Raw genomic sequence first — 55,361 nt, 5'->3', positions numbered from 1 at the left:
CCAGTCCAAGGCGCCCCGCCAGAGAAAGGCGTGAGCTGCGGCACACCTGCCGTAAAGTTGGCGCCGGTCGATATCTGACCGCGGCAGATCGGAAGGGCAGCAGGCGTGACCGTCGACGACACGGGCTCCGGCACGGGTGCATCCCCCGGCCCCGACGGTGAGCCCGGGCGTACCGCAGGGGCCGCCCCGGACGCGTTCGACTCGATGGACTCCGGGGACGAGAAGCCGGGCGATCCGGAGAAGGACCCCCTCGCCCTGCGCCTCGAAGGGCTGATCCTCGGCGCTGACCGCCGCTACACCCCGTTCCAGGCGGCCCGCAGCGCGGGCGTGTCCATGGAGCTTGCCTCCCGCTTCTGGCGGGCCATGGGCTTTCCCGACATCGGCCAGGCCAAGGCCCTGACCGAGGCCGACGTGCTCGCGTTGCGCCGCCTCGCCGGTCTCGTCGAGGCGGGGCTGCTCAGCGAGGCGATGGCGGTGCAGGTGGCCCGGTCGACCGGGCAGACCACCGCACGCCTGGCCGAATGGCAGATCGACTCCTTCCTGGAGGGTCTGACGGAGCCGCCCGAGCCGGGCATGACGCGGACCGAAGTCACGTACCCGTTGATAGAGCTTCTGCTGCCCGAGCTCGAGGAGTTCCTCGTCTACGTGTGGCGACGGCAGCTCGCGGCCGCCACCGGGCGGGTCGTGCAGGCCGCGGACGACGAGGAGATGGTCGACCGGCGTCTCGCCGTCGGATTCGCCGACCTCGTCGGCTTCACGCGGCTCACCCGGCGTATGGAGGAAGAGGAACTCGGCGAGCTCGTCGAGGCCTTCGAGACCACTGCCGCCGACCTGGTGGCGGCACATGGCGGACGGCTCATCAAAACGCTGGGCGACGAAGTGCTCTACGCCGCCGACGACGCGGGCGTGGCCGCGGAGATCGCCCTGCGCCTGATCGAGACCATGGCCAACGACGAGACGATGCCCGAGCTGCGCGTCGGCATCGCCTTCGGCACGGTCACGACGCGGATGGGCGACGTGTTCGGTACGACGGTGAACCTCGCGAGCCGCCTGACGTCGATAGCGCCTCGGGACGCCGTCCTGGTGGACGGCGCGCTCGCCGAGGAGCTGACGCGGACGGGAGACGCGCCCGCCTCCGAGACCGAGGCGGCGGAGGCGGCCGAGCTGGCCGAGAAGGAGGGCTCCGAGCCGCCCTCCTACCGCTTTGCCCTGCAGCCGATGTGGCAGCGGCCCGTACGAGGCCTTGGTGTCGTCGAGCCCTGGCTGCTGGCCCGGCGGGGCTGAGCTCCCCCCTGTACCGCCGCTTCGCGGCGGAATTTTCCCGCCCGCCCACCGGGCACTCAATAGCGGTGACATGATCCTCGTACAAAGCGGTAACGATCGTTAACCGGACGTGGAGGAAAGCAATGAGCGCCGAGCAGCGGTTCGGGGAATTCGTCAGCGTCAGGCGGCACGCCTACGTCGCCGAGCTCGTCCTCGACCGGCCCAAGGCCATGAACGCCGTGTCCACGGACATGGCCCGCTCCATCGGCTCCGCCTGCGAGGCTCTCGCGCAGGACCGTGACGCCCGCGTCGTGGTCCTCACCTCCACCCATGAGCGGGCCTTCTGCGTCGGCGCCGACCTGAAGGAGCGCAATTCCTTCTCCGACGCCGAGTTGGTGCGGCAGCGGCCCACCGCACGGGCCGCCTACACCGGCGTACTCGAACTGCCCATGCCGACCGTGGCGGCCCTGCACGGCTTCGCGCTCGGCGGCGGGTTCGAGCTCGCGCTCGCCTGCGATCTCATCGTCGCCGACCCGACCGCCGTGGTCGGGCTCCCCGAGGTGTCGGTCGGCGTGATCCCGGGCGGCGGCGGTACGCAGCTGCTGCCGCGCCGGGTGGGCGCGGCGCGGGCCGCCGAGTTGATCTTCACCGCGCGGCGTCTGGAGGCGGGCGAGGCGCGGGAGTTGGGGCTCGTCGACCAGCTCGTGGGCGAGGGTGAGGATCGTACGGAAGCGCTCGCGCTCGCCGCACGGATCGCCGCGAACTCGCCCGTCGGGCTGCGCGCCGCCAAGCGCGCTCTGCGGCTCGGGCACGGGCTCGACCTGCGGGCCGGGCTCGAGGTCGAGGACGCCGCCTGGCGCTCGGTGGCCTTCTCCGGCGACCGGGCGGAGGGCGTGGCGGCGTTCAACGAGAAGCGGAAGCCGCAGTGGCCCGGGGAGTGAGCGGAGCCCCGGGGGTGAGGGGAGCGCGTGGCCCACACGCTGCGTAATGTTCCAAACGCCCAAATTGTCGTAAATCTCCTAGCCTAGGGAGATGGGAGAGGATGTCCGGCTGCGGGCCGTGGTCGTGCTGGCGCAGGGGATGGCCGCCGCGCACACTCCGCGTGAGTCCTGGCGTGCGGCTGCCCGCGGCGCGTGCCGCGCGCTGTCCGGGAGTTTCGCGGCCCTGTCCGTCTGGGAGCGTGACCTCGGACGGCTGAGGGTGCTCGTGAACGTGGGTGAACGGGCCGAGGGGGAGGAAGAGTTCCCGGAGCGCGAGGCGTATCCGGTGAACGAGTTTCCGGAGATCACCGAGTTCCTGCACGAGCGCTGGGCGGGTGGCGGTGAGCCGCACGCCTGGGTCGAGACGGCGCGAGGGCCCGCGGAGGCCACGGCCCCCGGCTACTGCCACCAGCGCGTCGCCGCCCTGCGCAGGCGTGGCCGCGGCTGCTGCGTGGTCGCGCCGATCGTGCTGCACGGGCGGGCCTGGGGTGAGCTCTATGTGGCGCGACCGGTGGGGGCGCTGCCCTTCGGCCGCGCGGACGCGGACTTCGCGACGGTGCTCGCCTCGGTCGTCGCGGCGGGCATCGCGCAGACCGAGCGCCTTGAGGAGGCCCGCCGCCTCGCCTTCACCGACGCGCTGACGGGCCTCGCCAACCGGCGAGCGGTCGATCTGCGGCTCGAGGAGGCGGTGGAGCGGCACCGTGCGGAGGGGGCGGTGGTGAGCCTGGTCGTGTGCGACGTGAACGGCCTCAAGTGGGTCAACGACACCCAGGGGCACGCGGTCGGCGACCGCCTCCTCGAACGCTTCGGTTCGGTGCTCTCGCTGTGCGGGGCGATGCTGCCGGGGACATTGGCCGCGCGGCTCGGCGGGGACGAGTTCTGCCTGCTCTCGGTGGGTCCTTCCGCCGATGAGGTGGTGCGGGTGGCGGACGAACTCTGCGTGCGGGCCGCCGAGTTGGAGCAGGGGGAGGGTGTCGCGTGCGGGGTCGCCTCCACGGAGGACCCGATCGGCGAGGTCCGCTCGGCCCGCCGCCTGTTCCGCCTCGCGGACGCGGCCCAGTACCGCGCGAAGGCTGCGCGCGCGGTGAAGCCGGTGGTTGCGGGGCGCGAGGGGGCGGACGACCCGGTGGTGCGGCTCGCGGACTCGGAGGGGGCGCGGGGGGTGGGGGAGAGGCGGCGGTTCCGTGGCCGCGGGGCTCCTGCGGAGGGCGGGGGTGGGGGGCGGGGGTGAGCTGGGGGGGGGTGTCCTTGTCGCGCCGTTCCTCGCGTCCCCTGATGGCTGGGCGGGGTGTTCCTCTGCGGGGTGGTGGGGGTTGGTCGCGCAGTTCCTCGCGCCCCTGGGTGGGCTGGGCGGGGTGTTCTTCTGCGGGGTGGTGGGGGTTGGTCGCGCAGTTCCTCGCGCCCCTGGGTGGGCTGGGCGTCGTTTTCCCCTGCGGGCGGGTGGGGGTTTGGCGCGCAGGTCCTCGCGCTCCTGATGGGGCTGAGCGTTGTCTTCCCCCGCAGGCTGGTGGGGGGGGGCGTGCCGTGGTCGGGCCCCGGTAGGGGCGCGGGGAACTGCGCGGGCGGCCCCCACCGGCCCGCAGGGGACGTGCACGCTCAGCCATCTCGCCGGCCCAGGCGGGGGCTTCGTGCAAGGGCCGGTAAGTGGCTCAGTCCCGCTTCGGTCGTGACACTTTGGGATTCAGTCCGTACGCTGCTGAATATGGATATGCACACCGTGGTCCTGGGGACGTCCGGGACAACCGCGGCGGACGTCATCGCCGTCGCGCGCGGCAACGCCCGCATCGATCTCTCGGCCGAAGCCGTGACCGCCCTCGCCGCCTCGCGCGAGATCGTCGACGCCCTCGCGGCCAAGCCCGATCCCGTCTACGGCGTATCGACCGGCTTCGGCGCCCTCGCCACCCGGCACATCGGCCCGGACCTCCGCGCCCAGCTGCAGCGCAACATCGTCCGCTCGCACGCGGCCGGAATGGGCCCGCGCGTCGAGCGCGAGGTGGTGCGCGCGCTGATGTTCCTGCGGCTGAAGACGGTCTGTTCGGGCCGCACCGGCGTACGCCCCGAGGTCGCGCAGACCATGGCCGACGTGCTCAACGCGGGGATCACCCCCGTCGTGCACGAGTACGGCTCGCTCGGCTGCTCCGGAGACCTCGCGCCGCTCAGCCACTGCGCGCTCACGCTCATGGGCGAGGGTGACGCGGAGGGCCCCGACGGCGAGCTGAAGCCCGCGGGCGAGCTGCTCGCCGCGCACGGCATCACCCCCGTAGAGCTGCGCGAGAAGGAGGGCCTCGCCCTCCTGAACGGCACCGACGGCATGCTCGGCATGCTGGTCATGGCCCTCGCCGACCTCGACGCCCTCTACAAGTCCGCCGACATCACCGCGGCCCTGACCCTGGAGGCGCTCCTCGGCACCGCCAAGGTCCTCGCCCCCGAGCTGCACGCCATCCGGCCGCACCCGGGCCAGGGGGCCTCCGCCGCCAACATGCTCGCCGTTCTCGAAGGGTCGGAGCTGACCGGCCACCACCAGGACGACGCGCCGCGCGTCCAGGACGCGTACTCGGTACGGTGCGCCCCGCAGGTGGCAGGCGCGGGGCGGGACACGATGACGCACGCGCGCCTCGTCGCCGAGCGCGAGCTCGCCGCCGCCGTCGACAACCCCGTCGTCCTGCCCGACGGCCGCGTCGAGTCGAACGGCAACTTCCACGGGGCGCCGGTCGCGTACGTCCTGGACTTCCTCGCGATCGCCGCCGCCGACCTCGGCTCGATCGCCGAGCGCCGCACCGACCGGCTGCTCGACAAGAACCGCTCGCACGGCCTGCCGCCGTTCCTCGCGGACGACGCGGGCGTCGACTCCGGCCTCATGATCGCCCAGTACACGCAGGCGGCGCTTGTCAGCGAGATGAAGCGGCTCGCCGTGCCGGCGTCCGCCGACTCCATCCCGTCCTCCGCGATGCAGGAGGACCACGTCTCGATGGGCTGGTCCGCCGCCCGCAAGCTGCGTACGGCCGTCGACAACCTGACCCGCATCGTCGCGATCGAGCTGTACGCGGCGACCCGCGCGGTCGAACTCCGAGCCGGTCTCACCCCGGCCCCCGCGACGCGGGCGGTCATCGAGGCGGTCCGCGAGGCGGGCGTCCAGGGCCCGGGTCCCGACCGCTTCCTCGCGCCGGACCTCGCGGCGGCCGACGCGTTCGTGCGCTCCGGCGCGCTGCTCGCCGCGGTCGAGCCGGTGACGGGCCCGCTGGCCTAGCGACAGCGACAGCAGTCCGTACGGAGGGTGCGTCTCGTACGCGGAAGGGGGCGCCGTCACCTTGTGACGGCGCCCCCTTCCGCGTGGTGACAGAGCGTCAGTCGCGGTCGACGTGCTCACGGGTGATGTTGCCCTTGACCGCGTCGATGTCGAAGTCGGTCTTGTTCCAGTCGTCGGTGACGACGTCGACGGACCAGATCAGCGCGTTGCTGTCGTTGTCGTCCAGGCCGATCGACGTGACCGTGCCCTTCTTCTTGTCCATCGCGGTCTTGGCCGCCTGCTCCGGCGTCTGCTTGGCGCGGGACAGCCAGTCGGCCGTCTGCTTCTTGTCGTCGGCGTCCTGGTCGTTGTCGGGGGCGGAGCTGATCACCTTGCCCGAGACCGCGTCGATGTGGACGTTGTGCACGGTGCCGTCCTTCTCGGCGACCTCGGCGACCCACTGCGGGGCGCCCGCGCTGCCGCTCGGGCTGGGGCTCGGGCTTGCGCTCGCGTCGTCATCGTCGCTGTCGTCGTCCACGCCCTTCAGGTCGAGGTCGGTCAGCTTGCCGCCCGAGACCTTCCCCACCGCCGTGGTGGCGGCCTTGTCATAGGTGACCTTGGTGGTGGCGAGCAGCGCCTTGCGCTCCTGCTGGTCCTGCGTGAGGGACGCGCTGCCCGTGGGGCTCTCCGTCGGCGCCTCCTTCGGAACGGACTTCGCCGCTTTCGAGGTCGCTTCGGCTGACGACTTGCCGCTCTCCTCACCACAGCCTGCCACCAGGGCCGCCGAGGCCGCGAGGGCGCACACGGCGCCGACGAGACGGAGGTGGCGGGCGCGGAGGGTTTCGGACGTGTTGTGCCGGGGCTCGAATCTCATACCCGCATGCCTAGCCCTCGCCCCGTATCAGGCCATGGTGCCGCGCGGCCAGGGTCACCCGATCGCCCGGCGCGCGAGCCCCTCCAGCAGCACATCCATGGCGAACTCGAAGAGGGCATCCGAGGATTCGGCCACCAGCTCCTCCCCCGCCCGGCGCAGGTGCGGCAGCTCGTCCCCGGATCCGGAGCGCAGCCATGGCGGCGGGAGCTGCTCCAGGTCGGCGCGGTCGAGCTCCGGGGGCGGCCGGTCGAACGCCCGGTCCTGCAGCTCCACGAACCCGACGACGAGGCGGATGGCCTCCATGCACGCGAGGTAGGCGTCGCGCAGCGGCAGACCGACCTCGGTGAAGAAGCCGATGAGCCCGTCGATGCTGCGCAGCATGGCCGGATGGCGGGCCGCGGTGATGTTCTCGCTCAGCGCGAGGGTGGTCATGCCCGGATGACGCCGGTAGTGGACCCGCAGATCTCGGAGGTAGGCCCGCAGGGAGTCGCGCCACCGGTCGGGGTCGAGCCCCGGCGGAGACCAGCGCGCCTCGAACACCTCTGCGGCGACGGTGATCAAGTCCCGCCGGTCCTCCACGTAGTTGTAGAGCGCCCGCGGTGAGACGCCGAGCTCGCCCGCGAGGGAGCGCATGGTCAGCTCGGCGGCCCCATGGCTGCCGAGGAACTCCAGCGCGGCCTGCCCCACGCCCTCGCGGGTGAGGGTGGCGCGGCCCTTGCGGTGGGTGGGCCGCCGCCGGGAACTGGTGGCCGCGGGTGCGGAATCGGGGTCCGGAGTCTCGGTGTCCATCGCCTTTGAAGGTACCGCCCTGCTTGAACTTCACACACGTTGACTTTAAAGGCGTGGCACGCCAGAGTGGACCGAAGTAAGGCTGCCCTAACTCCCCGTGCCGCCCCCTTGGAGTCGCTCGTGCCCCGCCTGTCCGGCCTCGCCATGGATCTCACGCCGCTGCGCGAGCACCGCGATTTCCGTCTTCTCTACGCCGGGTTCCTCGGCGCCCTGCTCGGCACTCTGATGACGAGCGTCGCCGTGGCCGTGCAGATCTACGACCTCACCGGATCGCCGTTACAGATCGGCCTGGTCAGCCTGGCCAGAGCGCTGCCGCTCGTCGTCGGCGTACTGATCGGCGGTGTCCTCGCGGACCGCAGGGACCGCCGCCTCCTGATGCTGGTGACCCGGCTCCCTCTGGCGCTCGTGGCCGCCGGGCTCATGGCCAACGCGCTCCTGCCGCACCCGCAGCTGTGGGTGATCTACGCGGCGACCGCTCTCACCGGGCTCCTCGCGGGACTCGGCGGCCCGGCGATGATGGCGGCGATCCCCGCCCTCGTCGGTACCGAACGGCTGGCGGCGGCAGGTGCGTTGACGGCCGCGTCCACGCAGCTCGCCGCGCTGCTCGGGCCCGCGCTCGGCGGCGCCCTCATCGCGGGGCCCGGGATCGCCGCCTGCTTCGCGGTCGACGCGGCGGGCTTCCTGGTCTTCGGCGTGGCCCTGTTCTTCGTGCGCCCGCTGCCGCCGGCGACGGCCGCGGGTGGCAAGGGGGCCCGGCAGGCCTTCGCCGCCGTGGCGGACGGCGTGCGCTTCGTGCGGGGGCACCGGCTCATCGTCGGGCTGCTGCTCGTCGACGCGGCGGCGATGGTCTTCACGATGCCGCAGGCGCTGTACCCGGTCCTCGCGGACGAGCAGTTCGGCGGCGGGCCGACGGTGGTCGGTCTGCTCTACGCCGCTCCCGCGCTCGGCGCCCTCGTCGGGGCGGCGACCAGTGGCTGGACGGCACGGGCCGGCGGGCACGCGCTGATCGGGGCGGTGCTCGTGTGGGGCCTGTCGCTGACGGGCTTCGGCCTGACGACATATCTGCCGCTGGCACTGGCCCTGCTCGCCCTGGCGGGCCTCGGTGACCTGATCTCGGAGACCCTGCGTTCGGCACTGCTCCAGCACGGCACCCCCGACGCGCTGCGCGGCAGGGTCAGCAGCCTCTGGATGGTGCAGGCGACGGTCTCCCCGGCTCTGGGCAACGCGGCGGTCGGATTCCTCGCCGAACTGAGCGGCGCCCGGGTCGCGGTGACCGCGGGCGGACTCGTGTGCGTGGTGGCGACGCTGCTGGTGGCAGCGGGCTGCCCCGCGCTGCGGGCGGCACGCCTGGGCGTACCGGCGGCACCGGCTCAGGCCGCGACCCCGGGGTGTCCCGAGAAGAGCGCCCCTCAGTGAAGCGCGCCCCTCAGTACGCCGGGCCCTGCCGCTCGCGACGTACCGAGAACGCGACGAACCCCGCGCCGAGGCTCAGGAAGGCCGTCCCGCCGATCAGGTACGGGGTCGTGTCGACTCCGGCGCCCGTGTCCGCGAGGCGGTCCTCCGTGGCGGCGGCGGTGTTCTCCGTGGGGGCGGTGGTGTTCTCCGAGGCGGAGGTGCTTTCCGAGTTCAGCGTCGCGCGACGCTGTTCGGTGTGGACGACCCTGGGGGCGTCAGGAGCCTCTGGGGATCGAGACGTTGCCGTCGCATTCGCGGAGGGAACGAACCACAGGGCGCCGAGGAGGGCACCTGCGGCAGTGGCGGTGAGCAACGATCGACGTGCGGACACGGAATCGGATCCCCCTTGTGGCGCTGGCGAATTGGCCGTGTGGGGCGATGGTAATGAAAGGCGCGGGTCGCGGGAAAGTCGCGGGGGTCATGGGTCGTACGCTCCGACTCATGAGCACACCTGAGACATCACGTTTTGTACACCTCCGCGTCGAATTGGTGGTGGAGGTCGACGACTCCGGCGAGCTGGCGTCGTCCGCCCTGCGCCGTATCGCGGAGGACGAGCACATGCCCGCCGAGGAGCGGCTGCACGCGGAGACGGCCGTCAAGGAGGACGACGCGGAGGCGCTCGCCTATCTGGTGGATCCGTTCGACCTGGTCAGCAAGGTGCCGGGGGTGGAGCTCTCGCAGGCGTCCTGGAGCAGCGAGCAGATCGACTACGACCCCGATTCGCCGGACTGGGACCCGGACGAGGATGATGACGACGACGAGGCCGACGAGGACGTGGCCCGGGACGGCGCTGGTGGCCGGGGGCTGTAGGCGGTAGACGAGAGGTCTTACGTCTACCGGACGGAAAAAACGGAACCCGTAGCCCCGGACGGCAACCGCCGCCCGGGGTTCCGTCGTCTCAGAGGTGCACGGCTGTCACCGGCGCACCGCATGACGTGGTGTTCCCCACATCTTCCGCGGAAGTGGAACGGGACGAACCGGGCAGGACGTTATGCGGGATTACGGGGACTCCCGGCGTTCGTGGCGTGTTGGGGATTTCGGCAACGATGGAGAAGCGTGTGATGACGGACAGTAGGCGGCGGCGCGGACGGCGCAAGGGTCTTGCGGCCGTGTCCGCTCTGGTCGGCGGCGTCCTTGTGCTCTCGGCCTGTAGCGGCGACGACGGCGACAAGAGCAGCGCCGGCGGCAAGGAGTCGCAGAACCAGGTCGACGAAGCCGCCGCCAAGAAGACCTCCGAGGCCGACATCAAGATCGCGCCCAAGGACGGCTCCGACAACGCGAGCATCAACAGTGCCGCCAAGGTCACGGTGAGCAAGGGTTCACTCACGGACGTCAAGATGACGACCGAGACCGGCACCGCGGTCGAGGGGCAGATAGCTGCGGACAAGAAGAGCTGGAAGCCCACCGGCCAGCTGGAGCGGGCGACCACGTACAAGATCTCCGCCACCGCCAAGGACTCCGGGGGCCGCAAGGCGCACGAGAACTCGAAGTTCACGACGGTCTCGCCGGACAACAGCTTCATCGGGAACTTCACGCCCGAGGACGGCTCCACGGTCGGCGTGGGCATGCCGGTGTCGATCAACTTCGACAAGGGGATCACGAACAAGAAGGACGTCCAGTCCCACATCAAGGTGTCGTCGAGCAGCGGCCAGGAAGTCGTCGGCCACTGGTTCGGCAACAACCGTCTGGACTTCCGGCCCGAGAAGTACTGGCAGGGCAACTCCACGGTCACCCTGAAGCTGGCCCTGGACGGCGTCGAGGGCGCGGACGGCGTCACCGGCGTCCAGGAGAAGACGGTCCAGTTCAAGATCGGCCGTAACCAGGTCTCCGTCGTCGACGCCAAGACGAAGCAGATGAAGGTCATGCGGGACGGCAAGGTCATCAAGACCATCCCGATCTCCGCGGGCTCCCCGGAGAACAAGACGTACCAAGGCCAGATGGTGGTCTCCGAGATGTTCAAGGAGACCCGCATGAACGGCGCGACCGTCGGCTTCACGGACGACGACGGCAAGGGCGAGTACGACATCAAGGACGTGCCGCACGCCATGCGCCTGTCGAACTCGGGCACGTTCATCCACGGCAACTACTGGGGCGCGAAGTCCATCTTCGGTGGCGCCAACACCAGCCACGGCTGTGTCGGTCTGGAGGACGCCAAGGGCGCGGGCGACAAGAGCACTCCGGGCGCCTGGTTCTACGACAACTCGATGGTCGGTGACGTCGTGGACGTCAGGAACACCGGCGACAAGACGGTCCAGCCCGACAACGGCTTCAACGGCTGGGTCATGGACTGGGCGCAGTGGAAGGCCGGTTCGGCCGTCTAGGACGCCGGCCACGCGACGAACGACAGCGGCCCGCACCCCTCAACGGGGGTGCGGGCCGCCGCCGTTCGGGCTTCTCATGCTCCTCTTATGCCGCACTTATTCCTTCATCACGGTGCGTGCCTAGCTTCACGCACATGTTCTTCACCTACCTGAGGCGCGAGCTGCGCCGCCGCCGAAGAGCGGCCCTCGTCGTGGCCTCCGGACTCGCGCTCGGGATCGCGCTGGCCATCGTCGTCAGCTCCGTGTCGTCCGGCGAGGGGCGTACGTTCACGGGGGCGGAGTCCGACGCCAAGGTGGCCGTCGCGGATGCCTCGTACGCCAAGGAGAAGAAGCTCTCCGTCGGCGACACCGTCACGATCGCCGGCACCAGGATCGAGGTCGTCGGCATCGCGACGCCCGACAGCGGGGACGCCGCGGCCAACCTCTACCTTCCGCTGAAGCGCGCGCAGACCCTCGCCGACTCGAAGAACAAGATCACGACGGTGTACGTCAAGGCCGCGGACTCGCAGCGGATCGACGCGGTCAAGAGCGCCATCCAGAAGAACGTCTCCGGGACGACCGTGACCACATCGGCCGACCTCGCCGACACCGTGTCGGGCTCGCTCTCCACCGCGTCCGACCTCGCCTCCAGCGTCGGCAAGTGGCTGTCCGTCGCCGTGCTCGTCGCGGCCTTCCTGGTCGCGGGACTGCTGACGTCATCCGCTGTCAGCCGTCGCGTACGGGAGTTCGGCACCCTGAAGGCGCTCGGCTGGAAGAGCGGCCGCGTCACCCGGCAGGTCATCGGCGAGGCGGTCGTCAACGGCCTCGTGGGCGGAGTGCTCGGCATCGCCGTCGGCCTCGGCGGCGCGTACGCGGTGACGGCGATCAGCCCCACCCTGACGGCGGAACTCGGCTCGGCGGGCGGGCAGTCGGGTGGCGGAATGACGGGCGGCGGCCCCGGTGGAGCCATGGGCGGCGGCCCCGGCGCCGCGCTGAGCGAGTCCGCGTCGAAGGCCCTGGACATCTCGCTGACCGCGCCGGTCGACGCCACCACCATCACGCTCGCCGTCGGCCTCGCCGTGGCCGGGGGACTCATCGCGGGCGCCTTCGGCGCCTTGCGCGCCTCGCGGCTGCGGCCCGCGGACGCCCTGCGCCGCGTCGAGTAGGCGGCCCGAGCGCCCCCCGTGCCGCCAACCCCCTTACGTATCGCAGGAGTCACAGCATGTATCAGCTCAAGGGCGTCACCAAGCAGTACCGCAGGGGCAAGGAGACCGTCGACGCGCTTGCCGGGGTCGACCTGGCCATCGGTGACGGCGACCGACTTGTCATCCAGGGTCCGACGGGCGGTGGCAAGTCCACGCTCCTGCAGATGCTCGGCGGGCTCGACCGGCCGACGTCCGGCAGTGTCGAGCTCGACGGCGTCGACCTGGCCGCGCTGCCCGAGGCGCGGCTGACCAAGGTGCGTGCCGAGTCCATCGGCTTCGTCTTCCAGTCCTTCAACCTGATCCCCACGCTCAGCGCCCAGGAGAACGTCGAGACGGCGCTCGTCCCGCTGGGCCCCGGCGCCGCGGACCGCCGTGAGCACGCGGCCGACGCACTGGCCTCCGTGGGCCTCGGTGAACGCCGCCACCATCTGCCCGCCGAGCTCTCCGGCGGCCAGCAGCAGCGCGTGGCCATCGCCCGCGCCCTGGTCAAGCGGCCGAAGGTGCTGCTCGCCGACGAACCGACCGGCAACCTCGACGAGTCCATGCGCGACGAGATCATGGAGCTGCTCGAAGGGCTCTGGAAGGAGCACGGCCTGACATTCGTGATGGTCACGCACGACAGCGCCATCGCACGCAAGGCACCGCGTCTCGCGACGATCCGGGGCGGGCAGATCAAGGTCACGGAGCGGGCCGCTCCATGACCAACTCACCCCTTGTGACGCACTATTGAACTTCTGACGCACTATTGAGCAGATGTTCGGCTCTGGGCAATACTTCCTCGTCCAGGGGCGAGAGCCCCTTTGACTCCAGGGGGAGACTTGCGCAGAAAAGCGAAGAGAGCCTATGGGGCCACGATCGCCACAGCGGCGGCCGTGGCCCTCGCCGCGGGCATGACCAGCCCGGCGTCGGCCGCGAAGCAGTCGCCCGACGCTCTCCCGGCAGCCGCACAGGCGGCGGGCCTCAAGAGCGCCGAACAGACCACGTACCGCATCACCCTCATCACCGGCGACCGCGTCACCGCCGACTCCAAGGGCCGCGTCACCGCCTTCGAGCGGGCGAAGGGACGCGAGCGGATACCCGTAATGACCAAGCGCGTCGGCGGTCACACGCTCGTGATCCCGGCCGACGCGCAGCGCCTGATAGCCACCGGCAAGCTCGACCAGCGGCTCTTCGACATCACCGAGCTGAGCAAGAAGGACAACCGCAGGGCCCAGAAGAAGGGCCTCAAGCTGATCGTCGGCTACCAGGGAGCGGCAGCCGGGGCCAGGGCCGATGTGCGCGCCGCGGGGGACACCACGGTCCGCAGGACCCTGAAGTCCCTGAACGCCGACGCGATCACGACCCCGAAGCAGGACGCCACCGACCTGTGGTCCGCGCTGGTCGCCGAGAAGGGCACCGCCACCGCGTCCGGCGTGAGCCGCGTCTGGCTGGACGGCGTCCGCAAGGCACGCCTCGACAAGAGCGTGCCGCAGATCGGCGCCGACAAGGCGTGGGCGGCCGGGTTCGACGGCAAGGGCGTCAAGGTCGCCGTCCTGGACACCGGCGTCGACGCCACGCACGCCGACCTGTCGGGCCAGGTCGTCGGCGAGAAGAACTTCACGCCGGCGGCGGACGCCAAGGACCGCTACGGCCACGGCACCCACGTCGCCTCCATCGCGGCCGGCACCGGCGCGAAGTCCGGCGGCAAGCTCAAGGGCGTGGCGCCCGGCGCCAAGCTCCTGAACGGCAAGGTCCTCGACGACAGCGGCTACGGCGACGACTCCGGGATCATCGCGGGCATGGACTGGGCGGCCGAGCAGGGCGCCGACATCGTGAACCTGAGCCTCGGCGGCGGCGACACCCCGGGTGTCGACCCGCTCGAAGCCCAGGTCGACAAGCTCTCCGCGGACAAGGGCATCCTCTTCGCGATCGCGTCGGGCAACGACGGCGAGCCCGGCTCCGTCGGCTCCCCGGGCAGCGCGGACGCGGCCCTCACGGTCGGCGCGGTCGACGACAACGACAAGCTCGCCGACTTCTCCAGCCAGGGCCCGCGCGTCGGCGACGGGGCCATCAAGCCCGACGTCACCGCCCCCGGCGTGGACATCACCGCGGCCGCGGCCCCCGGCAGCGTCATCGACCAGGAGGTCGGCCAGAAGCCCGAGGGCTATCTGACGATCTCCGGTACGTCGATGGCGACCCCGCACGTGGCGGGCGCCGCCGCGCTGCTCAAGCAGCAGCACCCGGACTGGAAGTACGCCGAGCTCAAGGCCGCGCTGACCGCGTCCACGAAGGACGGCGGGCACAAGTACACGCCGTTCCAGCAGGGTTCGGGCCGCATCGCCGTCGACAAGGCCGTCAAGCAGTCGGTCGTCGCCGAGCCGGTGTCCCTCTCCTTCGCACCGCAGCAGTGGCCGCACACCGACGACAAGCAGGCCACGAAGAAGGTGACGTACAAGAACCTCGGCAAGGAGGACGTCACCCTCGACCTGACGGTCACGGGCACGAACCCCAAGGGTGCCCCGGCCCCCGCGGGCTTCTTCAAGCTCGGCGCGAAGACGGTGAAGGTCCCCGCCGGCGGCACGGCCTCGGTCGACCTGACATCCGACACCAAGCTCGGCGGCACGGTCGACGGCGCGTACTCCGCGTACGTCGTGGCGAGTGGCGGCGGGCAGTCCGTGCGCACGGCGGCCGCGGTCGAGCGCGAGGTCGAGTCGTACGAGCTGACGCTGAAGCACATCGGACGCGACGGACAGGCACCGAAGTACTACGACAGCGACCTGGAGGGCGTCTCGGGGCTCGCCACCCGGAAGTCCTACAACCCGTTCGACGCGTCCGGCACGGTCAAGATCCGTGTCCCCAAGGGTGGTTACCTGCTGAACACCAGCATGTACGCGGACCCGGCCGACTTCACCAAGGGCGCCGACTGGATCGCCCAGCCGAAGCTGAGCGTCACCAAGGACACGACGGTGACGCTGGACGCCCGCAAGGGCAAGCCGGTCGACATCACCGTCCCGTCGGCGGACGCCAAGTCGTTCTTCGCGTCCCCCGACTACACGGTCGACACGCCGCACACCAGCTACTCCTTCGGCTGGTGGCTCGACTCGTACACCGACTTCCGGACCTCGCACCTGGGCCCGCAGGTCACCGACGGCTCGCTGCACCAGCAGTGGGACGGGCACTGGACCAAGGGTGACGACGCCGAGTACGACACCGTGCTCGGCGGCCAGGTCAAGCAGGTCGCGACCGGCTACACCAAGCACTTCAAGGCGTCCGAGCTGGCCACGGTGAAGGTGAACCTGGGCGCGTCGGCCAAGGGCAAGAAGGGCACGATCGGCGCTCTTGGCTACCTGCCGGGCAGCTCCGGCGGCTCCTCGATCAATGTTGCCCAGCCGCTGCCCGGCACCCGGACGCTGTACCTGTCCACGGCCGACGCCGTGAAGTGGGGCTTGACCTTCGAGCAGCAGGCCGGGGTCGACCCGGACGGCTGGCCGATCCTCGACGCGGGTTACTCGCTGGGCGCGGCGCAGACCTTCGCGGCGGGCAAGAACTACGAGAAGACGTTCAACACGGCCGTCTTCGGCCCGCGCATCGGCGGCGAGTACGGCGTCTCACGTCAGGGCAACGAGATCGGCGGGTCTCTGCCGCTGTTCGCCGACGGCAAGACGCACGTGGGCTCCTCGCTCTACTCCTCGGTCAGGACGACCCTCCACAAGGGCGACACCAAGATCGGCGAGAACGAGGACCCGCTGGCCGGCGGCACCACGTTCAAGGTCCCCGCGGCCGAGGCCGAGTACAAGCTCTCCACGTCCGTGAAGCGCAGCGTCAAGGTGGCGGCCGCCTCCACCCGCATCGACGCGAGCTGGACGTTCCGCTCCAAGAAGGCCGACAACGCGAAGCTGCCGGTCTCCACGGCGCGGTTCGCGGCGGCCGTCGACCTCAGCAGCAAGGCCAAGGCCGGCGAGACCCAGTCCGTGCCGGTGACAGTGCAGGGCGCGGCCGCGGGCTCGAACCTCAAGTCCCTTGCCGCGTACGTGTCGTACGACTACGGCCAGACCTGGAAGAAGGCCACCGTCAGCGGCGGCAAGATCAAGGTCAAGAACCCGGCCGCGGGCAAGGGGATCTCCTTCCACGCCAAGATCACGGACAGGAAGGGGAACAAGTCGACGCTGTCGATCTACAACGCCTACTACGGCAAGTAGACCGCGGGCAGGTCGTCGCGTGAGCTAGCCGCTCACGCCGGGCGCGGCGCCGAAAGGGCTGTCGATCACGTATCGCCAGTACCCGTCGGCGCCGCGCCTCGCCACGTCCGTGGCGGTGGACCGCACGACGCCCTCGATCTCCCAGTCGACGACGAGCAGCGCGATGTCGCCGGATACGTGCACACGGCGGGGGCGCACGGAGATGGGCAGACCGATCGCGAGGAACGGGCCGTTCTCCCTGGTGATCTCGGCGATCCCGTGTACCGGCTTCCCCGACTCCGGCACGAACGCGGCGCTCTCCTCGTACAGTTCGCGCACCGCCCCCGGATCGCCGCTGTTGAACCGCTCGGCGAAGGCCGCGGGGACATCGGCGGCGCGGGTGGGCAGAGGAATGTTCGACATGGGCAACCCTTCTGGGACAGCTCGACCACCGCACAGTAGGAGGCGCCCTCGTGACTCACCGAACGGTAAGCCAGGGCGCGGGCCAGGGGCTCCCTGACGACCCCAGGGCACGCGTCGGCGCACCCACGCCCGGCTGCCCCGTGGAGATCACCCTCGCCGCCCTGCGTGGGCGCTGGACCACCCTGATCGTCCGTGAACTGCTGCGGAACGGCTCCTACGCGTACAGCGAACTGGCCTCCACGCTGCCGGAGTTGTCGGACAAGGTACTGACGGAGCGGCTCGGCCGGCTGGTCGCCGCGGGTGTCGTCCTGCGTACCAGGACACCCGGCTGGCCCCCCACGGTCACCTACGAACTCACCCCCCACGGGAAAGAACTCGGCCCGGTCCTGCAGGCGTTGTGGGACTGGGGAGCGCGCGTGCCGGCACCACCCACCGCACAGGAAGCCGACGTCACATGACCGCCCACACCGTCGAGTACATCCGCTACCGCATACCCCCCGAGTGCTCCGCGGAGTTCCTCTCCGCGTACACCCGCGCCGCCGTCCCGCTCGCGGCGGCCCCCAGTTGCGTCGACTACGAACTCACCCGCTGCGAGGAGGACTTCGAGCACTTCATCCTCCGCATCACGTGGACGTCGACCAAGGACCACCTGGAGGGCTTCAGGCGCTCGGAGCTCTTCCGTGACTTCTTCGCGGAGATCCGCCCGTACGTCGAGAACATCGAGGAGATGCGCCACTACACCCCCACCGCCGTGCGCGGCACGGGCGCCTCCACACCGACCCTGTACGCGTGGGCGGGTGGCGAGGAGAACCTCGCGCGCCTGACGGAGGTCTTCTACGAGAAGGTCCTCAAGGACGACCTGCTCGCCCCGCTCTTCGCCGGCCTGCCCGCCGAGCACGCCCTGCACGTCGCCCAGTGGCTCGGCGAGGTCTTCGGCGGCCCGGCCACGTACTCGAGCGAACACGGCGGGCACGCCGAAATGGTCGGCAAGCACCTCGGCAAGGGCATCTCCGAGCCGCAGCGCCGCCGCTGGGTCAACCTCATGCAGGACGCGGCGGACGACGCGGGCCTGCCGACGGACGCCGAGTTCCGGTCCGCCTTCGTCGCCTACGTCGAGTGGGGCACCCGTCTCGCGGTCTATTTCTCGGGCCCCGACGTGAGCCGCCCCGCCGACCAGCCGGTGCCGCTGTGGAACTGGGGCGCGGCGCCCCCGTACCAGCCGTGAGGCCTGTGCGGCGGGCGGTGCGGAGAGCTAGTTCCCCGCGCCCGCCGCACCGGCGCGCGTCGCGTCCGCTCCCCAGCTGGCGAGCAGCCGCAGCGCGTCGGCCGACGCCGAGTCCGGCTCCGCGTGGTACGTGATCAGTGACTGGTCGTGGTCGTCGGGCAGCCGGAGCGTCTCGTACGACAGGGTCAGATCGCCCACCAGGGAGTGGTGCAGGCGCTTGACGCCGTGGCCCTTCTCCCGCACGTCATGCGTGGCCCACAGGCTCCGGAACTCCTCGCTCTTCACGGAGAGCTCGCCGACCAGGGCCGACAGGAGCGGATCGTTCGGATAGCAGCCCGCGTCCATCCGCAGGAAGCTCACGATGTCCGACGCCTTCTGGTCCCAGTCCAGGAACAGGACGCGTGACTCGGGCCGCAGAAAGCAGATGCGCGCCCAGTTCCGCTCCTCGGGCGCCAGCGCTCCCCAGTCGCCGAAGAGCGCGGCGGCCATGCGGTTCCAGCCGAGGATGTCCGTGCGGCGTCCTGCCACATACGCGGGGACGCCGTCCATCGTGTCGATGAGCTGGAGCAGCGCGGGCCGCACACGCTGCGGGCGGGCCGCGCGCTTCTTCTTGTGCTGCTTCGGCTTGGCCAGATGCGTCAGATGGGCGTGCTCGGCGTCCGTCAGGCGCAGGGCACGGGCGATCGCGTCGAGGACCTCGCCCGAGACATTGCGGCCGTTGCCCTGCTCAAGACGCGTGTAGTACGCCACGGACACCCCCGCGAGCTGCGCGAGCTCCTCGCGGCGCAGCCCCGGCACCCGCCGGTGGCGCCCGAAGTTCGGCAGGCCGACGTCCTCCGGCTGCAGCCGGGCCCTGCGGGTGCGCAGGAACTCGCTGAGCTCGGCACGGCCGTCGAGGGGCTCCGGCGGCTCGGGGGCGGGGGAGTGCGGGGGCTGCGCGGCGTCGGCGTCCATACATTCCAGTATCCGGGGTCCTACGCATCTGAGCCTGTCCCCACCAGTAGTAGGACCACTGGACGTACGCAAAGCCGTGACCTGGGTAGATGCCCGCGAGGCTGGCACGGTTGACGACATGACCGCACAGACCAGCACCACCACCGTCTCCGCTTACGCCGCGCCCTCCGCCAAGGCCCCCCTGGAGCGGACCACCGTCCCGCGCCGCCCGGTGGGCGAGTCCGACGTGCTGATCGACATCAAGTACGCCGGCATCTGCCACTCGGACATCCACCAGGCCCGGGACGGCTGGGGTGAGGGCATCTTCCCGATGGTCCCGGGCCACGAGATCGCCGGTGTCGTCACCGAGGTCGGCTCCGCCGTCACCAAGTTCGCGGTCGGCGACCGCGTCGGCGTCGGCTGCATGGTCGACTCCTGCCGCGAGTGCGACAACTGCAGGGCAGGCCTGGAGCAGTACTGCGCCAAGGGCAACATCCAGACGTACAACGCCCTCGACAAGAGCGGCGAGCCCACCTACGGCGGCTACTCCACGCACATCGTCGTCGACGAGGCCTTCACCCTGCGCATCCCCGACGGCCTCTCCCTGGACGTCGCCGCGCCGCTCCTGTGCGCCGGCATCACCACGTACTCCCCGCTCGCCCACTGGAACGCAGGCCCCGGCAAGAAGGTCGCGATCGTCGGTCTCGGCGGCCTCGGCCACATGGGCGTCAAGATCGCGCACGCGATGGGCGCCGAGGTCACCGTCCTCTCGCAGTCCCTGCGCAAGAAGGACGACGGCCTGAAGCTGGGCGCCGACCACTACTACGCGACCAGCGACGACGCGACCTTCGAGCAGCTCGCCGGCTCGTTCGACCTGATCGTCTCGACGGTCTCCGCGCCGCTCCCGCTGGACAAGTACCTGAGCCTGCTGCGGACGGACGGCGCCATGGTGAACGTCGGCGCTCCCGAGGAGCCCGTCTCGCTCAACCTCTTCTCCGTCATCGCGGGCCGCAAGACCCTCGCCGGCTCCGGCATCGGCGGCATCCAGGAGACCCAGGAAATGCTGGACTTCTGCGCCGAGCACGGCCTGGGCGCGGAGATCGAGCTGATCGACGCCGACCGGATCAACGAGGCGTACGAGCGTGTCCTGGCCAGTGACGTGCACTACCGCTTCGTGATCGACGCGGCCACGATCTGAGAATGCCCGCTCCTGCCCGGGGGCCGCGTGGCCGGAACTCGACTCGGCCCGCGGCCCTAGGCCGCATTGCGCACCAGGTGGGGGGTCGTGTGGCCGATGCCGGGGGCAGGCCGCGTGCCTAGGGTGGTGGACATCAGCACGGCACTTCAGACGAAGCAGGGAAGAGGTCGCACGATGTCCATCGAGCTCAACCACACCATCGTCACCGCGGAGGACAAGAAGGCGTCGGCTCAGTTCCTCGCCGACATCCTCGGCCTCGAAGTGAGCCCCCAGTACGGGCCGTTCATCCCCGTCGAGATCCCGAACGGCGTCACGCTGGACTACATGGACAGCGACGGCGGACCGATCACCCCCCAGCACTACGCCTTCCTGGTCTCCGAGGACGAGTTCGACGCCATTTTCGGCCGCATCGCGGACGCGGGACTCACCTACTGGGCCGACCCGCACCACACGGTCGTGGGCGAGATCAACACCAACGACGGCGGCCGTGGCGCGTACTGGGACGACCCGAACGGCCACAGCCTGGAGATCCTCACCAGGCCGTACGGCAGCGGAAGCTAGGGCCTGCCCTCCGCCAGGAAACCGAGCACGAGCGGCGTCGCGACCTCCGCGAACTCCTCGAAGTACGCGTGCCGCGCACCGGAGATGAGCCGCATCCGCGCCCCGGGAACGCGTTGTGCGAGCAGGGGCGCGTTGGCGGCCGGGTTGAACACGTCGTCGGTGCCGTGCACGACCAGGGTCGGCGCCGTGATCCGCGGCAGCGCGTCCCAGGAGTCGTGCCGGGCGCTGGCCCGCAGATGGCGCCGGCGGGCGTGCGGGAGCATGTCCGGATCGCCGAGGGTGTGGAACACCCGCCGTTCCCCTTGCCGGGCGAGCCAGCCGGGGGAGTACATCAGCTCCAGCAGGGCGCGGCGCGCTGCCGCCGCGTCGCCCTGACTGAGCGCGGCGCGCACCTCGGGTCCGCGTTCGACGCCGTGCGGCGCCCCCGGCGACGTACAGCCGAGGACGAGCCGGTCGACCCGCTCGGGATGATCGGCGGCGAGCCACTGGCCGACCCTGCCGCCCATCGACGTCCCGTACACATGGGCGCGGTCGATCCCCGCGTGGTCGAGCACGGCGACGACGTCGCGGGCGAAGCCGGGCGTGCTGTAGCTGTCGGCGTCGGGGCGGCCGCTCTCGCCGGTGCCGCGCCAGTCCAGTACGACGGTCGTGTACGCGGCGTCGAAGCCGCCCCGTACCGGGTCCCACCAGCGGCGGCTGTTGGACTGCCCGCTGAGCAGGACCAAGGGGCGGCCGGAGCCGTGGACCTCGTAGTGCAGGGCGGTGCCGTCGGCGGCTTCAGCGAAGGGCATGGGGTGAACCGTAGCCATCCGCCGTCCTCGCTAGGGTGCCGGGATGACCGGGACACCCATCGAGGTACCAGAGAGCTTCGCGCTGAGCACGGTCCAGCGGGAGGGCGAGCGGGGCAGGGCCTGGCTCGCGACGCTGCCGGAGCTGGCCGGTGACCTGCTCCGGCGCTGGAAGTGCGAGCCGGCGGCAGCGGTCACGCACGGGCAGGTCGGCATCGTCGTCCCCGTGAGACGGCGGCAGGGCGGGACGCCCGCCGTCCTGAAGATCTCCTTCCCGCACCCCGGCAACGTGCACGAGCCGGACGCCTTCGCGGCGTGGTCGGGCCGGGGCGCGGTCCGGCTGTACGAGCGGGACGACGCGCGGTTCGCGATGCTGCTCGAGCGGGCGGGAGCGGAGGCCGGAGAGGGCGGGGGTTCGCTGGCCGATGTCGAGGACACCGACGAGGCGGTGGCCGTCGCCGGGCGCCTGGCACGCCGCCTCGCCGTGCCCGCACCGCCGGGGCTGCCGCGAATGAGCTCGCTCGTGGCCGAGTGGGAGTGTGAACTGCGGGACGAGGACCGGGAGTTGGGGTCGCCGCTGCCGGCCCGCGTGGTGGCAGCCGCGATCGGGACCGTGCGGGAACTGGGCCAGGATCAGCCCGACACCCTCATCCACGGAGACCTGCACTTCACCAACGTTCTGAGGTCGGAGAGGTCGGAGAGGCCGGAGAGGTCGGAAGGTTCGGAACACGACCCCTGGCTCGCCATCGACCCCAAGGGCTATGTCGGCGACCCGGCGTACGACTCGATCACGCTGCTCCGCACCCGCTTCGAGCCCCTGCTCACCGCGTCCGATCCCCGCGCCGCGGCCCTGCGCCGACTCGCCGTGTTCGCCGACGCGGCCGAGGTCGACCGTGAACGGGCCAGGAGATGGGCGCAGGCGCGGGCGGTGACGGCGACGCACTGGGGGATGCGGCACGGTGACCCCGCGTGGGTGGTCAAGGCGACGGAGGCGCTCGCCCAGGCGCTGACGTGAGGCGTTCGCCGGGGGCAGAACGCTGATCGCTGACCGGCGGCCGGGGTGGCTTCTACTCTGAGAGGGTGAGCAGCCAAGAGCGGTACCACGAGCCGGAGCAGGGTCGGCAGACCGAGCGGCAGGCCCGCGTCATCCCGTTGCGCCCGCGCCCACGCTCGGAGCGGACCGCGTCGCCCCGCCCCGCCCCCGTGCGCGCAACTCCCGTGACAACTCCCGTGCCACCGGCGGCGAAAGAGCCCCTGTGGCGTGACGTGGTCGGTGACGTGCTGCGCCGCGAGCGCCTCGCTCAGGAACGTACGCTCAAGGACGTCGCCGAGGCGGCCCGCATCTCGATGCCGTACCTCTCCGAGCTGGAGCGCGGCCGCAAGGAGGCTTCCTCCGAAGTCCTCGCGGCCGGCGCCCGCGCGCTCGGCCTGAGCCTGGCGGACCTGCTCTCCCTGGCCCAGACCGAGCTGGTCCGGCACGCTCCCCCGCAGCCGACGCGCCCGCGCCAGGGAGACATCCGCCTGGCGGCCTGACGGGATCAGGCCGCGGCGAGCATCCGCCGGCTGAGGACCTCGTCGGCGAGTCCGTACGCCACCGCGTCCTCGGCGGTGAAGACCTTGTCGCGGTCCATGTCCGCGCGCAGCGTGGCGACATCGTGCCCCGAGTGCCGGGACAGGACGTCCTCCACCTGCGAGCGGATCCGCAGCATCTCCTTGGCCTGGAGGCTGAGGTCGGAGACGGTTCCCTGCTGCCCGCCGCTCGCGGGCTGCCCGAGCAGTACGCGCGAGTGTTCGAGGACGAACCGCCGCCCGGGGTCGCCTCCGGCGAGGAGGACGGCGGCGGTGGAGGCGGCCTGCCCGACGCAGAACGTCGAGATGGGTGCGCTGATGAAGCTCATGGTGTCGTAGATGGCCATGAGCGAAGTGAAGGAACCCCCGGGCGAGTTGATGTAGATGGCGACTTCACGCTCGGGGTTCGAGGACTCGAGATGCAGCAGCTGCGCGATGACGACGTTGGCCACCCCGTCGTCGATCTCGGTCCCGAGGAAGATGATCCGCTCCGAGAGGAGCCGGCTGTAGATGTCGTAGGCGCGCTCGCCCTGGGGAGTGCGCTCGACGACGGTGGGAATCGTGTACTGGCTCATGTCGCTCAGACCCCCAGTCCCATACGCGGCTTCGACGCGGCAGGCCGCACATCGGCCAGCGAGTCGAGCACCCGGTCGACCATCCCGTACTCCTTGGCCTGCTCGGCGGTGAACCACCGGTCGCGATCACCGTCACGCGAGATGGTCTCCTGCGACTGACCGGTGTGCTCGGCGGTGATCCGCTCGACGGACGTCTTCGTGAACTCCAGGTTCTCGGCCTGGATGGCGATGTCGGCGGTGGTGCCGCCGATGCCGGCGGACGGCTGGTGCATCATGATCCGCGCGTTGGGCAGGGCGTACCGCTTCCCCGCGGTGCCGACGGTCACCAGGAACTGCCCCATGCTGGCGGCGAACCCCATGGCGAGGGTCGACACGTCGTTCGGGATCAGTCGCATGGTGTCGTAGATGGCGAGTCCCGCGGTGACGGACCCGCCCGGGCTGTTGATGTACAGACTGATGTCGGTCCGCGGGTCCTCGGCGGAGAGCAGCAGCATCTGCGCGCACACGCGGTTCGCGGACACCTCGTCGACCTGGGTCCCGAGGAAGATGATCCGCTGGGTCAGCAGTTGCGCGGCCAGATGATCGTCGAACCGCGTCGAGGGCGTCTCGCCCTCGGAGGCTGCTCGCGGGGTACTGACGACGGTCGGCATCGTTGGTCCTCCTGACGGTGGGTGGGGCGGCTCACCTGCGGGCCGCGCTGTCCTGTCCCACCACCTTCGACCGACCGCGCCTGCCGCGTAAGGCATCTCGCCCTGCAGCAGATTCGCCGACGGCAGAGCGCCCGGCGGCGCCGGTCAGTCGAAGCGGATGTGCCTGGCCCCCGTCCGGGCGCGGCGCAGCCTGCCGGTCAGCGCGTTGTCCGTGTTCGGGGCGAGTGCCAGGCCCGACGCGGCGGCGACGTGGTCGGCGACCTGGGGAACGGTGAGGCGGTCGGTCCACAGATGCTCCGCGAACAGCGGCTCGCGCAGGCGGTCCAGGCACAGGTCGAGCTTCGACACGGCGAAACTCTCGCGCCGCAGCGGGGCGTCCTTCCCGCCCACCACGCGCAACGCGTGCCCGAAACCCCTCTCGCGCAGGCGCCGCAGGACCGTCCGGCGCTCGGCGAGCAGCGCGAAGTGCCGGACGTCATGGCCGCGTTCACGCAGCCGCCCGACGGTCTCCTCGAAGTACGCCGGCTCCACGACGGTCATCGGCACGATCACCGTGCCGTCGTGCTTCGCGAGGGCGAGGTCGAGCACTTCGTACACACCCTGCCGCCAGGCCGGAAGATCCTGGAAGTCCCCGCGCAGTGACGGCGGCATCATCCTGTGCAGCCCGAACCCGATGTGCTCCGGATCGCACACGACACTGCCCGAAAGCCGCCGCCGAAGCTCGTACGCGGTCTGCGTCTTGCCGCCGCCGAAGGGGCCGTTGATCCAGAGAAGCATGGGCGGAGCCTACGAGCTCACAGCCCGCCCGGCTGGGTGGAGAGCCATCCGGCATGGGCGAGACGAAGCCGGTCGCGCTCAGCGGACGCTGCGTCGACCCGCTGCTGCGTGCTGTCGCCGACGAGACACTCGGGAACACTCGGGGAGGTTTTCGTCACCGATACGGGACTTCGGCGTATCCACCACCCCAGGTGGGTGTCGGTGTGGAATTTCGGGGTCGGGATCGTCACGGTCCTGCCGGGTCCACCAGCGGATGCCGCCGGGGTGCAGAACCGCGCGCTCGGCCGGGATGCAGGGCCCGTCCGGCGCCGTTGCCCAGTCCATGGTCACCACGAACACGTCCGTCCCCGCGAAGAGTTCGTCGAGGACGGTGTTGTACCGGTCCAGCACCGTCGCGTATTCGCCCTCCGACTCCGGATAACGCTTCGAGCCGGGAGCGTACGCGCCCGAGGGGGCCGTGAAGCGCGTGCTATTCCGCCGTGGGGGCCGGGGTGATTCCCGTCGGGCAGGCCCGACCCCAGTTCGTCTCCGACGGGCTGTCCAGCTGGAGGCCTGTTCCGCCGATCCCGCAGTACCCGTCCGGGTTCTTGTCCAGGTACTGCTGGTGGTAGCCCTCGGCCGGCCAGAACGGGCGGGGGGCCGCCGGGAGGATCGTCGTGGTGATCTCGCCGTGGCCCGCGGACGTGAGGACCTGCTGGTACGCGTCGCGGGACGCCACCGCCCCCGCTTCCTGGTCGGCGGAGTGCGTGTAGATCGCCGAGCGGTACTGGGTGCCCACGTCGTTGCCCTGGCGGAAGCCCTGCGTGGGGTTGTGGGACTCCCAGAAGAGCTTCAGGAGCGCCGCGTACGAGACCTGGGTGGGGTCGAAGACCACGCGGACCACCTCCGCGTGGCCGGTCAGGCCCGAGCACACCTCCTCGTAGGAAGGGTTCTCGGTGGAGCCGCCCTGATACCCGACGTACGTCGTCCAGACGCCCTGCGTCTGCCAGAACTTGCGCTCCGCCCCCCAGAAGCAGCCGAGGCCGAAGTCCGCGATCTCCAGGCCGTCGGGGTAGGGACCCAGGAGCGGGTTGCCGAGGACCGTGTGGCGGGAGGGGACCTCGAATTCGGGGGTCGCACGGCCCTTGAGGGCCTGCTCGGGGGTGGGGAGCTCGGGCGTACGGCCGAAGAGCATGGGGGCTTTCCTCCTGGGGCGGGATGCAGCGTGGTCGCGCGGCTCTTACGTCAACGTGCTCTGAGGAAGCCGCATTCCTCGGCGGGGCTCAGTGCGACAGCGTCGCCGGGCTGCCGCCGTTCGCCTCGTATCCCGCGACCGCGAGTGCGCGGAACACGGCGTAGTCCGCGGCCGGGTCGTGGGCCTCCGTCCAGGGCAGGGCGCCGATGTGGCCGTCCACGTGGATCAGTTGGTTCATCGCCTCCGCCCAGCGCTCGCCGCGGACCAGGAAGTACAGCAGGAGGTGGCGCACGTGCGCCAGCATCGGGTCATCGGGGCGGGCCGAGTGCACCGCGTACAGCGCGCCCTCGACGGCCTTCGTCACGACCTCGCTCTCGTGGAAACCGCGGACGAGGTTCACCTCGGGCAGGTGCTCGTACACCGCGAAGAGCGGGAGTGCGGACAGGAGCGAGCCCTTGGGGGCGCGGGCCGCAGCGGCCTCCGTGAAGGTGGCGGCCAGCTCGCGCGAGCCGTGCCACTTCTCGCACCAGTAGTGCAGGGCCGCAAGATGCGCCCCCATGTGCGCGGGCGCGCGGTCCAGGATCTTCAGCCACAGCTGCTCGAACTCCTCGCGCGGGTACCCGAGGCCGCGCGCGATCGAGAGCTGGACGATGTACGGGACGGGGTCGCCGGGAGAGAGGAGCGCCGCCTGCGCGCAGGCCTCCCTCGCCTCCTCCAGGATGATCCGGAACTCGTCCGTCCCGACCGTCGAGGAGCGCCAGGCCTGCTGGACGAGGAACTCCGCGTGCACCGCCGCGCCGCCCGCGTCCTTCGGCGCCTCGGCCCGCCACACCCGCAGCCACTGCCCACCAGGCTGGTCGCCGACCCCGCCGGGCCGCTCCTGCAGCTCCAGGGACGCCGCGCCCGCGAACGCCTGCACGCGCTGCCAGCGCGCCTCGCCGTGCACCTCGGTGCCCGCGAGCAGCTGAGAGGCCGCCTTCCAGCTCTGCGACTGCTGGACCACGTCCAGGACGTCCAGGAGGTCGTGGTCCGGGCCCGGCATGCGGATGTCCAGCTCCTCCTGACGCGCGAAGCCGTAGTTCGCCGGGTCCGCGGCGTCCGGTGAACCGGGGGCGACCTGGCGGATTCCGCCGCGCCTGCGCAGCAGGAACGGTCCCAGAACCGCGGCGATCATGATCGCCGCCATCAGCACCCAGAGAATCTCCATGAGTACAAGCGAACCAGACTGGTCTGACACTTGGCGAACCAGTCTCGATCTCGTCTGCTCTCTCGCCGTCCCGGACTAGGCTCTGGCCACATGAGTGACACGTTCAGCAGCCAGAGTTTCGAGACCGTCGCGATCCACGCGGGGAATACCGCGGACCCGCTCACCGGCGCGGTCGTCCCGCCGATCTATCAGGTGTCGACGTACAAGCAGGACGGCGTCGGCGGGCTGCGCGGCGGCTACGAGTACAGCCGCAGCGCCAACCCCACCCGTACCGCCCTGGAGGAGAACCTGGCTGCCCTTGAGGGCGGCAGGCGCGGGCTCGCCTTCGCGTCCGGCCTGGCCGCCGAGGACTGCCTCCTGCGTACGCTGCTCGCTCCCGGTGACCACGTGGTCATCCCCAATGACGCGTACGGCGGCACGTTCCGGCTCTTCGCGAAGGTCGTCTCCCGGTGGGGCGTCGAGTGGTCGGTCGCCGACACCTCCGACCCGGCGGCGGTACGGGCCGCGGTGACCGACCGTACGAAGGCGATCTGGGTGGAGACCCCCTCCAACCCGCTGCTCGGCATCACGGACATCGCCGCCGTCGCACAGGTCGCCAAGGAGACGGGGGCCCGGCTCGTCGTCGACAACACCTTCGCGAGCCCCTACCTCCAGCAGCCGCTCGCGCTCGGCGCGGACATCGTCGTGCACTCCCTGACGAAGTACATGGGCGGGCACTCGGACGTCGTGGGCGGCGCGCTGGTCGTCAACGACGCCGAGCTCGGCGAGGAGTTGGCGTACCACCAGAACGCGATGGGCGCGGTGGCCGGTCCCTTCGACGCGTGGCTGGTCCTTCGCGGCATCAAGACGCTGGCCGTCCGGATGGACCGGCACAGCGAGAACGCGACGAAGATCGCCGAGATGCTGACGCGGCACGCGCGCGTGACGCGTGTTTTGTACCCCGGGCTTCCGGAGCACCCCGGTCACGAGACCGCGGCCAAGCAGATGAAGGCGTTCGGCGGGATGGTCTCCTTCCAGGTCGCCGGGGGCGAGGAGGCGGCGGTCGCCGTCTGCGACCGCGCGAAGCTGTTCACCCTGGGGGAGTCGCTTGGCGGTGTGGAGTCCCTGATCGAGCACCCGGGACGGATGACGCACGCCTCCGTGGTGGGCTCGGCCCTCGAGGTCCCCGCGGACCTGGTCCGCCTCTCGGTGGGCATCGAGTCCGCCGACGACCTGCTGGCCGACCTGCAGCAGGCGCTGGGCTAGGTCTCGCCCCGGCCCCCGGTCACCAGCGGGTGAGGGGTGGAGTCGTCTCCGAAGGCGGCTCCACCCATGGCTGCTCGACCGAAGCCCAGACCACGAAGGCGATCGCCGCCACGAGCAGCAGGAGCCACAGCAGCCGGCGCAGGGCCCTTCTGCGGCGCAGCATGCGGCTGCCGCGGCGGACCGCATCCTCGTAGAGCTCGGGTGGCGCGGAGGGGGGCGTGCCGCCGTCCAGGAGCCGGCGGCACGCGCCGGCCTTGCGGTCGTACTGGTTCATGACGGTGCCGCCTCTCCCAGGGGGAGCGTCGGCGCCGGGCCGCGCGGCGGGTGCAGGACCGTCTCCATCGCGCGGACGCAGATCGCCTCGACCCGGTCGGCGGGCAGGCCGAGCAGCGCCGCCGTCTGCTCCTCGGCGACGCCCTCGTAGAGCCGCAGCACGAGAATCAGCCGCTCCTGGGGCGTGAGCCGGGCCAGGACGCCGCCGTGGCCACGGCGGCGCCGCCAGGCCCCGCGGGCGAAGCGGATGGCCAGCTGCTGGCGCGTGCGGTCGTACGGGTCCTCGCCGCGCATCCGGTCCCAGGCCGCGTACGAATGCGCGAGAGACGCGGTCAGCAGGCCACGCGCGCGTGGGTTGGCGTCCGGCGGTTCGGCGGTGAGCAGCGTCGCGGCATGCAGCAGCCGCCCTGCCGCGCCCGCGACGAACGCCTCGAACTCCCGGGCCCGGCGGGCGTTCAGGAACGCCTGCCGTTCGCGCACCGCGCCTCCCGCCTGGAGGGCACCGGGCCCCCGGTCTCATATGAGGCCAGGCACACGGCCCGGGTCAAGAGGCGGGCGCCCCGGGGCTGTCGGTCTCAGGAAGCAGGCGCGTCCGGAGCCGCCTGCGAGGTCTGGCGGGCGGAGAGCGCGGAATTGAAGCGCGTGAGGAGCGTGCAGAAGCTTTCGCGCTCCTCCGGGGACCAGTCACCGGTCAGCTCTGCCATGAGGTCACGCCGCGATGACCGCACTTCGTTGAGGCGTGCCTCGCCGCGCGGCGACAGCTGGAGCACCACGGCGCGGCCGTCGTCGGGGTGCGAGGTGCGCTTGACGAGCCCCGTGTCGACCAGCGGGGCGACCTGCCGGGTGACCGTCGAGGAGTCGATGCCCATGCTCGCCGCGAGTGCTTTGACGCCCATCGGCCCCTCCTTGTCGAGGCGGTTGAGCAGCAGGTACGCGGCGCGGTCCATGGAGTTGCGGACCTGTCCTACGCCGCCGAGGCGCGTCTGCTCCGCACGGCGGGCGAACACGGCCACCTGGTGCTGCAGCGTGTCGAGGAGGCCGGGATCGCTGGCGGTCGTCATGTCCGGAGTTGTGGGCATGGCCGGGGGCTCACTTCATGCGAGGGCGATGGGTTGGGGGACAGGGTACGCGGCCGGGACGCGGGACGTACCGGCGCTGCGCAAACCAGTCTCGGCACGTGGTCACCGCAGGAGGACCCAGGTGTGAACTGGGAGACTTGCGGTCATGAGCTACCGCACGCCTCACTCCTCGCCGACGGTGACCCTCGACGACGTGCGCGGTGCCCAGAAGATGCTCTCGGGTGTGTCCAGGATGACGGCGATGGAAGGCAGCAGGCACCTGTCGCAGCTGGTGGGCGCCCCGGTGCACTTCAAGTGCGAGAACCTCCAGCGGACGGGCTCGTTCAAGCTGCGCGGGGCGTACGTACGGATCGCGGGCCTGCTCCCCGAGGAGCGCGCGGCCGGTGTGGTCGCCGCGAGCGCCGGAAACCACGCGCAGGGCGTGGCGCTCGCGTCCTCGCTGCTCGGTGTGCGGTCCACGGTCTTCATGCCGGTGGGCGCCCCGCTGCCCAAGGTCGCCGCGACCCGGGAGTACGGCGCGGAGGTCAGGCTGCACGGCCAGGTGGTCGACGAGACGCTGGCCGCCGCCCAGGAGTACGCCCACGAGACGGGCGCGGTCTTCATCCACCCCTTCGACCACCCCGACATCATCGCGGGGCAGGGCACGGTGGGCCTGGAGATCCTGGAGCAGTGCCCCGAGCTGCGCACCCTGGTCCTGGGCGTCGGCGGCGGCGGGCTGGCCGCCGGCATCGCGGTGGCGGTCAAGTCGCTGCGCCCGGACGTCAAGGTGATCGGTGTGCAGGCCGCGGGCTCCGCGGCATATCCGCCCTCGCTCGCGGCGGGCCATCCGGTGGCGATCGAGAACCCGGCGACGATGGCCGACGGCATCAAGGTCGGGCGCCCCGGCGACGTGCCGTTCCGGATCATCGACGAGCTGCTCGACGACATCTTCACCGTCTCCGAGGACGAGCTGTCCAGCGCGCTGCTGCTCTGCCTGGAGCGGGCCAAGATGGTCGTCGAGCCGGCGGGCGCGAGCCCCGTGGCGGCGCTTTTGAGCAGGCCGCGCGAGTTCGAGGGCCCGGTGGTCGCGCTCCTGTCGGGCGGCAACGTCGACCCGCTCCTGATGCAGCGGATCCTGCGTCACGGCATGGCCGCGGCGGGCCGCTACCTGTCGCTGCGCCTGCGCCTGACGGACCGGCCCGGAGCGCTTGCCACGCTCCTCGGGGTGTTGTCGGTGGTCGACGCCAACGTCCTCGACGTGGGCCACGTGCGGACGGATCCGCGCCTCGGACTCACGGAGGTGGAGGTGGAGCTGCACCTGGAGACCAAGGGGCCCGCGCACTGCACCGAGGTCGGCTCGGCACTGCGCGAGGCGGGTTACACCGTCATCGGCTGACGGCGGCGTGGGCACCCCCGAATTCCCCTGCGTCGGGCGCCGTTCCCCGCTATTTTGCGTTATCCACAGGCTTCGCCAATCCCGTTGAAGAGACGCGATGTATCGCGTTATGATGTGGCTCACGTCACTGGTCGCCGGGCACGTCATAACCGGCAAATCTAAGCTTTCCGTAGGAAGTCACCCAAACCACTGGGGGAACCCACATGCCAGGCGCCATCTACGCCGAAGGACTGGTGAAGACCTTCGGCGACGTAAGGGCTCTGGACGGCGTCGATCTGGATGTCCCGGAAGGCACCGTGCTCGGCCTCCTCGGGCCGAACGGCGCGGGCAAGACCACCGCGGTGCGCTGTCTGACGACGCTTCTGACGCCGGACAGCGGCCGTGCGGTCGTCGCGGGCATCGACGTACTGAAACATCCGAACGAAGTACGGCGCTCGATCGGCCTCTCGGGCCAGTTCGCCGCCGTCGACGAGTACTTGACCGGCCGCGAGAACCTCCAGATGGTCGGCCAGCTCTACCAGATGAAGGCGAAGGAGGCGAAGGTCAGGGCGGGCGAGCTGCTCGACCGGTTCAATCTCGCCGACGCCGCCGACCGCCCCTCCAAGACGTATTCGGGAGGCATGCGCCGCCGTCTCGACCTCGCGGCAGCGCTCGTGGTGTCACCCCCGGTGATGTTCATGGACGAGCCGACCACCGGCCTCGACCCGCGCAACCGGCAGCAGCTCTGGGAGGTCATCCAGGAGCTGGTGTCGGGCGGCACGACCCTGCTGCTCACCACCCAGTACCTCGAAGAGGCCGACCACCTCGCGCACGACATCTGCGTCATCGACCACGGCCGCGTCATCGCGCGCGGCACCTCCGACCACCTCAAGGCGCAGACGGGCGGCGAGCGCGTCGAGGTCGTGGTGCACGAGCGCGAGCACATCACCTCGGCCACGGAGGTCCTGCGCGGCCTCGGCAAGGGCGAGGTCGCCATCGAGAACCACACCCGCAAGCTCACGGTCCCGGTCGCAGGCGGCGCCAAGCTGCTCGCCGAGGTCATCCGCGAGCTGGACGCCCGCGGGGTCGAGATCGACGACATCGGGCTGCGCCGCCCGACCCTGGACGACGTGTTCATCTCGCTGACGGGCCATGTGGCCGAGGTCGACGCATCAGGTGGCGACGGGAACGGCGTCCAGGACGCGCAGCCCGAGCCCGAGAAGGAGGCCGACAAGTGAGCTCCGCGACCGGCATCGTGACCAAACCCGCGGCGGGCCCCAGGCCCGCGGGCGGCATCGGCCAGTCCGTCAGGGACTCCCTGGTCGTCGCCAAGCGCAACCTCATCCGGATGTCCCGGATCCCGGAGATGGTCATCTTCGGCCTGATCCAGCCGATCATGTTCGTGGTGCTGTTCAGCTACGTCTTCGGCGGATCCATGAAGATCGGCGCCAGCACCGACCCGTCCGTCTACCGCAACTTCCTGATGGCGGGCATCTTCGCGCAGACCGTCACCTTCGCCACCGCCGGCGCGGGAGCCGGGATCGCCGACGACATGCACAAGGGCCTCATCGACCGCTTCCGGTCGCTGCCCATGGCGCGCGGTGCCGTCCTCACCGGGCGCACCATCGCCGACCTCGTGCAGACCGCGCTGACCCTTCTGGTCCTCGCGATCGTGGCGCTCCTCGTCGGCTGGCGCATCCACGAGGGGATCGGAAAGGCTCTCGGCGCCTTCGGGCTTCTGCTCCTGCTCGGCTATGCGTTCACCTGGGTCGGCGCGCTCATCGGCCTCTCGGTACGCACGCCGGAGGCGGCGACCTCCGGCGGTCTGATCTGGCTCTTCCCGGTCACGTTCATCTCGAACGCCTTCGTGGACTCCAGCCAGATGACGCCCTGGCTGAGGCACGTCGCCGACTGGAACCCCTTCAGCGCGACGGTCCAGGCCTGCCGCGAGCTCTTCGGCAATCCCGGCGTCTCGGACTCATCGGCCTGGCCCATGCAGCACCCGGTCTGGGCCTCGGTGATCTACTCGGTCCTGATCGTCGTGCTCTTCCGGACGCTGGCGGTCCGCAAGTACCGCTCGGCCACGGCCTGACGCCTGCACCACTCCACGTACGCGAAAGGCCCCCGGCGCGCTCGGCGCCGGGGGCCTTTCGCAGCGGACGAAGAGGTCTCAGGCCTGGTACGGCTTGGCCTGGAGGATCTTCACCGAGGCGAGCTTGCCGTTCGGCAGTTCGTACTGCGCGTCCTCGCCGATCTTCTTGCCGTTCACGCCGCTGCCGAGCGGGGACTGCGGCGAGTACGTCTCGATATCGGCGCTCGCGTACTCGCGCGAGGCGAGCAGGAACGTCAGGGTGTCGTCCTCGTCACCGTCAAAGGCGATCGTCACGACCATGCCGGGCGCGACCACGCCGTCCGCGGCCGGCGCCTCGCCGACCTTCGCATGCTCCAGGAGCTGGGTCAGCTGGCGGACGCGGAGCTCCTGCTTGCCCTGCTCCTCCTTGGCCGCGTGGTACCCGCCGTTCTCGCGCAGGTCGCCCTCCTCACGTGCCGCCGCGATCTTCGTAGCGATCTCGGTGCGCGCGGGACCAGACAGGTACTCCAGCTCGGCCTTGAGCTGGTTGTACGCCTCCTGGGTCAGCCAGGTGACGTTCTCGCTGGTCTGGGTCACAGGTGCTCCTCGTAGGTACTGGGAATACAAAGCATCGCCCTACCCAGAAGGATGTTCCCTAACGGGTGGGCGAAACCACGAGCCTAACAATTCAGGCGCGTGAGGGGGAGGACATAAGCCGTCAGAAATACGTCGACGCAGGTGGGGGCCGGTACAGACGGGGCGTCGGACGGTCGGTGTGACGCGTGGGACCGGCCGAGGCGGGGCGACGTCAGTCGGAGTGGCAGCCGAGGAGCTCGGCGCTCGTCCCCTGCGCCTTGGTGCGCAGCGTGACGACCTTGTCGATCCGACCCTCGTTCTGGTCGAAGCGGAAGTCCGCGCGACCCACCTCTTCGCCGTCCTCGGCCTGGGAGCGCAGGGTGCAGTAGCCCTTGGCGTCCGCGTCCTTGCGCACCTCCAGGTGCACCTTGACCGCACTGTCCGAGACGACGTCGAACTTGATCACTTCACCGCTGACCTTCGTGCCGGACACGTAGTCGTATCCGAACCAGCCGATCATCACCAGGAAGAGCGCGCCGAGGACTCCGCCCAGGATCTTGAGCTTGCGGTCCGCGCGCTCGTCGGCCGAGCGTGAGTGGCCGTATCGGCCCTCCGCGGGCTTCTCGCTCACGGCCGTCATGATCGTCCTCCAGGAAAAGGGGATGCCGGAATTTTCCGCCCCCCGGTTCCGTCACTATAGAAGCCGCCCATCGCGCCGAATTGACCAGGGCGCCGGATCACTGAGGATCGAGTCTTGACTGAGCAGCTGCGACTGATGGCCGTCCACGCCCACCCCGACGACGAGTCGTCGAAGGGCGCGGCCACCATGGCCAAGTACGTGTCCGAGGGGGTGGACGTGCATGTCGTGACCTGCACGGGCGGGGAGCGCGGCGACATCCTCAACCCCAAACTCCAGGGTGACAAGTACATCCAGGAGAACATCCACGAGGTGCGCAGGAAGGAGATGGACGAGGCGCGCGAGATCCTCGGCGTCAAGCAGGACTGGCTCGGCTTCGTCGATTCGGGTCTGCCCGAGGGCGACCCGCTGCCGCCGCTGCCCGAGGGCTGCTTCGCCCTTGAGGACGTCGACAAGGCGGCCGGTGAGCTGGTCCGGCAGATCCGCTCCTTCCGTCCGCAGGTCATCACGACGTACGACGAGAACGGCGGCTATCCGCACCCCGACCACATCATGACCCACAAGATCACGATGGTGGCCTTCGACGGCGCGGCGGACGGTGAGAAGTACCCGGAGAGCGAGTTCGGCCCGGTCTTCCAGCCGCAGAAGCTCTACTACAACCAGGGCTTCAACCGCCCCCGCACCGAGGCGCTGCACCAGGCGATGCTCGACAAGGGCCTGGAGTCGCCCTACGGGGACTGGCTGAAGCGGTGGGACGAGTTCGAGCGGGTCGAGCGGACGCTGACCACGCACGTTCCCTGCGCCGACTTCTACGAGGTCCGCGACCGGGCGCTGATCGCGCACGCCACGCAGATCGACCCCGAGGGCGGTTGGTTCCGCGTGCCGATGGAGCTCCAGAAGGAGGTCTGGCCCACGGAGGAGTACGAGCTCGCGAAGTCGCTCGTCGATACATCCCTCCCCGAGGACGACCTCTTTGCGGGCATCCGCGACAATGCCTAGCGTGAACGCACATCTGGCAATGACGCATCTCGTCCCTCTCGCCAAAGAGGTCGACGATGACAAGGTGACCCCGGGTGTTCTCGGCTTCATCGTCTTCGCGGTGATGGCTCTCGCCGTCTGGGGTCTGATGAAGTCGATGAACAAGCACATGCGGAAGGTCGACTTCAAGGAGCCTGCGGAGTCCGCGGACGCGGCGAAGCCCGCGGAGTCCTCCGCCGGTGAGGGCAAGCCCGCCGAGGCCGAGGCCCGCAAGGGCTAGCCCGCTCTCGTCACCGTCACTCCCATCACCTCTCGGGAGTGGCGGTTCGGCACCATGCCCAGGCGCCAGGCCTGCCAGCCCGCCTCCAGCTCGGCGCCGCGCTCCAGGAGCAGGCCGAACGCCTCCATGTAGTCGGCGAGCTTGCCGTCGCGCGTCGGGTGACCGGCGCGGGCCAGCTGGCTGAGCTCCTCCTGGGCGACGGCGGTGCCGATCTCCCAGCCGCCGGGCGACCCGTAGGGCAACAGGGTGCAGCGCAGGAAGCGGGCCCAGTCCTCGCCCCGGCGGTCGCCGTACGACGCGAACAGCGCCGCCGCCTCGTCACACAGGGCGAGCGCCTGCTGGGCGCGCGTGTTCCCCGCGTCCACGACCGCGAGCTCCAGACACGTCCAGGCCTCGCCGTGCGCGACCCCGATGCGCTGGAAGTCGGCCCGGGCGTCCACCAGGAGCTGGCGGGCGAAGCCGGAGTTGCGCAGCGAGCCCGTCTGGGCGGCGCGCTGGTCCCGGGTCACCCGCGCCGAGTGGTGCCGCGCGCAGGCCAGGCCGTACACGTCCCGCATCCGCGAGAACATCGTCCGCGAGCGCTCGAGCTCGCGCACCGCCTGGTCAAGGCTGCCCGCCTCCTCAAGGGCCTGGCCCAGGTAGTAGGCGCTCCACGCCTCGCCGCGCGCGTCCTCGTTGTCGCGGTGCCGGGAGACCGCCTGCCGCAGTCCGTCGACCGCGGCCGAGGCGTCGCCGTCGACGAGACGGGCCCGCGCGAGCTGCGTCAGGGCCCACGCCTCGCCCCGGCCGTCACGCGTGCGCCCGTACAGGTCGAGGGCGCCCCGCAGCTGCTCCTCCGCGCGCGGTACGTCGCCCATGCGCAGGCAGAGCTGGCCCAGCTGGAAGTGCGCCCAGGCCTCGCCGTGCAGGGAGTCGTTCTCGCGGTGCAGGACGAGCGAGGCCTCCAGGAGCCGCAGCGCCTCCGTGAGGTTGGCGCGGTCGCGCTCCACCGCCGCGAGGGCGTGCATCGTCCAGGCGCGGTCACCGGCGAGCTCGTCGGGGGCCTGGAGATCGAGGGCCTCGCGCAGGCGAGCCGACGCCTCCGTCAGATTGCCCTGGTGGTGCAGGGTGATCCCCAGGGAGCACAAGGCGAGGGCGGCGCCCGCGTCCTGGTGGGCCTCCATGTACAGATCCACGACCGACGTCAGGGTCGTGCGCGCCTGGTCGAGCTCGCCGAGCTGACGGGACGCGATGCCGGTGCGCCACTGCACGCTCCGTGAGAGAAGCCCCTGCCCGACGGCTTGCGTGAGCTCGCTGATCTCGCCCAGGCGGTAGAGGTCACCGCGCAGCAGGCAGTAGTCGCACAGCGCGCCCAGGAGATGGAGCACCGCGTCCTGGTCGACGCCCTCCGCGTGCCGCAGCGCCGCCGTGATGAAGCTCGACTCGTCGTCGAGCCAGCGCAGGGCCGCGTCGAGCGAGGAGAAGCCGTGCCGGTCGAACTGGCCCGCCCGCGTCGACATCTTGCCGTCGACCAGGCGGATCACCGATCCTGCGAGCTCGCTGTAGCTGACGATCAGGCGTTCCTGCGCGGCCGTGCGCTCGCCGGGCTCCTCCTCGTCGATGAGGCGGGCGAGCGCGAAGGCACGTACGAGATCGTGCAGCCGGTAGCGGGTGCCGCGCACGTGGTCGACGAGGCCCGCGCGCGAGAGCGCGGTCAGCTGGCGGGCCGCCTCCTGCTCGTCGGCCCCCAGCAGGGCCGCGGCCGCGGCCGCCCCCAGGGACGCGCGCCCTGCGAGCGCGAGCCTGCGCAGGAGACGGCGCGCGGGCTCGCTCTGGTCGGTGTAGCGCAGCCACAGGACGCGCTCGACCGGTTCCACAGGGCCGTACGCGGCCAGATCGGCGGCCAGCTGCGTCGCCGTGCGCGAGCCGATCGATGACCCGGCGACGCGCAGGGCGAGCGGCAGACCGCCGCACAACTCCCGCACCGCGTCCGCGGATTCGGCGTCGTAGGGCCCGGACGCGTCCTGAGCCGCCTCCCTCAGGAGCTCCTCCGCGCCCGCCGCGTCCAGCGGAGCCACCGGCAGCTGGTGCACCCAGGCGGGAAGGTCGGCGGGGAGTTCCAGGGGCCTTTGGGCGGTGACGAGGACGAGGCTGTCGGAGCGCTCGGGCACCAGGGTGCGCACCTGCTCCGGGTCGCTCGCGTCGTCGAGCACGACGGTCACCGCGAGGCCCGTCAGATACTGGTGGTAGAGCTCGCTGAGCCGCTTGACCTGCTGTTCCTGCGAGGAACGCTCACGGAACAGCAGCTGCTCGCGCGGGGCGCCCAATCGATTCAGCAGATGCAGGAGCGCGTCCCGCGTGGACAGCGGCTGTGAGCTCTCGCCCCGCAGATCGACGACACAGGCGCCCCGGAACTGGTCCCGCAGATCGTGCGCGGCCCGCACGGCGAGCGAGGACCGCCCGGAGCCCGGCGCCCCGTGCAGCACGACGACGGTGGGCCGGGTCTCGGTGCTGGCCCGCGCGGCGTGCACCCACTGGGCGACACGGGCGAGTTCGGAACGTCGCCCGACGAACGGCCCTTCGGGCTCGGGCAGTTGGGTGAAGGACTGCTCCAGTACGGAACGCCTGCGTGCTGCCGCGCTCTTGTCCGTGCCGCGCAGCTGCGGCGAGGTCTTCTTCTTGCCCGAGGGTGACTGCAGCACCCGCTGCTGGTCGAAGAAGGGCCGGATGCCGCGCACTTCGAGGGCTGTCAGCCACTGCAGCCGCAGCTGTTCGGGCCCGCCCGGCTGGCTGACCGCACCGGCACGGCGGCTGGCATCGGGCACGTGGGACGCGGTGACCTTCAGCACGGTGGTGGCCGCGCCGACGACGGCGACAGCGGCGCCGGCGCCCAGGGCGGTCGAGGTCGCGGTCCCGAGTGCGAGGTCGGACAGACATGCCGCGACGGCCGCAACGACTGCCACGAGCAGGGGAGTTCCCGCCCCCTCCTTGGCGTAGCGCTGCCCGAAGGAGAGCTGCCCGGCCGCCGCCTCGTCGACGGCCTGCGTATAGGCGGCGTACTCCTCGGCGGCGGTCTGCCCCATGGAGTCCAGCGCGCCCCGGGCCCGCGAGAGCAGCACGCCCCCGTCGATGCGACCGCCGGAGCGCCGCACCTCTTCTTCCACCGCCCGCACCAACAGCCGCTCGGCTTCGGCCCGATGGCTGTCCCGCATATGGGTCCCCCTCCGAGAGCAACATCTGAGATCAGCTGTCAACTGCGGTCACAAGTGTCCTGCGTACGGGGCTCCGACGCGAGGGAGTCAGCGGATCACGTGGGTCATGATCGGGCCGTCCTGTGGAGACGTGACATCCTGACGGCTCTCCCTCTGTCACCTCACGGGACTGGGCCATCGATGCTGAACTATGACGTGAAGAAGGATCTGCGGAGCCTGTTCACCGCGACGAAGCGGTTCGAGGTCGTCGATGTGCCCGCCATGAAGTTCCTCATGGCCGACGGCGAGGGCAGCCCGAACACCTCGCAGGCATACCGGGAGATCGTGCAGGCGCTGTACGCGACCGCGTACGCCGTCCGCGCTCTCGCCATCGACGAACTCGGCAAGAAGCACACCGTCGGGCCACTTGAGGGGCTGTGGTGGGCGGACGACCTGAAGGCCTTCACGTCGGCACGCGACGAGAACGAGTGGCGGTGGCGGCTCATGATCGTTCAACCCGACTGGATCACCGGCGAGCTGTTTCGCGAAGGGCTGGAGCGAGCGATCGAGAAGAAGGACCTGACCGCCGGCGACCGCGTCCGCCTCGACGAGTTCCACGAGGGAAAGTCGGTCCAGGTTCTGCACGTCGGCCCCTACAACGAGGAGGGGCCCACGATCTCGAAGATGCACGACGAGTACATGCCGCGGCAGGGACTCGCGCCCCGCGGAAACCACCACGAGATCTACCTCTCCGACGCACGACGCGTCGATCCGTCGCGGCTGCGCACCATCTTGCGGCAGCCGGTTGAATCCACCGGCAGTTGACTCCTGACCCGGCCGTTCGTGCTGGGCCGCGCGGACCGGCTCGTGCGACGATGCCGGTATGAATCGGTTGGCCAACTCCCAGTCGCCCTACCTGCTCCAGCACGCGTCCAACCCGGTGGACTGGTGGCCCTGGGAGGAGGGGGCGTTCGAGGAGGCGAGGCGGCGCGGCGTACCGGTCCTCCTTTCGGTCGGCTACTCGGCGTGCCACTGGTGCCACGTCATGGCGCACGAGTCCTTCGAGGACGCCGACACCGCCGCCTTCCTGAACGCGCACTTCGTCAACGTCAAGGTCGACCGCGAGGAGCGGCCCGACATCGACGCCGTCTACATGGAGGCCGTGCAGGCCGCGACCGGCCAGGGCGGCTGGCCCATGACGGTCTTCCTGACGCCCGACGCCGAGCCCTTCTACTTCGGCACCTACTTCCCGCCCGAGCCCCGGCACGGCATGCCCTCCTTCCAGCAGGTGGCCGACGGCGTCCGGCGTGCCTGGGCGGACCGGCGCGACGAGGTCGACGAGGTCGCCGGGAAGATCGTCCGCGACCTCTCCGAACGTCAGCTGGCGTTCGGCGCAGACGAACTGCCCGGCGAGGACGAGCTCGCCCAGGCGCTGCTCGGCCTGACGCGCGACTACGACGCCTCGCGGGGCGGCTTCGGGGGTGCGCCCAAGTTCCCGCCGTCCATGGTCGTCGAGTTCCTGCTGCGCCACTACGCCCGCACCGGCTCGGAGGGCGCCCTGCAGATGGCGGCCGACACCTGCGAGCGGATGGCGCGCGGCGGGATCTACGACCAGCTGGGCGGCGGTTTCGCGCGGTACTCCGTGGACCGGGAGTGGGTCGTGCCCCACTTCGAGAAGATGCTGTACGACAACGCGCTGCTCTGCCGGGTGTACGCCCACCTGTGGCGGGCCACGGGCTCGGATCTCGCGCGGCGCGTCGCTCTGGAGACCGCCGACTTCATGGTGCGCGAACTCCACACGAACGAGGGCGGTTTCGCCTCGGCGCTCGACGCCGACAGCGAGGACGCCGTGAGCGGCAAGCACGTCGAGGGCGCGTACTACGTATGGACGCCGGAGCAGTTGCGCGAGGTGCTCGGCGACGCGGACGCCGAGCTGGCCGCCACGTACTTCGGGGTGACGGAGGAAGGGACCTTCGAGGAAGGCGCATCGGTACTGCAACTGCCCGAGGGGCGGGGCGTGGTGGCCGATGTCGCCCGGATCGCCTCGATCCGGGAGCGGCTGCTCGCGGCACGCTCGCAGCGGCCCGCGCCCGGCCGTGACGACAAGATCGTCGCCGCCTGGAACGGCCTCGCCATCGCCGCGCTCGCGGAGGCGGGGGCGTACTTCGACCGCCCGGATCTGGTGGCGGCGGCGGTGGGCGCCGGTGACCTGCTCGTGCGGCTGCACATGGACGACCGGGCGCGGCTCTCCCGTACGTCCAAGGACGGTCAGGTCGGCGCCAGTGCGGGTGTGCTCGAGGACTACGCCGATGTCGCCGAGGGGTTCCTCGCGCTGGCCTCCGTGACGGGGGAGGGGGTGTGGCTGGAGTTCGCCGGGTTCCTGCTCGATCACGTGCTCGGCCAGTTCACGGACGCGGAATCGGGGTCCTTGTACGACACGGCCGCGGACGCGGAGCAGTTGATCCGCAGGCCGCAGGATCCCACGGACAACGCGGTCCCGTCCGGGTGGACGGCGGCGGCGGGGGCGCTGCTGTCGTACGCGGCGCAGACCGGGGCCGAGCCGCATCGCCTCGCGGCGGAGCGGGCGTTGGGCGTGGTGAAGGGGCTCGCGCCCCGGGCGCCTCGGTTCATCGGGAATGGTCTCGCGGTGGCCGAGGCGGCGCTCGACGGGCCACGTGAGGTCGCGGTGATCGGTTCGGTGGGTGGGGAGCTGCACCGCACCGCGCTGCTGGGGACGGCGCCCGGGGCCGTGGTCTCGGTCGGTCCCGAGGGGAGCGACGAGCTTCCGCTGCTCGCGGGCAGGGGAATGGTGGGCGGTCTCCCGGCCGCGTACGTCTGCCGACGGTTTGTCTGCGACGCGCCGACGGTGGATGCGGGGGAGCTGGCGACGAAGCTGTCGGGCTGAGGCCGGGGTTCGGGGCGGCCCCCGCGGTGCTTCAGCCGGCGAAGCCGGCGATCAGCATGTCCATCGTGCGGTCCACCAGAGCGCCCAGGTCGTCCTGGTGGCCGTGTTCCGCCCAGTACGCCGTCGTCTCCGTGAGTGCGGCGATCAGGCTCATCGCGAACACCCGGACCTCCAGGTCCCCGGGGCCCCGGCCGCTGCGTTCCGCGATGACGCGGCACAGCATCTGGCTGGTGACCGCCATGCTCTCCAGAAGCCGGGAGCGCACGGCGGGAACCTCGATCATCAGGCGGGTACGGAGGCGCGAGATCTCCGGCTCCTCGGTGAAGCCGAGGCCCACCGCCCTGCGCAGCACGTGTCGCAGGGACTCCACGATCGGCTCGTCCGCCGGGCGTGCCCGCAGCTCGTCCTCGAGCAGCGGGTCGTACTCGTCGGTGAGGACGATGTCCTCCTTGGTCGGGAAGTATCTGAAGACGGTCGACGCCGACACCTCCGCGGCCTCGGCGATCTGCTCGACCGTCGTCGCGTCGTACCCCTGCTCCTCGATCAGCCGGTACGTGGCCTCACGGATCGCGATGCGGGTCTTGAGCTTCTTGCGTTCACGAAGCCCCGGCCGGGGGCCGTGCGGGGAAGCGGTGGTGCGTGCGGCCGTCATGGCGCTCATTGTCGGGCATCCTCCGCCTGCCGTGCCATGTCGGCGTCCGGCGGGGCAGTCCTCGGCAGCAGCGCCGCGACGAGCAACGCGGTGACCAGCGCCGCGATGCCACTCACCAGGAGGACCGTCACCATGCCGTCGATGTACGCCTCATTGGCGGAGTCGATGAGCCTTGGCACTGCGAGCCGTTCGCCGACGGTGTGGGCCGCCACCACCGATTCCCCCGCCGCGTCCGCAGCCGCGTCCGGAATCCCGCCGGTGTCGAGGTGGTCGACGTACACGCTGGAGAGCAGCGAGCCGAGCAGGGCGATACCGATGGCGCTGCCCACCTGCCGCACGGTCATCATGAGCCCGGCGCCCGACCCCGCCCGCTCCTCGGGGAGCGCGCCGAGGGCCGAGTCCATGGCCGGTACGACGGCGAAGCCGAAGCCGATCCCGGCGATGGTGAGCCACAGCGCGGTGAAGCCGTAGCCGGAATCGACCGTCGTACGGCTGCCGAGGATCGCCGCGAAGGCGAGGACGATGAGCCCGGCGCTGATCACCGCACGCGGGCCGAAGCGGCGTACGACGGGCTCGGCGCCCCGGGCGGCGACGAGGAGGCCGCCCATCATCGGCAGCATCCGCAGACCGGTGCCGAAGGCGTCGTGGCCGAGCACCGTCTGCAGATACTGCGGAAGGACGAACATCAGGCCCGACAGGACGAACATGACGAGTGTCGCCGCGATCGTGTTGAGCAGGAAGCCGCGGTTGCGCAGCAGCGCCATGTCGAGCATCGGGCGCCGCATGGTCCGTTCGCGCAGGACGAGCGCGGTGATCAAGGCGGCCGCACCGGCGAACATGCCGAGGACCAGCGGGTCGCCCCAGCCGCGTACGGGAGCCTCGATGATCGCGTAGATGAGCGCGCCGAGCCCGGCCGCGGTGAGCGCGGTGGAGGCGATGTCGACCTTGGGGGACGAGGGGTCGGTCGTCTCCGGCAGCAGGAAGACGCAGGCCGTGATCCCGATCGCGACCATCGGGACGTTGATCAGGAAGATCGAGCCCCACCAGAAGTGGTCGAGGAGCCAGCCGCCCACGATCGGCCCGAGCGGGGCGCCGAGCGCGGAGGCCGCGGAGACGATGCCGACCGCCTTGGTCCGCTCGCCGGGCGCGAAGAGCGCGGGCAGTACGGCCAGGGCGAGGGGCATGACGAGCGCACCGCCCATGCCCATGACCGCCCGCGCCACGACGACCAGCTCGACGGAGTCGACGAGGGTGCCGATCAAGGACCCCACCAGGAAGATCCCGAGGCCGGTGATCAGCATCCTGCGGCGCCCGAACCGGTCGCCGAGCAGGCCGGCCGGGAGCATCAGGGCCGCGAACACGACGACGTACGCGTCCGCCATCCACTGTTGCTCGCCCGTACTCGCGTCCAGCTGCCCGGCCATCGTCGGCAGGGCGACGTTGAGGATCGTCATGTCGAAACCGAGCACGAGCATGCTCGCGACCAGGGCGGCGAGCGCCCACCAGCGGCGCGGGTCCTGCCGGTGCACGGCAGACGAGCTTGTGACAGTAACCATGAAATGAGAGTAACTCTCAAAAGATGGTAGACGTCAATATGTGAGGCCGGTCGGCTGCCCGCGCACGCAGATGGCCGCGGCTCGAAAGCCGCGGCCATAAGAAGGAGGGGGAGGGGTGGTGGCGTCTATCCGTGCTGGTAGGCCACCAGCGAGATGCCCACGTAGTGCACCGCGAAGGCGGCCAGCGTCAGGGAGTGGAAGACCTCGTGGAAGCCGAAGAAGCGCGGGGAGGGGTTGGGGCGCTTGATGCCGTAGATCACGCCGCCCGCGCTGTAGAGCAGTCCGCCCACGATCACCAGGACCAGGACGGCGATGCCGCCGGCCCGCAGGAAGTCGGGCAGGAAGAAGACCGCGGCCCAGCCCATCGCGATGTAGCAGGGGGTGTAGAGCCAGCGGGGGGCGCCGACCCAGAACACCCGGAAGAGGATGCCGGCCACCGCCGCGCCCCAGACGCCCCAGAGCAGCCACTGCCCCTTGGAGTCGGGCAGGAGCAGCATCGTCAGCGGGGTGTACGTGCCCGCGATGATCAGGAAGATGTTGGCGTGGTCGAGTCTGCGCAGCACGCCGTCCGCGCGTGGACTCCAGGTGCCCCGGTGGTAGATCGCGCTCACTCCGAAGAGCAGGCATGCCGTCAGGACGTAGATCCCGCAGGCGATCCGCCCGCGGGTGGAGTCCGTGAGCGCCATCAGCACGATGCCCGAGATGAGCACTGCCGGGAACATGCCCGCGTGCAGCCAGCCGCGCATCAGCGGCTTCACTTCCGAGAGGTCTGGAAGCGGCAGGCCGGAGAGTGCGGAGGAGTCGGAGCTGGAGGCCGAGTCGTGGCCCGGGGCCTGGTCGTTCGTGATCGCGTCAGGGACGGGAGCGGTCATGAGAGGAATCGTACCTACGCAACCGTAAGTTAGGCATCAGTCATGGGGGAACCGTGGCGTACAAGTGGCGATGCTCACGGTGATACCCGAGCGTACAAGTGACGGATTCGCGTACGGGAGGCCGCCCGGGCGAGTGGCGATACTCACGCCGCTCACCTGTGAGGCCCTCTGGACATATGCGCGGAAGCGTCGGATGATCAAATGAGTGCGGTCGGCACCGGATGAGCGCCAGAGGGAACAACACGTGAAGCGTCCGGGTCGCAGCCCCCACGGGGCAACAAACCTATAAACCCCTCGTATAGGAGCAATCGTGGCGCGCGACATCGCGGCTCCCCTTCTCTCTGAGACTCTGGGCACCGTTCCCACCAACCACCAGGACCTCATCTCCTGGGTGAACGAGATCGTCGAACTGACGCAGCCGGACAGCGTGGTCTGGTGTGACGGATCCGAGGCCGAGTACGAGCGCCTGTGCGAGGAGCTCGTCGCCAAGGGCACCTTCAAGAAGCTCGACCCGATCAAGCGCCCGAACTCGTACTACGCGGCCTCCGACCCGACCGACGTCGCGCGCGTCGAGGACCGCACCTTCATCTGCTCCGAGAAGGAGCAGGACGCGGGCCCGACCAACCACTGGAAGGCCCCCGCCGAGATGCGGGAGATCTTCCAGGGCGAGAAGGGCGTCTTCCGCGGCTCGATGCGCGGCCGCACGATGTACGTCGTGCCCTTCTGCATGGGCCCGGTCGGCTCGCCGCTGTCCGCGATCGGCGTGGAGATCACCGACTCCGCGTACGTCGCCGTCTCCATGCGCACCATGACCCGCATGGGCCGGCAGGTCCTGGACGAGCTGGGCGAGGACGGCTTCTTCGTGAAGGCCGTCCACACGCTCGGCGCCCCGCTCGAAGCGGGCGAGGCCGACGTGCCGTGGCCCTGCAACTCCACCAAGTACATCTCGCACTTCCCCGAGGACCGCGAGATCTGGTCGTTCGGCTCGGGGTACGGCGGCAACGCCCTGCTCGGCAAGAAGTGCTACGCCCTGCGCATCGCCTCCGTCATGGCGCGCGACGAGGGCTGGCTGGCCGAGCACATGCTCATCCTCAAGCTCACTCCTCCGCAGGGCGAGAGCAAGTACGTCGCCGCCGCGTTCCCGAGCGCCTGCGGCAAGACCAACCTCGCCATGCTGGAGCCGACGATCTCCGGCTGGACGGTCGAGACCATCGGTGACGACATCGCCTGGATGCGGTTCGGCGAGGACGGCCGGCTCTACGCGATCAACCCCGAGGCCGGTTTCTTCGGCGTCGCGCCCGGCACCGGCGAGCACACCAACGCCAACGCCATGAAGACCCTGTGGGGCAACTCGGTCTTCACGAACGTCGCGCTCACCGACGACAACGACGTCTGGTGGGAGGGCATGACGGAGGAGACTCCCGCCCACCTCACGGACTGGAAGGGCAACGACTGGACCCCCGAGTCCGGCGTCCCCGCGGCCCACCCGAACGCCCGCTTCACCACGCCCGCCTCGCAGTGCCCGATCATCGCGCCCGAGTGGGAGGACCCCAAGGGTGTGCCGATCTCGGCGATCCTCTTCGGCGGCCGTCGCGCCAGCGCGGTGCCGCTGGTGACGGAGTCCTTCAACTGGCAGCACGGCGTCTTCCTCGGCGCGAACGTGGCGAGCGAGAAGACCGCCGCGGCCGAGGGCAAGGTCGGCGAGCTGCGCCGCGACCCCTTCGCGATGCTGCCGTTCTGCGGCTACAACATGGGCGACTACATGGCCCACTGGGTCAAGGTCGGCGCGGACAAGCCGGACCAGTCCAAGCTCCCGAAGATCTACTACGTGAACTGGTTCCGCAAGAACGCGGAGGGCAAGTTCGTGTGGCCGGGCTTCGGCGAGAACAGCCGCGTCCTGAAGTGGATCGTGGAGCGCCTCGACGGCAGGGCCGAGGGCGTCGAGACCCCCATCGGCATCCTGCCGACGGTCGACTCGCTGGACACCGATGGCCTCGACCTGGCCAAGGATGACCTGGAGTTCCTGCTCACGGTCGACAAGGAGGTCTGGCGGGACGAGGCCTCGCTGGTCCCCGAGCACCTGAACACCTTCGGCGACCACACGCCCAAGGAGCTGTGGGACGAGTACCGCGCCCTGGTGCAGCGGCTCGGCTGACCCCCAGCTGTCACCACCGTTGGTGGCACCCGGTCCGCGGCCTCCCCGGCCGCGGACCGGGGCCGTTCAGTGGGCGCCGACGAGGTGCGCGGCGCCTGCGTGCGCGTCCATGCGATGGGCGGCGAGGATCGCCGCCGCGGTGTCGGCGCGGGACGCGGCCACCACCAGGGCGCGGCCCGCGAGGGCGTGGGCGCGCTGGTGCAGGGCGGTGAGGTGCGGTTCGTGAATCGCGGTCACCACGGCCGAGCGCACGGGCGGCAGGCCTCCGCGCAGCCGGGCCACCTCCGACGACAGCCGCTCGGCGGCGTCGTCCAGATCGATGGCGGGCGCGAGGGCGCGCAGCTCGTCCGTGACGGCGAGGAGCGCCGCCAGATGCGCGGCGAGCTGGATGTCCAGCTCCTCCTCGCGGGAGCGGTGGGGGAAGTCGCCCGGATCGGCCATGGCATGGACCGACTTGGTGCGGATCGGCTCGTACATGGGATGGCCTCCTGGCGGGTAGCTTGAAAGCCATCCTACATTAGATTCTGTCTAAAGTTGAGTCGGGGTGCTTCCTGGCGCTACGGCTGGCTGTAGCCGTCCAGGAAGGTGCCGATACGCGTCACGGCCTCGGTCAGGTCCGTCGCCGTGGGCAGCGTGACGACTCGGAAGTGGTCCGGTTCGGGCCAGTTGAAGCCGGTGCCGTGCACGACCATGATCTTCTCGGCGCGGAGCAGGTCGAGCACCATCTGGCGGTCGTCCTTGATCTTGAAGACCTTCGGGTCGAGCCGCGGGAAGAGATAGAGCGACCCCTTGGGCTTCACGCAGCTCACGCCCGGGATCTGGGTGAGCAGGTCGTACGCCGTGTCGCGCTGCTCCACGAGCCGGCCGCCCGGCAGCACGAGGTCGTCGATGGTCTGCCGCCCGCTGAGCGCGGCGACCACGCCGTGCTGGCCCGGCATGTTCGCGCACAGGCGCATGTTCGCGAGGATCGTCAGGCCCTCGATGTACGAGGACGCGTGCGCCTTCGGCCCCGAGATGGCCACCCACCCGACGCGGTAGCCGGCCACCCGGTACGCCTTCGACATGCCGTTGAAGGTGAGGGTGAGCAGGTCGGGGGCGATGGCGGCGGTGGGGGTGTGGACCGCGCCGTCGTAGAGGATCTTGTCGTAGATCTCGTCCGAGCAGACCAGGAGATTGTGGCGGCGCGCGATGTCGGTCAGGCCGCGCAGCATGTCCTCGCTGTACACGGCGCCCGTCGGGTTGTTCGGGTTGATGATGACGAGCGCCTTGGTGCGGTCGGTCACCTTGCGCTCGATGTCGGCGAGGTCCGGCATCCAGTCCGCCTGCTCGTCGCAGCGGTAGTGCACGGCCGTGCCGCCGGACAGCGAGACCGCGGCCGTCCACAGCGGATAGTCCGGGGCCGGTACGAGGACCTCGTCGCCGTCGTCGAGCAGGCCCTGCATGGCCATGACGATGAGCTCGGAGACGCCGTTGCCGATGAAGACGTGCTCCACGTCGGTCTCGATACCCAGGGTCTGGTTGTGCATGACCACCGCACGGCGGGCGGCGAGCAGGCCCTTCGCGTCCCCGTAGCCGTGCGCGTCGCCGACGTTGCGGAGGATGTCCTCCAGGATCTCGGGCGGGCACTCGAATCCGAAGGCCGCGGGGTTGCCGGTGTTGAGCTTGAGGATGCGGTGGCCCGCCGCTTCCAGCCGCATCGCCTCCTCGAGTACCGGGCCCCGGATCTCGTAACAGACGTTGGCGAGCTTCGTCGACTGGATGACCTGCATGTCCGCGAGCTTACGGCCGCGTAAGGAGACCCGCCTCGTGTTTTGCGCCACGTAGCGCAGAGGGGGGTGTCCTGTCAGCGGTCAGTTCTGTCCGCATGCGGTCTTGTCCTCGCGGCCGAGTACCCCAACAATGCGCATGACAAAACCGAAGCAACTTCGGTCACACAGTCATCAGAGGGGACCCCCCACATGAACAAGCCTCTCGTCGGTGCGTGCTTCGCCGTGCTGCTCCTCGGAGCGACGGCGGCGCCCGCGGCGGCCGTCAGTGACGAACGGCCCGCCAAGGCCAAGGCGGTTGACTTCGCGGGGACGGTGGCGCTGAGCAACTGTTCCGGCTCCGTCGTCCGCGTGCCGGACTCGCAGCCCGGCGACCCCGCGCTCGTGATGTCCAACGGCCACTGCCTGGAGAGCGGCTTCCCGGCGCCCGGCGAGGTCATCGTCGACAAGCCGTCCTCGCGCAGCTTCACCCTCCTGGACTCCGGCGGCGGCGACGCCGGCACGGTCAAGGCGAGCAAGATCGCGTACGGGACGATGACCGACACCGACCTCTCGCTCTACGAACTCACCAGCACCTACAGCGAGATCGAGAGCCAGTTCGGCATCAAGGCACTCGAACTGAACGCGGCGCACCCGGAGCAGGGGAAGGCGATCACCGTCGTCTCCGGCTACTGGAAGAAGATGTACAAGTGCAGCATCGACGGCTTCGCGTACCGCCTCAAGGAGGGGAACTGGACCTGGAAGGACTCGGTCCGCTACACCCCCGACTGCCAGACGATCGGCGGCACTTCGGGCTCACCGGTGGTCGATGACGCGACGGGCAAGGTGGTCGCCGTCAACAACACCGGCAACGAGAGCGGCGAGGAGTGCACGGACAACAACCCGTGCGAGGTCGACGAGAACGGCAAGGTGACGGTCCGCGAGGGCATCAACTACGCCCAGCAGACGTACGGTGTCGTGCCGTGCGTGGCGCCCGGCAACAAGATCGACCTGAGCCGCGAGGGCTGCGAGCTTCCCAAGCCGTAGGGGTCCGGTCCACGGCGGGACCGGCCCTCCCCGGCCGGTCCCGCCGAATTGCAAGAGTTCTCACCCCTTGTCCCTTATCCGTGGACCCCCGAAGAATGCCCATGACAACCACACAGGGCACAGCTACACGCAGCTGCAAGGGGGGCTCCACACATGAAGAAAGCTCTCGCGGGCGGGTTACTCGCCCTCACCCTCGTAGGGTTCGGCTCCGCGCCTGCGATCGCGGCGCCGGACAGCGCACCGTCGAAGCAAGCGGCAGGGGAGGACGCGAAGAAGGGCGTCGACTTCGCGGGCACCGTCGCGCTCAGCAACTGTTCGGGCTCCGTCGTCCGCATGCCCCGGTCGAAGGCGGACGACCCCGCGCTCGTCCTCTCCAACGGCCACTGCCTGGAGAGCGGATTCCCGGCGGCGGGCGAAGTCATCGTCGACCAGCCGTCCACCCGCGCCTTCAAGCTCCTGGACGCGAAGGGCGCGGAGAAGGCGACCCTCACGGCGAGCAAGATCTCGTACGCGACGATGACCGACACCGACATCTCGCTGTACCAACTCACCACCAGCTACGCCGACATCAAGAAGAAGTACGGCATCAAGGCGCTGGAGATCGAGGACGACCACCCCGTCAAGAAGCGGGCCATCACCGTCGTCTCCGGGTACTGGAAAGAGACGTACACCTGCAGGATCGACGGGTTCGCGTACCGCCTCAAGGAGGGGGAGTGGACCTGGAAGGACTCGGTCCGCTACACCCCCGAGTGCCAGACCATCGGCGGCACGTCCGGCTCACCGGTGATCGACCACAAGACCGGCAAGGTCACCGCCGTCAACAACACGGGTAACGAGGACGGCGAGCGCTGCACCCTCAACAATCCGTGTGAGGTCGACCGGCACGGCAACGTGACGGTCCACCATGGCATCAACTACGCGCAGCAGACGTACGGGATCGTGCCGTGCGTCGGACACGACAGCAAGATCGACCTCGGCCGCAAGGGCTGCAAGCTGCCACGCCCGGCGGCGGCTCGGGGGTAGCGGCTTCGCGCCTTCCGTCGTACGCGGCCCCCGTCACCGTCGGGACGGGGGCCGTTCGCCGTCAATCCTGCATGGTCTCGCCGAAGCGTGAGCCGGTCGCGAGGCCGAATTCGGCCGAGCTGAGGGACTTGGAACCGGCACCGGTGAGGCCGGACGACGAGCCCGGCAGAGTCCACAGGCCACCGCTGCGGTTGTTCTCGAAGGAGGCTGTCACCGCCAGGTCGCCCTTGCCGTTCTTGTCGTAGTCGGCGATCCGGACCTGTGCGCCGAACAGGTCCCCGGCCTCGGCGGCGCCCGGAACTCCGGTGGTGTCCTGGGAGATGCGCACGACCCCGGACTGCGAGACACCGGAGGTGGAACCGCGGAACACGGTCACGTCGCCGGCGTTGTCCAGGTCGCCGAGCTTTTCGCCGTTGGCGCCGACCACCAGTTCGGCCTTGCCGTCGCCGGTGATGTCACCGATCGCCACCGAGGCTCCCCAGGTGTCGCCGTCCTCGTTGGCGCCGGGCACACCAGTGCTGTTCTGGTGCAGGGTCACCGGGTCGCCGAAGCCCGTCCGGCTGCCCAGGCGGACGGTGACATAACCGGAGCCGTTGCTGGGGTCGTCGACGGAGAAGAACTCGGGCCAGGTCAGAGAGGTGGCCATGTCGTCGAAGCCGTCGCCGTTGATGTCACCGAGAGCGATGGCGGTGTTCCCGTCATCCACGCGTTGTATCCGGTTCGGGCGGCCTTCCTGGCCCGTGAAGATGTCGGTGCCCGGACGCCCGGTGTCCGGGTCGCCGGTCACCGCCAGGTCGTCCCGGCCGTCCCCGTTGACATCGCCCACGGCGGCGTCCGAGTACCGGAGGCCCGCACCAGGGACCGACAGGGTGTACGCGGGGGCCGGCTTGCTCTCCCGGGCGAAGCCGCCCTTGTACACGACGACACCGCCCGGCTCGATCACCGCGAGGTCCGCGCCGCTGTCGCCCGTGAAGTCCCCCACCGCGACGTCGTAGCCGTGGGACTGCCACTGCTGCGGATTCTCCACGGTGGTCGTGGTGCTGCTGGTGAAGGGCTTGGTGCCGCCCCACAGGATGGTGACGCTGCCCTGGCCCTCAACGGTCTCCACGTCCTCGCCGTCGGCGCCCACCACGAGGTCCGCGTATCCGTCACCGTCGAGGTCGCCGCTGGCCATCGAGATCCCGAAATGGTCACTGTCCTCGGGCGTACCCGGCACTCCCGCGGAGCTCTGGGTGAGAGAGGCCTTGCCGGTGGTGGCCAGACCGTCGGCCGTCCCGAAGGCCACGACCACCTCACCCGCGGCCTCCGCCCCGCCGACGGTCTTGTACGGCGCTCCGACCGCGATGTCCCGGTGCCCGTCACCATTGAAGTCGTCGGCGAGCCTGGCAGGAGCGGCGGCCGTAGACGCCACGGGACCAACGACGACGAGCAGACCGCCGGTCAGCGCGGTGACGGCCGCGGTGGCAACAACGGTGCGGAAGGGCAGGGGCATGAAGGGTTCACTCCTTGGAGCTGTGCTGGACGGTGCCGTAGACACTCCAGGGAGTCGAAGAGTTGTACGAGACGGGCGGAAGGCTCGTACGGGTTCTGAGCGCCGCCACTCGACGGCGTACCTCGCGGGGCGGCAGCGTGGTGGCGGGGCCCTGCGCCGGCCCGGTACCGCCTCCTTGCTTTGCTCGCGGCAGCCCGGCAGCCCGGCAGCCCGGCAGCCCGGCAGCCTTTGCAGAGTCCGGGAAGGCCCGGTGGAAACTGCCCGGGCCAGAGACGCGTTTGACGCCTCGTTGGGCGATGACCGGGCGGATGCCGCGCTGACAGAGCAGGCGACGGTACTTGTCGTGGTCGCGGTGATCACGCAGGCCCGGATCTTCTGAGGGTCGGATCCCTGAGGACCTTCGGGGTCCGGGTCGGGGCTTGATCGGGGGGCTCCCCGATGTGCCGGGCGGGGCTCATCGCGAGGCTTGAAGCATGTCCTTACTCAAGCGCGTCCTCATCGTGTTCGGCTCGTTCGTCACCGTCGTGGCGCTGGCGGTCGGCGGCGGCGTTCTGTGGCTGTGGAACGACGCCGAGATCAGCACGGTCGGCGAGGAGCAGTTCGACAACGAGCTGTCGATACCTCCGCTCGCGAAGTCCCGCGTGGACAGGGACGGCACCCGCGTATTCGACCTGCGGATGCGGGCGGGTGAGAAGGAGTTCGAGGACGGCAGGAAGACATCCACTTGGGGTTTCAACGGCGACTACCTGGGGCCGACGCTGCGCGCGGAGCGCGGCGAGAAGGTCCGCGTGCGGATACGGAACGGACTGGATGAGGCCTCGACGGTGCACTGGCACGGCATGCACCTGCCCGCGAAGATGGACGGCGGCCCGCACCAGATGGTCAGGCCGGGCGGCAAGTGGAGTCCGCACTGGACCGTGGACCAGCCTGCATCGACGCTCTGGTACCACCCGCATCCGCACGGCGCGACGGAGAAGCACGTGCAGCGCGGCCTCGCGGGGATGTTCCTCGTCGACGACAAGCAGTCGGCGCGGCTCAAGCTGCCCAAGAAGTACGGGGTCGACGATCTGCCGGTGATCGTGCAGGACGTCAGGTTCGACGGCGCGAAGTTCGACCACGGTCACGACATGATGCGCCACGTCGGCTTCCTGGGCGACCGGACCATGGTCAACGGCACGCTCCGCCCGTACCAGAAGGTCGGCGACGAGCTCATCCGGCTGCGGCTGCTCAACGCATCGACGGCTCGTACGTACGACTTCGGCTTCCCGGACGACCGCGCCTTCTCCCTGGTGGGCACGGACGGCGGCCTTCTGGAGCAGCCGGCCCGCATGGAGCGGATACAGCTGTCGCCCGGTGAGCGGGCCGAGATCGTGGTGCGGATGAAGCCGGGCGAGAAGACAGTCCTGCGCAGCTTCCCGCAAAACAACTACGGGAGTTCGTGGAATCAGCGGTTCAGCGGGGGCGACGACTCCTTCGACGTCCTGGAGCTGCGGGCCGCGAAGCAGCTGCGCGCTTCTGGCGACATTCCGCGCCGGCTGGGTGAGCTGGAGGTGCCTGACGGCAAGAACCCGGCGCACGGGCGGTTCTTCGACCTGAAGGAGTCCGGGATCAATGGGCGCGCGATGAAGATGGACCGAATAGATGAGACCGTCACGCGGGGCACCACCGAGACGTGGACTGTCCGGAACAACAACGGCATGCCGCACAACTTCCACGTGCACGATGTCCAGTTCCGGGTGCTCGAGGTGAACGGCGAGGCGCCACCGCCCGAGCTGCGCGGGGCCAAGGACACGGTGTTCCTGCCGAACGGCACGACGATGAAGCTGGCGATGCGATTCGAGGGGCCGGCCGATCCGGATACCCCGTACATGTACCACTGCCATCTGCTGGCACACGAAGACGGCGGAATGATGGGGCAGTTCGTCGTCGTGGAGAAGGGGCAACGAGCAGGCACACCGTCCCGAGGACACGGCAACCACTAGCCGTGCGCGGGAGCCGGTAAGCCGCGAACGGCGCTCTTGCCGCAACCGGAGGGGACGCCGCCCGGTGACGCCCGGCCCCACCGGTGAGACGTTGCCCGCGGCACTCCCCGCCGGACGGACCGGCGGGTGCGAAGGGGGCACCATGACCAAGATGCTCGGTCACGTGGAGTACGCGAACGACGAGGCGGAAGCGACCGAACTGCTCACGGAGTACAGCGAGTCGATCGGCCTCCCCTGGGGCCTGATCCCGCAGCGCAAGCGCGAAGCCTCTGTCCGCGTCGCGACCTACGAGGACAAGAACAACGGCCTGGCCGCGGCCAAGAAGACCCTCGACGACGACGTGAGCGAACAACGGCGCGCGGAACGGGTGGCGGAGCGCAAGGCGGCCATCCAGAAGCAGGCCGACTCCCTGGTGAACGCGGTCGGAGTGAAGAGCAACGCCGGTCTGCTCCTCGACCTGTGCAGGCACCACTACGAGCAGGCCAACAACCCCAACTTCACCTTCGGATCGGGCATGACGGAGGCCGACTACGCCTCCTTCCAGGAGAAGTGGGAGGAGGCCGCAGAGTTGGCCGCGCAGCGCTACGGCCAGTTCACGAACCTCCACACGACCGAGATCCAGGACAAGGCGGCCCACGGCAAGGGGCAGGTCGGGGACACCCTGGCCACGCGCGGGCGGCAGGGCAACGTGTTCGTGACGATCGTGGGCGCGAAGTTCAACGCCCACATCGACATCAAGGGCAAGAAGAAGTAGTAACAGTCGGGGGGGCAGGGCACGGGCCAGGGCACGGGCACGGGCCAGGGCCAGGGCCAGGGCCTGGGCCACGGCCTGGGGCTTCGCCGGGCCGGTGGCGTTGCTGTGTGCCGGGGCCATCCGGTTGTCGCGAGGTTGGCGGTTGCGGGCCGGGAGTCAAGGGCGCTCCTGCGTCGCGTCGGCTGC

53 protein-coding genes are annotated in these 55,361 nt (G+C 70.3%); 29 read left to right on the top strand and 24 right to left on the bottom strand.

Annotation, left to right across the window (positions count from 1 at the left end; translation table 11 throughout):
- Nucleotides 1-105 precede the first annotated feature (105 nt).
- The 4 genes from ACZ5WE_RS37405 (at nt 106) to hutH (ending at nt 5,490) form a co-directional block, all read left to right on the top strand.
- On the top strand, nt 106-1,284 hold the full coding sequence (locus ACZ5WE_RS37405) for an adenylate/guanylate cyclase domain-containing protein (protein ID WP_467695825.1): 1,179 nt from the start codon (nt 106-108) through the stop codon (nt 1,282-1,284).
- A gap of 122 nt (nt 1,285-1,406) precedes the next feature.
- Nucleotides 1,407-2,204, top strand: coding sequence for an enoyl-CoA hydratase/isomerase family protein (locus tag ACZ5WE_RS37400; protein WP_467695826.1), 798 nt, complete (start codon nt 1,407-1,409; stop codon nt 2,202-2,204).
- Between the two features lie 91 nt (nt 2,205-2,295).
- Nucleotides 2,296-3,474 (top strand): GGDEF domain-containing protein, encoded by a 1,179-nt coding sequence (locus tag ACZ5WE_RS37395; RefSeq protein ID WP_467695828.1) that lies wholly within the window; start codon nt 2,296-2,298, stop codon nt 3,472-3,474.
- Between the two features lie 477 nt (nt 3,475-3,951).
- Nucleotides 3,952-5,490 (top strand): histidine ammonia-lyase, encoded by a 1,539-nt coding sequence (hutH, locus tag ACZ5WE_RS37390; protein WP_467695907.1) that lies wholly within the window; start codon nt 3,952-3,954, stop codon nt 5,488-5,490.
- A gap of 97 nt (nt 5,491-5,587) precedes the next feature.
- On the opposite strand, the gene ACZ5WE_RS37385 is transcribed toward hutH, so the two are convergent.
- Both ACZ5WE_RS37385 and ACZ5WE_RS37380 read right to left on the bottom strand, forming a co-directional pair.
- Entirely contained in the window at nt 5,588-6,343 is a 756-nt protein-coding gene (locus ACZ5WE_RS37385; RefSeq protein WP_467695830.1) for a PepSY domain-containing protein, read from the bottom strand.
- Between the two features lie 54 nt (nt 6,344-6,397).
- Nucleotides 6,398-7,132: a TetR/AcrR family transcriptional regulator gene (locus ACZ5WE_RS37380; RefSeq protein ID WP_467695831.1), complete on the bottom strand. Its 735-nt coding sequence runs from the start codon at nt 7,130-7,132 to the stop codon at nt 6,398-6,400.
- Nucleotides 7,133-7,252: 120 nt separating this feature from the next.
- Here ACZ5WE_RS37380 and ACZ5WE_RS37375 point away from each other — a divergent pair, with 120 nt between their 5' ends.
- On the top strand, nt 7,253-8,548 hold the full coding sequence (locus ACZ5WE_RS37375) for an MFS transporter (protein WP_467695833.1): 1,296 nt from the start codon (nt 7,253-7,255) through the stop codon (nt 8,546-8,548).
- Nucleotides 8,549-8,558: 10 nt separating this feature from the next.
- Here ACZ5WE_RS37375 and ACZ5WE_RS37370 read toward each other — a convergent pair whose 3' ends face one another.
- Nucleotides 8,559-8,918: a hypothetical protein gene (locus ACZ5WE_RS37370; RefSeq protein ID WP_467695835.1), complete on the bottom strand. Its 360-nt coding sequence runs from the start codon at nt 8,916-8,918 to the stop codon at nt 8,559-8,561.
- Between the two features lie 110 nt (nt 8,919-9,028).
- Between ACZ5WE_RS37370 and ACZ5WE_RS37365 the strand changes: the two genes are divergently transcribed.
- From ACZ5WE_RS37365 to ACZ5WE_RS37345, 5 genes are all read left to right on the top strand, one after another.
- On the top strand, nt 9,029-9,397 hold the full coding sequence (locus ACZ5WE_RS37365) for a hypothetical protein (RefSeq protein ID WP_467695837.1): 369 nt from the start codon (nt 9,029-9,031) through the stop codon (nt 9,395-9,397).
- A gap of 251 nt (nt 9,398-9,648) precedes the next feature.
- Nucleotides 9,649-10,908 (top strand): L,D-transpeptidase, encoded by a 1,260-nt coding sequence (locus ACZ5WE_RS37360; protein WP_467695839.1) that lies wholly within the window; start codon nt 9,649-9,651, stop codon nt 10,906-10,908.
- Nucleotides 10,909-11,042: 134 nt separating this feature from the next.
- Nucleotides 11,043-12,053: an ABC transporter permease gene (locus ACZ5WE_RS37355; RefSeq protein WP_467695841.1), complete on the top strand. Its 1,011-nt coding sequence runs from the start codon at nt 11,043-11,045 to the stop codon at nt 12,051-12,053.
- 56 nt (nt 12,054-12,109) lie between these two features.
- Nucleotides 12,110-12,793 (top strand): ABC transporter ATP-binding protein, encoded by a 684-nt coding sequence (locus ACZ5WE_RS37350; RefSeq protein ID WP_467695843.1) that lies wholly within the window; start codon nt 12,110-12,112, stop codon nt 12,791-12,793.
- A gap of 117 nt (nt 12,794-12,910) precedes the next feature.
- Nucleotides 12,911-16,270, top strand: a complete 3,360-nt coding sequence (locus tag ACZ5WE_RS37345; RefSeq protein WP_467695845.1) for a S8 family peptidase — start codon at nt 12,911-12,913, stop codon at nt 16,268-16,270.
- 24 nt (nt 16,271-16,294) lie between these two features.
- Here the strand turns inward: ACZ5WE_RS37345 and ACZ5WE_RS37340 are convergent, their stop codons facing one another.
- Entirely contained in the window at nt 16,295-16,672 is a 378-nt protein-coding gene (locus ACZ5WE_RS37340; RefSeq protein ID WP_467695846.1) for a YybH family protein, read from the bottom strand.
- A 50-nt stretch (nt 16,673-16,722) separates the two neighbouring features.
- On the opposite strand from ACZ5WE_RS37340, the gene ACZ5WE_RS37335 reads away from it, so the two are divergent.
- A complete protein-coding gene (locus ACZ5WE_RS37335) occupies nt 16,723-17,130 on the top strand; it encodes a winged helix-turn-helix transcriptional regulator (RefSeq protein WP_467695848.1) in 408 nt (135 codons plus the stop codon).
- On the top strand, nt 17,127-17,897 hold the full coding sequence (locus tag ACZ5WE_RS37330) for a globin domain-containing protein (RefSeq protein WP_467695850.1): 771 nt from the start codon (nt 17,127-17,129) through the stop codon (nt 17,895-17,897). Before ACZ5WE_RS37335 ends, ACZ5WE_RS37330 begins: the two co-directional genes overlap by 4 nt.
- Before the next feature lie 27 nt (nt 17,898-17,924).
- On the opposite strand, the gene ACZ5WE_RS37325 is transcribed toward ACZ5WE_RS37330, so the two are convergent.
- On the bottom strand, nt 17,925-18,851 hold the full coding sequence (locus ACZ5WE_RS37325; protein ID WP_467695852.1) for a helix-turn-helix domain-containing protein: 927 nt from the start codon (nt 18,849-18,851) through the stop codon (nt 17,925-17,927).
- 118 nt (nt 18,852-18,969) lie between these two features.
- Here ACZ5WE_RS37325 and ACZ5WE_RS37320 point away from each other — a divergent pair, with 118 nt between their 5' ends.
- Together ACZ5WE_RS37320 and ACZ5WE_RS37315 are read left to right on the top strand one after the other, a co-directional pair.
- Complete coding sequence (locus tag ACZ5WE_RS37320; protein ID WP_467695853.1) at nt 18,970-20,028, top strand: NAD(P)-dependent alcohol dehydrogenase; 1,059 nt, start codon at nt 18,970-18,972, stop codon at nt 20,026-20,028.
- 174 nt (nt 20,029-20,202) lie between these two features.
- A complete protein-coding gene (locus tag ACZ5WE_RS37315) occupies nt 20,203-20,589 on the top strand; it encodes a VOC family protein (protein ID WP_467695854.1) in 387 nt (128 codons plus the stop codon).
- Here ACZ5WE_RS37315 and ACZ5WE_RS37310 read toward each other — a convergent pair.
- The gene (locus tag ACZ5WE_RS37310) at nt 20,586-21,380 is read right to left on the bottom strand and encodes an alpha/beta fold hydrolase (protein WP_467695856.1); all 795 of its coding nucleotides are present in this window, start codon (nt 21,378-21,380) and stop codon (nt 20,586-20,588) included. The genes ACZ5WE_RS37315 and ACZ5WE_RS37310 overlap by 4 nt on opposite strands.
- A gap of 43 nt (nt 21,381-21,423) precedes the next feature.
- On the opposite strand from ACZ5WE_RS37310, the gene ACZ5WE_RS37305 reads away from it, so the two are divergent.
- Together ACZ5WE_RS37305 and ACZ5WE_RS37300 are read left to right on the top strand one after the other, a co-directional pair.
- Nucleotides 21,424-22,392 carry an aminoglycoside phosphotransferase family protein gene (locus tag ACZ5WE_RS37305; RefSeq protein ID WP_467695858.1) on the top strand — a complete coding sequence of 323 codons (969 nt, stop codon included), beginning with the start codon at nt 21,424-21,426 and terminating at the stop codon, nt 22,390-22,392.
- A 65-nt stretch (nt 22,393-22,457) separates the two neighbouring features.
- Nucleotides 22,458-22,910 (top strand): helix-turn-helix domain-containing protein, encoded by a 453-nt coding sequence (locus ACZ5WE_RS37300; protein ID WP_467695860.1) that lies wholly within the window; start codon nt 22,458-22,460, stop codon nt 22,908-22,910.
- A 5-nt stretch (nt 22,911-22,915) separates the two neighbouring features.
- On the opposite strand, the gene ACZ5WE_RS37295 is transcribed toward ACZ5WE_RS37300, so the two are convergent.
- The 6 genes from ACZ5WE_RS37295 to ACZ5WE_RS37270 all read right to left on the bottom strand — a co-directional run bounded on the left by ACZ5WE_RS37295 (nt 22,916) and on the right by ACZ5WE_RS37270 (nt 27,329).
- The gene (locus tag ACZ5WE_RS37295) at nt 22,916-23,521 is read right to left on the bottom strand and encodes a ClpP family protease (protein ID WP_467695862.1); all 606 of its coding nucleotides are present in this window, start codon (nt 23,519-23,521) and stop codon (nt 22,916-22,918) included.
- Between the two features lie 5 nt (nt 23,522-23,526).
- Nucleotides 23,527-24,171: an ATP-dependent Clp protease proteolytic subunit gene (locus tag ACZ5WE_RS37290; RefSeq protein ID WP_467695864.1), complete on the bottom strand. Its 645-nt coding sequence runs from the start codon at nt 24,169-24,171 to the stop codon at nt 23,527-23,529.
- Nucleotides 24,172-24,315: 144 nt separating this feature from the next.
- On the bottom strand, nt 24,316-24,948 hold the full coding sequence (locus ACZ5WE_RS37285) for an AAA family ATPase (RefSeq protein ID WP_467695865.1): 633 nt from the start codon (nt 24,946-24,948) through the stop codon (nt 24,316-24,318).
- A gap of 78 nt (nt 24,949-25,026) precedes the next feature.
- Nucleotides 25,027-25,338, bottom strand: coding sequence for a DUF3885 domain-containing protein (locus ACZ5WE_RS37280; RefSeq protein WP_467695867.1), 312 nt, complete (start codon nt 25,336-25,338; stop codon nt 25,027-25,029).
- Between the two features lie 79 nt (nt 25,339-25,417).
- Nucleotides 25,418-26,122 carry a peptide-methionine (S)-S-oxide reductase MsrA gene (gene msrA / locus ACZ5WE_RS37275; protein ID WP_467695868.1) on the bottom strand — a complete coding sequence of 235 codons (705 nt, stop codon included), beginning with the start codon at nt 26,120-26,122 and terminating at the stop codon, nt 25,418-25,420.
- An 88-nt stretch (nt 26,123-26,210) separates the two neighbouring features.
- On the bottom strand, nt 26,211-27,329 hold the full coding sequence (locus ACZ5WE_RS37270) for a hypothetical protein (protein WP_467695869.1): 1,119 nt from the start codon (nt 27,327-27,329) through the stop codon (nt 26,211-26,213).
- A gap of 90 nt (nt 27,330-27,419) precedes the next feature.
- Here ACZ5WE_RS37270 and ACZ5WE_RS37265 point away from each other — a divergent pair, with 90 nt between their 5' ends.
- Complete coding sequence (locus ACZ5WE_RS37265; protein WP_467695870.1) at nt 27,420-28,574, top strand: cystathionine gamma-synthase; 1,155 nt, start codon at nt 27,420-27,422, stop codon at nt 28,572-28,574.
- A gap of 19 nt (nt 28,575-28,593) precedes the next feature.
- Here the strand turns inward: ACZ5WE_RS37265 and ACZ5WE_RS37260 are convergent, their stop codons facing one another.
- The 3 genes from ACZ5WE_RS37260 to ACZ5WE_RS37250 form a co-directional block, all read right to left on the bottom strand.
- Nucleotides 28,594-28,848, bottom strand: coding sequence for a hypothetical protein (locus ACZ5WE_RS37260; protein ID WP_467695872.1), 255 nt, complete (start codon nt 28,846-28,848; stop codon nt 28,594-28,596).
- Nucleotides 28,845-29,327 carry a sigma factor-like helix-turn-helix DNA-binding protein gene (locus ACZ5WE_RS37255; protein WP_467695873.1) on the bottom strand — a complete coding sequence of 161 codons (483 nt, stop codon included), beginning with the start codon at nt 29,325-29,327 and terminating at the stop codon, nt 28,845-28,847. The genes ACZ5WE_RS37260 and ACZ5WE_RS37255 overlap by 4 nt, the downstream gene beginning before the upstream one ends.
- A gap of 95 nt (nt 29,328-29,422) precedes the next feature.
- The gene (locus ACZ5WE_RS37250) at nt 29,423-29,926 is read right to left on the bottom strand and encodes a MarR family winged helix-turn-helix transcriptional regulator (RefSeq protein WP_467695875.1); all 504 of its coding nucleotides are present in this window, start codon (nt 29,924-29,926) and stop codon (nt 29,423-29,425) included.
- A 145-nt stretch (nt 29,927-30,071) separates the two neighbouring features.
- On the opposite strand from ACZ5WE_RS37250, the gene ilvA reads away from it, so the two are divergent.
- From ilvA to ACZ5WE_RS37235, 3 genes are all read left to right on the top strand, one after another.
- On the top strand, nt 30,072-31,301 hold the full coding sequence (gene ilvA, locus ACZ5WE_RS37245) for a threonine ammonia-lyase (protein ID WP_467695876.1): 1,230 nt from the start codon (nt 30,072-30,074) through the stop codon (nt 31,299-31,301).
- A gap of 203 nt (nt 31,302-31,504) precedes the next feature.
- Nucleotides 31,505-32,518, top strand: a complete 1,014-nt coding sequence (locus tag ACZ5WE_RS37240; protein WP_467695878.1) for an ATP-binding cassette domain-containing protein — start codon at nt 31,505-31,507, stop codon at nt 32,516-32,518.
- A 14-nt stretch (nt 32,519-32,532) separates the two neighbouring features.
- Nucleotides 32,533-33,372: an ABC transporter permease gene (locus tag ACZ5WE_RS37235; RefSeq protein WP_467695909.1), complete on the top strand. Its 840-nt coding sequence runs from the start codon at nt 32,533-32,535 to the stop codon at nt 33,370-33,372.
- 78 nt (nt 33,373-33,450) lie between these two features.
- Here ACZ5WE_RS37235 and greA read toward each other — a convergent pair whose 3' ends face one another.
- Together greA and ACZ5WE_RS37225 are read right to left on the bottom strand one after the other, a co-directional pair.
- Entirely contained in the window at nt 33,451-33,948 is a 498-nt protein-coding gene (gene greA, locus ACZ5WE_RS37230; RefSeq protein WP_397714122.1) for a transcription elongation factor GreA, read from the bottom strand.
- 211 nt (nt 33,949-34,159) lie between these two features.
- Entirely contained in the window at nt 34,160-34,567 is a 408-nt protein-coding gene (locus ACZ5WE_RS37225) for a DUF4307 domain-containing protein (RefSeq protein WP_467695880.1), read from the bottom strand.
- Nucleotides 34,568-34,681: 114 nt separating this feature from the next.
- Between ACZ5WE_RS37225 and mca the strand changes: the two genes are divergently transcribed.
- Together mca and ACZ5WE_RS37215 are read left to right on the top strand one after the other, a co-directional pair.
- On the top strand, nt 34,682-35,563 hold the full coding sequence (gene mca / locus ACZ5WE_RS37220; protein ID WP_467695882.1) for a mycothiol conjugate amidase Mca: 882 nt from the start codon (nt 34,682-34,684) through the stop codon (nt 35,561-35,563).
- A 19-nt stretch (nt 35,564-35,582) separates the two neighbouring features.
- A complete protein-coding gene (locus tag ACZ5WE_RS37215; protein ID WP_467695911.1) occupies nt 35,583-35,822 on the top strand; it encodes a hypothetical protein in 240 nt (79 codons plus the stop codon).
- Here ACZ5WE_RS37215 and ACZ5WE_RS37210 read toward each other — a convergent pair.
- Nucleotides 35,819-39,013, bottom strand: a complete 3,195-nt coding sequence (locus ACZ5WE_RS37210) for a tetratricopeptide repeat protein (protein ID WP_467695884.1) — start codon at nt 39,011-39,013, stop codon at nt 35,819-35,821. The genes ACZ5WE_RS37215 and ACZ5WE_RS37210 overlap by 4 nt on opposite strands.
- A 180-nt stretch (nt 39,014-39,193) precedes the next feature.
- Here ACZ5WE_RS37210 and ACZ5WE_RS37205 point away from each other — a divergent pair, with 180 nt between their 5' ends.
- Entirely contained in the window at nt 39,194-39,817 is a 624-nt protein-coding gene (locus ACZ5WE_RS37205) for a GyrI-like domain-containing protein (protein ID WP_467695886.1), read from the top strand.
- 58 nt (nt 39,818-39,875) lie between these two features.
- Nucleotides 39,876-41,897: a thioredoxin domain-containing protein gene (locus ACZ5WE_RS37200; RefSeq protein WP_467695888.1), complete on the top strand. Its 2,022-nt coding sequence runs from the start codon at nt 39,876-39,878 to the stop codon at nt 41,895-41,897.
- A gap of 31 nt (nt 41,898-41,928) precedes the next feature.
- On the opposite strand, the gene ACZ5WE_RS37195 is transcribed toward ACZ5WE_RS37200, so the two are convergent.
- From ACZ5WE_RS37195 to trhA, 3 genes are all read right to left on the bottom strand, one after another.
- Nucleotides 41,929-42,558, bottom strand: a complete 630-nt coding sequence (locus ACZ5WE_RS37195; RefSeq protein ID WP_467695889.1) for a TetR/AcrR family transcriptional regulator — start codon at nt 42,556-42,558, stop codon at nt 41,929-41,931.
- Nucleotides 42,555-44,105: an MFS transporter gene (locus ACZ5WE_RS37190; RefSeq protein WP_467695891.1), complete on the bottom strand. Its 1,551-nt coding sequence runs from the start codon at nt 44,103-44,105 to the stop codon at nt 42,555-42,557. The genes ACZ5WE_RS37195 and ACZ5WE_RS37190 overlap by 4 nt, the downstream gene beginning before the upstream one ends.
- A gap of 125 nt (nt 44,106-44,230) precedes the next feature.
- Nucleotides 44,231-44,977: a PAQR family membrane homeostasis protein TrhA gene (trhA, locus tag ACZ5WE_RS37185; RefSeq protein WP_467695893.1), complete on the bottom strand. Its 747-nt coding sequence runs from the start codon at nt 44,975-44,977 to the stop codon at nt 44,231-44,233.
- A gap of 310 nt (nt 44,978-45,287) precedes the next feature.
- Here trhA and ACZ5WE_RS37180 point away from each other — a divergent pair, with 310 nt between their 5' ends.
- The gene (locus tag ACZ5WE_RS37180; RefSeq protein ID WP_467695895.1) at nt 45,288-47,132 is read left to right on the top strand and encodes a phosphoenolpyruvate carboxykinase (GTP); all 1,845 of its coding nucleotides are present in this window, start codon (nt 45,288-45,290) and stop codon (nt 47,130-47,132) included.
- 66 nt (nt 47,133-47,198) lie between these two features.
- Here ACZ5WE_RS37180 and ACZ5WE_RS37175 read toward each other — a convergent pair whose 3' ends face one another.
- Both ACZ5WE_RS37175 and ACZ5WE_RS37170 read right to left on the bottom strand, forming a co-directional pair.
- Nucleotides 47,199-47,609, bottom strand: coding sequence for an SCO4983 family protein (locus ACZ5WE_RS37175; RefSeq protein WP_467695897.1), 411 nt, complete (start codon nt 47,607-47,609; stop codon nt 47,199-47,201).
- A gap of 80 nt (nt 47,610-47,689) precedes the next feature.
- Nucleotides 47,690-48,901: a pyridoxal phosphate-dependent aminotransferase gene (locus ACZ5WE_RS37170; RefSeq protein ID WP_467695899.1), complete on the bottom strand. Its 1,212-nt coding sequence runs from the start codon at nt 48,899-48,901 to the stop codon at nt 47,690-47,692.
- A 189-nt stretch (nt 48,902-49,090) separates the two neighbouring features.
- On the opposite strand from ACZ5WE_RS37170, the gene ACZ5WE_RS37165 reads away from it, so the two are divergent.
- Nucleotides 49,091-49,924, top strand: coding sequence for a S1 family peptidase (locus ACZ5WE_RS37165; RefSeq protein WP_467695900.1), 834 nt, complete (start codon nt 49,091-49,093; stop codon nt 49,922-49,924).
- A gap of 153 nt (nt 49,925-50,077) precedes the next feature.
- The gene (locus tag ACZ5WE_RS37160; protein ID WP_467695902.1) at nt 50,078-50,947 is read left to right on the top strand and encodes a trypsin-like peptidase domain-containing protein; all 870 of its coding nucleotides are present in this window, start codon (nt 50,078-50,080) and stop codon (nt 50,945-50,947) included.
- Between the two features lie 61 nt (nt 50,948-51,008).
- Here ACZ5WE_RS37160 and ACZ5WE_RS37155 read toward each other — a convergent pair whose 3' ends face one another.
- Nucleotides 51,009-52,439, bottom strand: a complete 1,431-nt coding sequence (locus ACZ5WE_RS37155; protein ID WP_467695904.1) for an FG-GAP-like repeat-containing protein — start codon at nt 52,437-52,439, stop codon at nt 51,009-51,011.
- A 473-nt stretch (nt 52,440-52,912) separates the two neighbouring features.
- On the opposite strand from ACZ5WE_RS37155, the gene ACZ5WE_RS37150 reads away from it, so the two are divergent.
- On the top strand, nt 52,913-54,421 hold the full coding sequence (locus tag ACZ5WE_RS37150) for a multicopper oxidase family protein (protein ID WP_467695905.1): 1,509 nt from the start codon (nt 52,913-52,915) through the stop codon (nt 54,419-54,421).
- A 142-nt stretch (nt 54,422-54,563) separates the two neighbouring features.
- A complete protein-coding gene (locus ACZ5WE_RS37145; protein WP_467695906.1) occupies nt 54,564-55,175 on the top strand; it encodes a hypothetical protein in 612 nt (203 codons plus the stop codon).
- Nucleotides 55,176-55,361 lie beyond the last annotated feature (186 nt).

The sequence above is a fragment of the Streptomyces sp. NPDC033180 genome (genome assembly GCF_055577645.1).
The sequence above is the reverse complement of the archived record's forward strand: the minus strand, read 5'-3'. Positions and strand labels throughout refer to the sequence as shown.

Excerpts from the sequence above, each read along its gene's own strand:
- ACZ5WE_RS37400 (WP_467695826.1), top strand. The coding sequence starts at position 1,407 with ATGAGCGCCGAGCAGCGGTTCGGGGAATTCGTCAGCGTCAGGCGGCAC.
- ACZ5WE_RS37395 (WP_467695828.1), top strand. The coding sequence starts at position 2,296 with ATGGGAGAGGATGTCCGGCTGCGGGCCGTGGTCGTGCTGGCGCAGGGG.
- hutH (WP_467695907.1), top strand. The coding sequence starts at position 3,952 with ATGCACACCGTGGTCCTGGGGACGTCCGGGACAACCGCGGCGGACGTC.
- ACZ5WE_RS37385 (WP_467695830.1), bottom strand. The coding sequence starts at position 6,343 with ATGAGATTCGAGCCCCGGCACAACACGTCCGAAACCCTCCGCGCCCGC.
- ACZ5WE_RS37380 (WP_467695831.1), bottom strand. The coding sequence starts at position 7,132 with ATGGACACCGAGACTCCGGACCCCGATTCCGCACCCGCGGCCACCAGT.
- ACZ5WE_RS37365 (WP_467695837.1), top strand. The coding sequence starts at position 9,029 with ATGAGCACACCTGAGACATCACGTTTTGTACACCTCCGCGTCGAATTG.
- ACZ5WE_RS37360 (WP_467695839.1), top strand. The coding sequence starts at position 9,649 with ATGACGGACAGTAGGCGGCGGCGCGGACGGCGCAAGGGTCTTGCGGCC.
- ACZ5WE_RS37355 (WP_467695841.1), top strand. The coding sequence starts at position 11,043 with ATGTTCTTCACCTACCTGAGGCGCGAGCTGCGCCGCCGCCGAAGAGCG.
- ACZ5WE_RS37350 (WP_467695843.1), top strand. The coding sequence starts at position 12,110 with ATGTATCAGCTCAAGGGCGTCACCAAGCAGTACCGCAGGGGCAAGGAG.
- ACZ5WE_RS37340 (WP_467695846.1), bottom strand. The coding sequence starts at position 16,672 with ATGTCGAACATTCCTCTGCCCACCCGCGCCGCCGATGTCCCCGCGGCC.
- ACZ5WE_RS37330 (WP_467695850.1), top strand. The coding sequence starts at position 17,127 with ATGACCGCCCACACCGTCGAGTACATCCGCTACCGCATACCCCCCGAG.
- ACZ5WE_RS37325 (WP_467695852.1), bottom strand. The coding sequence starts at position 18,851 with ATGGACGCCGACGCCGCGCAGCCCCCGCACTCCCCCGCCCCCGAGCCG.
- ACZ5WE_RS37320 (WP_467695853.1), top strand. The coding sequence starts at position 18,970 with ATGACCGCACAGACCAGCACCACCACCGTCTCCGCTTACGCCGCGCCC.
- ACZ5WE_RS37315 (WP_467695854.1), top strand. The coding sequence starts at position 20,203 with ATGTCCATCGAGCTCAACCACACCATCGTCACCGCGGAGGACAAGAAG.
- ACZ5WE_RS37310 (WP_467695856.1), bottom strand. The coding sequence starts at position 21,380 with ATGCCCTTCGCTGAAGCCGCCGACGGCACCGCCCTGCACTACGAGGTC.
- ACZ5WE_RS37305 (WP_467695858.1), top strand. The coding sequence starts at position 21,424 with ATGACCGGGACACCCATCGAGGTACCAGAGAGCTTCGCGCTGAGCACG.
- ACZ5WE_RS37295 (WP_467695862.1), bottom strand. The coding sequence starts at position 23,521 with ATGAGCCAGTACACGATTCCCACCGTCGTCGAGCGCACTCCCCAGGGC.
- ACZ5WE_RS37290 (WP_467695864.1), bottom strand. The coding sequence starts at position 24,171 with ATGCCGACCGTCGTCAGTACCCCGCGAGCAGCCTCCGAGGGCGAGACG.
- ACZ5WE_RS37285 (WP_467695865.1), bottom strand. The coding sequence starts at position 24,948 with ATGCTTCTCTGGATCAACGGCCCCTTCGGCGGCGGCAAGACGCAGACC.
- msrA (WP_467695868.1), bottom strand. The coding sequence starts at position 26,122 with ATGCTCTTCGGCCGTACGCCCGAGCTCCCCACCCCCGAGCAGGCCCTC.
- ACZ5WE_RS37270 (WP_467695869.1), bottom strand. The coding sequence starts at position 27,329 with ATGGAGATTCTCTGGGTGCTGATGGCGGCGATCATGATCGCCGCGGTT.
- ACZ5WE_RS37265 (WP_467695870.1), top strand. The coding sequence starts at position 27,420 with ATGAGTGACACGTTCAGCAGCCAGAGTTTCGAGACCGTCGCGATCCAC.
- ACZ5WE_RS37260 (WP_467695872.1), bottom strand. The coding sequence starts at position 28,848 with ATGAACCAGTACGACCGCAAGGCCGGCGCGTGCCGCCGGCTCCTGGAC.
- ACZ5WE_RS37250 (WP_467695875.1), bottom strand. The coding sequence starts at position 29,926 with ATGCCCACAACTCCGGACATGACGACCGCCAGCGATCCCGGCCTCCTC.
- ilvA (WP_467695876.1), top strand. The coding sequence starts at position 30,072 with ATGAGCTACCGCACGCCTCACTCCTCGCCGACGGTGACCCTCGACGAC.
- ACZ5WE_RS37240 (WP_467695878.1), top strand. The coding sequence starts at position 31,505 with ATGCCAGGCGCCATCTACGCCGAAGGACTGGTGAAGACCTTCGGCGAC.
- ACZ5WE_RS37225 (WP_467695880.1), bottom strand. The coding sequence starts at position 34,567 with ATGACGGCCGTGAGCGAGAAGCCCGCGGAGGGCCGATACGGCCACTCA.
- ACZ5WE_RS37215 (WP_467695911.1), top strand. The coding sequence starts at position 35,583 with ATGACGCATCTCGTCCCTCTCGCCAAAGAGGTCGACGATGACAAGGTG.
- ACZ5WE_RS37210 (WP_467695884.1), bottom strand. The coding sequence starts at position 39,013 with ATGCGGGACAGCCATCGGGCCGAAGCCGAGCGGCTGTTGGTGCGGGCG.
- ACZ5WE_RS37205 (WP_467695886.1), top strand. The coding sequence starts at position 39,194 with ATGCTGAACTATGACGTGAAGAAGGATCTGCGGAGCCTGTTCACCGCG.
- ACZ5WE_RS37200 (WP_467695888.1), top strand. The coding sequence starts at position 39,876 with ATGAATCGGTTGGCCAACTCCCAGTCGCCCTACCTGCTCCAGCACGCG.
- ACZ5WE_RS37195 (WP_467695889.1), bottom strand. The coding sequence starts at position 42,558 with ATGAGCGCCATGACGGCCGCACGCACCACCGCTTCCCCGCACGGCCCC.
- ACZ5WE_RS37190 (WP_467695891.1), bottom strand. The coding sequence starts at position 44,105 with ATGGTTACTGTCACAAGCTCGTCTGCCGTGCACCGGCAGGACCCGCGC.
- trhA (WP_467695893.1), bottom strand. The coding sequence starts at position 44,977 with ATGACCGCTCCCGTCCCTGACGCGATCACGAACGACCAGGCCCCGGGC.
- ACZ5WE_RS37175 (WP_467695897.1), bottom strand. The coding sequence starts at position 47,609 with ATGTACGAGCCGATCCGCACCAAGTCGGTCCATGCCATGGCCGATCCG.
- ACZ5WE_RS37170 (WP_467695899.1), bottom strand. The coding sequence starts at position 48,901 with ATGCAGGTCATCCAGTCGACGAAGCTCGCCAACGTCTGTTACGAGATC.
- ACZ5WE_RS37165 (WP_467695900.1), top strand. The coding sequence starts at position 49,091 with ATGAACAAGCCTCTCGTCGGTGCGTGCTTCGCCGTGCTGCTCCTCGGA.
- ACZ5WE_RS37160 (WP_467695902.1), top strand. The coding sequence starts at position 50,078 with ATGAAGAAAGCTCTCGCGGGCGGGTTACTCGCCCTCACCCTCGTAGGG.
- ACZ5WE_RS37155 (WP_467695904.1), bottom strand. The coding sequence starts at position 52,439 with ATGCCCCTGCCCTTCCGCACCGTTGTTGCCACCGCGGCCGTCACCGCG.
- ACZ5WE_RS37150 (WP_467695905.1), top strand. The coding sequence starts at position 52,913 with ATGTCCTTACTCAAGCGCGTCCTCATCGTGTTCGGCTCGTTCGTCACC.
- ACZ5WE_RS37145 (WP_467695906.1), top strand. The coding sequence starts at position 54,564 with ATGACCAAGATGCTCGGTCACGTGGAGTACGCGAACGACGAGGCGGAA.